The 57,671-nt window shown below is 70.6% G+C and carries 52 protein-coding genes (2 of these 52 only partly in view); 18 read left to right on the top strand and 34 right to left on the bottom strand.

What is annotated here, in order from left to right:
• The 6 genes from gyrB to dnaA form a co-directional block, all read right to left on the bottom strand.
• Nucleotides 1-937 carry the 5' portion of a DNA topoisomerase (ATP-hydrolyzing) subunit B gene (gyrB, locus tag ACIBVP_RS26040; protein ID WP_396108927.1) on the bottom strand. Its footprint begins 1,031 nt before the window's first position, so only the first 937 of its 1,968 coding nucleotides appear in the window; the start codon lies at nt 935-937; its stop codon lies beyond the left edge, outside the window.
• Between the two features lie 197 nt (nt 938-1,134).
• On the bottom strand, nt 1,135-1,776 hold the full coding sequence (locus tag ACIBVP_RS26035) for a DciA family protein (RefSeq protein WP_396108926.1): 642 nt from the start codon (nt 1,774-1,776) through the stop codon (nt 1,135-1,137).
• A gap of 55 nt (nt 1,777-1,831) precedes the next feature.
• Entirely contained in the window at nt 1,832-2,977 is a 1,146-nt protein-coding gene (gene recF, locus ACIBVP_RS26030; protein WP_396108925.1) for a DNA replication/repair protein RecF, read from the bottom strand.
• Nucleotides 2,978-2,981: 4 nt separating this feature from the next.
• Nucleotides 2,982-3,896, bottom strand: a complete 915-nt coding sequence (gene gnd, locus ACIBVP_RS26025) for a phosphogluconate dehydrogenase (NAD(+)-dependent, decarboxylating) (RefSeq protein ID WP_396108924.1) — start codon at nt 3,894-3,896, stop codon at nt 2,982-2,984.
• A 30-nt stretch (nt 3,897-3,926) separates the two neighbouring features.
• Nucleotides 3,927-5,060, bottom strand: coding sequence for a DNA polymerase III subunit beta (gene dnaN, locus ACIBVP_RS26020; RefSeq protein ID WP_396108923.1), 1,134 nt, complete (start codon nt 5,058-5,060; stop codon nt 3,927-3,929).
• 532 nt (nt 5,061-5,592) lie between these two features.
• On the bottom strand, nt 5,593-7,266 hold the full coding sequence (dnaA, locus tag ACIBVP_RS26015) for a chromosomal replication initiator protein DnaA (protein WP_396108922.1): 1,674 nt from the start codon (nt 7,264-7,266) through the stop codon (nt 5,593-5,595).
• Between the two features lie 432 nt (nt 7,267-7,698).
• On the opposite strand from dnaA, the gene rpmH reads away from it, so the two are divergent.
• The 8 genes from rpmH to ACIBVP_RS25975 all read left to right on the top strand — a co-directional run bounded on the left by rpmH (nt 7,699) and on the right by ACIBVP_RS25975 (nt 13,030).
• Nucleotides 7,699-7,836 carry a 50S ribosomal protein L34 gene (rpmH, locus tag ACIBVP_RS26010; protein WP_184810885.1) on the top strand — a complete coding sequence of 46 codons (138 nt, stop codon included), beginning with the start codon at nt 7,699-7,701 and terminating at the stop codon, nt 7,834-7,836.
• 2 nt (nt 7,837-7,838) lie between these two features.
• The gene (rnpA, locus tag ACIBVP_RS26005) at nt 7,839-8,255 is read left to right on the top strand and encodes a ribonuclease P protein component (protein ID WP_396108921.1); all 417 of its coding nucleotides are present in this window, start codon (nt 7,839-7,841) and stop codon (nt 8,253-8,255) included.
• Nucleotides 8,252-8,587, top strand: coding sequence for a membrane protein insertion efficiency factor YidD (gene yidD / locus ACIBVP_RS26000; protein ID WP_396108920.1), 336 nt, complete (start codon nt 8,252-8,254; stop codon nt 8,585-8,587). The genes rnpA and yidD overlap by 4 nt, the downstream gene beginning before the upstream one ends.
• 5 nt (nt 8,588-8,592) lie before the next feature.
• Nucleotides 8,593-9,678, top strand: a complete 1,086-nt coding sequence (yidC, locus tag ACIBVP_RS25995) for a membrane protein insertase YidC (protein WP_396108919.1) — start codon at nt 8,593-8,595, stop codon at nt 9,676-9,678.
• A gap of 35 nt (nt 9,679-9,713) precedes the next feature.
• Complete coding sequence (locus ACIBVP_RS25990; RefSeq protein ID WP_396108918.1) at nt 9,714-10,289, top strand: protein jag; 576 nt, start codon at nt 9,714-9,716, stop codon at nt 10,287-10,289.
• Between the two features lie 126 nt (nt 10,290-10,415).
• Nucleotides 10,416-11,033 carry a 16S rRNA (guanine(527)-N(7))-methyltransferase RsmG gene (rsmG, locus tag ACIBVP_RS25985; RefSeq protein ID WP_396108917.1) on the top strand — a complete coding sequence of 206 codons (618 nt, stop codon included), beginning with the start codon at nt 10,416-10,418 and terminating at the stop codon, nt 11,031-11,033.
• A gap of 97 nt (nt 11,034-11,130) precedes the next feature.
• The gene (locus ACIBVP_RS25980) at nt 11,131-12,030 is read left to right on the top strand and encodes a ParA family protein (RefSeq protein WP_396108977.1); all 900 of its coding nucleotides are present in this window, start codon (nt 11,131-11,133) and stop codon (nt 12,028-12,030) included.
• Between the two features lie 4 nt (nt 12,031-12,034).
• Complete coding sequence (locus ACIBVP_RS25975) at nt 12,035-13,030, top strand: ParB/RepB/Spo0J family partition protein (protein WP_396108916.1); 996 nt, start codon at nt 12,035-12,037, stop codon at nt 13,028-13,030.
• 54 nt (nt 13,031-13,084) lie between these two features.
• Here ACIBVP_RS25975 and ACIBVP_RS25970 read toward each other — a convergent pair whose 3' ends face one another.
• A complete protein-coding gene (locus tag ACIBVP_RS25970; protein ID WP_396108915.1) occupies nt 13,085-14,035 on the bottom strand; it encodes a D-alanine--D-alanine ligase in 951 nt (316 codons plus the stop codon).
• 72 nt (nt 14,036-14,107) lie between these two features.
• Nucleotides 14,108-15,412 carry a PLP-dependent aminotransferase family protein gene (locus ACIBVP_RS25965; RefSeq protein WP_396108914.1) on the bottom strand — a complete coding sequence of 435 codons (1,305 nt, stop codon included), beginning with the start codon at nt 15,410-15,412 and terminating at the stop codon, nt 14,108-14,110.
• A gap of 155 nt (nt 15,413-15,567) precedes the next feature.
• Here ACIBVP_RS25965 and ACIBVP_RS25960 point away from each other — a divergent pair, with 155 nt between their 5' ends.
• Nucleotides 15,568-16,194: a GNAT family N-acetyltransferase gene (locus ACIBVP_RS25960; RefSeq protein WP_396108913.1), complete on the top strand. Its 627-nt coding sequence runs from the start codon at nt 15,568-15,570 to the stop codon at nt 16,192-16,194.
• A 59-nt stretch (nt 16,195-16,253) separates the two neighbouring features.
• Here ACIBVP_RS25960 and ACIBVP_RS25955 read toward each other — a convergent pair whose 3' ends face one another.
• The 9 genes from ACIBVP_RS25955 to ACIBVP_RS25915 all read right to left on the bottom strand — a co-directional run bounded on the left by ACIBVP_RS25955 (nt 16,254) and on the right by ACIBVP_RS25915 (nt 26,655).
• On the bottom strand, nt 16,254-17,402 hold the full coding sequence (locus ACIBVP_RS25955; RefSeq protein WP_396108912.1) for an N-acetylmuramoyl-L-alanine amidase: 1,149 nt from the start codon (nt 17,400-17,402) through the stop codon (nt 16,254-16,256).
• A 213-nt stretch (nt 17,403-17,615) separates the two neighbouring features.
• A complete protein-coding gene (trxA, locus tag ACIBVP_RS25950) occupies nt 17,616-17,942 on the bottom strand; it encodes a thioredoxin (protein ID WP_396108911.1) in 327 nt (108 codons plus the stop codon).
• Nucleotides 17,943-17,954: 12 nt separating this feature from the next.
• The gene (trxB, locus tag ACIBVP_RS25945) at nt 17,955-18,944 is read right to left on the bottom strand and encodes a thioredoxin-disulfide reductase (protein WP_396108910.1); all 990 of its coding nucleotides are present in this window, start codon (nt 18,942-18,944) and stop codon (nt 17,955-17,957) included.
• Nucleotides 18,945-19,092: 148 nt separating this feature from the next.
• Entirely contained in the window at nt 19,093-19,863 is a 771-nt protein-coding gene (locus ACIBVP_RS25940) for an anti-sigma factor family protein (protein WP_396108909.1), read from the bottom strand.
• A complete protein-coding gene (gene sigM, locus ACIBVP_RS25935) occupies nt 19,860-20,486 on the bottom strand; it encodes an RNA polymerase sigma factor SigM (protein WP_396108908.1) in 627 nt (208 codons plus the stop codon). The genes ACIBVP_RS25940 and sigM overlap by 4 nt, the downstream gene beginning before the upstream one ends.
• 66 nt (nt 20,487-20,552) lie before the next feature.
• On the bottom strand, nt 20,553-22,112 hold the full coding sequence (locus tag ACIBVP_RS25930; protein WP_396108907.1) for a protein kinase family protein: 1,560 nt from the start codon (nt 22,110-22,112) through the stop codon (nt 20,553-20,555).
• Nucleotides 22,113-22,217: 105 nt separating this feature from the next.
• Nucleotides 22,218-23,873, bottom strand: coding sequence for a murein biosynthesis integral membrane protein MurJ (gene murJ, locus ACIBVP_RS25925; protein WP_396108906.1), 1,656 nt, complete (start codon nt 23,871-23,873; stop codon nt 22,218-22,220).
• A 37-nt stretch (nt 23,874-23,910) separates the two neighbouring features.
• Complete coding sequence (locus tag ACIBVP_RS25920) at nt 23,911-26,109, bottom strand: DUF6049 family protein (RefSeq protein WP_396108905.1); 2,199 nt, start codon at nt 26,107-26,109, stop codon at nt 23,911-23,913.
• A 6-nt stretch (nt 26,110-26,115) separates the two neighbouring features.
• Nucleotides 26,116-26,655 carry an NUDIX hydrolase gene (locus ACIBVP_RS25915; RefSeq protein ID WP_396108904.1) on the bottom strand — a complete coding sequence of 180 codons (540 nt, stop codon included), beginning with the start codon at nt 26,653-26,655 and terminating at the stop codon, nt 26,116-26,118.
• An 83-nt stretch (nt 26,656-26,738) separates the two neighbouring features.
• Between ACIBVP_RS25915 and ACIBVP_RS25910 the strand changes: the two genes are divergently transcribed.
• Complete coding sequence (locus tag ACIBVP_RS25910) at nt 26,739-28,181, top strand: CCA tRNA nucleotidyltransferase (protein WP_396108976.1); 1,443 nt, start codon at nt 26,739-26,741, stop codon at nt 28,179-28,181.
• A gap of 116 nt (nt 28,182-28,297) precedes the next feature.
• Entirely contained in the window at nt 28,298-29,140 is an 843-nt protein-coding gene (locus ACIBVP_RS25905) for an LLM class flavin-dependent oxidoreductase (protein WP_396108903.1), read from the top strand.
• Nucleotides 29,141-29,287: 147 nt separating this feature from the next.
• Here ACIBVP_RS25905 and ACIBVP_RS25900 read toward each other — a convergent pair whose 3' ends face one another.
• On the bottom strand, nt 29,288-30,589 hold the full coding sequence (locus ACIBVP_RS25900; RefSeq protein WP_396108902.1) for an MFS transporter: 1,302 nt from the start codon (nt 30,587-30,589) through the stop codon (nt 29,288-29,290).
• Nucleotides 30,590-30,872: 283 nt separating this feature from the next.
• Here ACIBVP_RS25900 and ACIBVP_RS25895 point away from each other — a divergent pair, with 283 nt between their 5' ends.
• Nucleotides 30,873-31,454 (top strand): YqgE/AlgH family protein, encoded by a 582-nt coding sequence (locus tag ACIBVP_RS25895; RefSeq protein ID WP_396108901.1) that lies wholly within the window; start codon nt 30,873-30,875, stop codon nt 31,452-31,454.
• Here ACIBVP_RS25895 and ACIBVP_RS25890 read toward each other — a convergent pair.
• The 3 genes from ACIBVP_RS25890 to ACIBVP_RS25880 are packed head-to-tail and all read right to left on the bottom strand — an operon-like array spanning nt 31,416 to nt 33,255.
• The gene (locus ACIBVP_RS25890) at nt 31,416-31,853 is read right to left on the bottom strand and encodes an SdpI family protein (RefSeq protein ID WP_396108900.1); all 438 of its coding nucleotides are present in this window, start codon (nt 31,851-31,853) and stop codon (nt 31,416-31,418) included. The two genes, ACIBVP_RS25895 and ACIBVP_RS25890, sit on opposite strands and share 39 nt — an antisense overlap.
• Complete coding sequence (locus ACIBVP_RS25885; protein WP_396108899.1) at nt 31,844-32,440, bottom strand: VC0807 family protein; 597 nt, start codon at nt 32,438-32,440, stop codon at nt 31,844-31,846. The genes ACIBVP_RS25890 and ACIBVP_RS25885 overlap by 10 nt, the downstream gene beginning before the upstream one ends.
• Nucleotides 32,437-33,255, bottom strand: a complete 819-nt coding sequence (locus tag ACIBVP_RS25880; RefSeq protein WP_396108898.1) for an alpha/beta fold hydrolase — start codon at nt 33,253-33,255, stop codon at nt 32,437-32,439. Before ACIBVP_RS25880 ends, ACIBVP_RS25885 begins: the two co-directional genes overlap by 4 nt.
• Nucleotides 33,256-33,269: 14 nt before the next feature.
• On the opposite strand from ACIBVP_RS25880, the gene ACIBVP_RS25875 reads away from it, so the two are divergent.
• From ACIBVP_RS25875 to leuS, 3 genes are all read left to right on the top strand, one after another.
• Complete coding sequence (locus ACIBVP_RS25875) at nt 33,270-33,827, top strand: TetR/AcrR family transcriptional regulator (RefSeq protein WP_396108897.1); 558 nt, start codon at nt 33,270-33,272, stop codon at nt 33,825-33,827.
• 50 nt (nt 33,828-33,877) lie between these two features.
• Nucleotides 33,878-35,008, top strand: a complete 1,131-nt coding sequence (locus tag ACIBVP_RS25870; RefSeq protein WP_396108895.1) for an esterase-like activity of phytase family protein — start codon at nt 33,878-33,880, stop codon at nt 35,006-35,008.
• Between the two features lie 169 nt (nt 35,009-35,177).
• Nucleotides 35,178-38,027: a leucine--tRNA ligase gene (leuS, locus tag ACIBVP_RS25865; protein WP_396108894.1), complete on the top strand. Its 2,850-nt coding sequence runs from the start codon at nt 35,178-35,180 to the stop codon at nt 38,025-38,027.
• Between the two features lie 259 nt (nt 38,028-38,286).
• Here the strand turns inward: leuS and ACIBVP_RS25860 are convergent, their stop codons facing one another.
• The 7 genes from ACIBVP_RS25860 to ACIBVP_RS25830 are packed head-to-tail and all read right to left on the bottom strand — an operon-like array spanning nt 38,287 to nt 45,429.
• A complete protein-coding gene (locus ACIBVP_RS25860) occupies nt 38,287-39,465 on the bottom strand; it encodes a glycine C-acetyltransferase (protein WP_396108893.1) in 1,179 nt (392 codons plus the stop codon).
• Nucleotides 39,465-40,496 carry an L-threonine 3-dehydrogenase gene (tdh, locus tag ACIBVP_RS25855; RefSeq protein ID WP_396108892.1) on the bottom strand — a complete coding sequence of 344 codons (1,032 nt, stop codon included), beginning with the start codon at nt 40,494-40,496 and terminating at the stop codon, nt 39,465-39,467. Before tdh ends, ACIBVP_RS25860 begins: the two co-directional genes overlap by 1 nt.
• Nucleotides 40,497-40,511: 15 nt before the next feature.
• Nucleotides 40,512-41,147 (bottom strand): DUF1707 domain-containing protein, encoded by a 636-nt coding sequence (locus ACIBVP_RS25850; RefSeq protein WP_396108891.1) that lies wholly within the window; start codon nt 41,145-41,147, stop codon nt 40,512-40,514.
• 5 nt (nt 41,148-41,152) lie between these two features.
• Nucleotides 41,153-42,457: a serine--tRNA ligase gene (gene serS / locus ACIBVP_RS25845; protein ID WP_396108890.1), complete on the bottom strand. Its 1,305-nt coding sequence runs from the start codon at nt 42,455-42,457 to the stop codon at nt 41,153-41,155.
• A gap of 40 nt (nt 42,458-42,497) precedes the next feature.
• Nucleotides 42,498-43,145: a response regulator gene (locus tag ACIBVP_RS25840; protein ID WP_396108975.1), complete on the bottom strand. Its 648-nt coding sequence runs from the start codon at nt 43,143-43,145 to the stop codon at nt 42,498-42,500.
• Complete coding sequence (gene macS, locus ACIBVP_RS25835) at nt 43,145-44,272, bottom strand: MacS family sensor histidine kinase (RefSeq protein ID WP_396108889.1); 1,128 nt, start codon at nt 44,270-44,272, stop codon at nt 43,145-43,147. The genes ACIBVP_RS25840 and macS overlap by 1 nt, the downstream gene beginning before the upstream one ends.
• The gene (locus tag ACIBVP_RS25830; RefSeq protein ID WP_396108974.1) at nt 44,269-45,429 is read right to left on the bottom strand and encodes an AI-2E family transporter; all 1,161 of its coding nucleotides are present in this window, start codon (nt 45,427-45,429) and stop codon (nt 44,269-44,271) included. Before ACIBVP_RS25830 ends, macS begins: the two co-directional genes overlap by 4 nt.
• Before the next feature lie 310 nt (nt 45,430-45,739).
• Between ACIBVP_RS25830 and ACIBVP_RS25825 the strand changes: the two genes are divergently transcribed.
• Nucleotides 45,740-46,549 (top strand): hypothetical protein, encoded by an 810-nt coding sequence (locus ACIBVP_RS25825; RefSeq protein WP_396108887.1) that lies wholly within the window; start codon nt 45,740-45,742, stop codon nt 46,547-46,549.
• A 194-nt stretch (nt 46,550-46,743) separates the two neighbouring features.
• Nucleotides 46,744-50,025 (top strand): beta strand repeat-containing protein, encoded by a 3,282-nt coding sequence (locus tag ACIBVP_RS25820; RefSeq protein ID WP_396108886.1) that lies wholly within the window; start codon nt 46,744-46,746, stop codon nt 50,023-50,025.
• 48 nt (nt 50,026-50,073) lie between these two features.
• Here the strand turns inward: ACIBVP_RS25820 and ACIBVP_RS25815 are convergent, their stop codons facing one another.
• Nucleotides 50,074-50,787 carry a GGDEF domain-containing protein gene (locus tag ACIBVP_RS25815; RefSeq protein ID WP_396108885.1) on the bottom strand — a complete coding sequence of 238 codons (714 nt, stop codon included), beginning with the start codon at nt 50,785-50,787 and terminating at the stop codon, nt 50,074-50,076.
• Nucleotides 50,788-50,867: 80 nt separating this feature from the next.
• Nucleotides 50,868-51,908: a hypothetical protein gene (locus ACIBVP_RS25810; RefSeq protein WP_396108884.1), complete on the bottom strand. Its 1,041-nt coding sequence runs from the start codon at nt 51,906-51,908 to the stop codon at nt 50,868-50,870.
• Between the two features lie 90 nt (nt 51,909-51,998).
• Here ACIBVP_RS25810 and ACIBVP_RS25805 point away from each other — a divergent pair, with 90 nt between their 5' ends.
• On the top strand, nt 51,999-52,679 hold the full coding sequence (locus ACIBVP_RS25805; RefSeq protein WP_396108883.1) for a hypothetical protein: 681 nt from the start codon (nt 51,999-52,001) through the stop codon (nt 52,677-52,679).
• A gap of 7 nt (nt 52,680-52,686) precedes the next feature.
• On the opposite strand, the gene ACIBVP_RS25800 is transcribed toward ACIBVP_RS25805, so the two are convergent.
• From ACIBVP_RS25800 to ACIBVP_RS25785, 4 genes are all read right to left on the bottom strand, one after another.
• Nucleotides 52,687-56,256, bottom strand: a complete 3,570-nt coding sequence (locus tag ACIBVP_RS25800) for a replicative DNA helicase (RefSeq protein ID WP_396108881.1) — start codon at nt 56,254-56,256, stop codon at nt 52,687-52,689.
• A 388-nt stretch (nt 56,257-56,644) separates the two neighbouring features.
• Nucleotides 56,645-57,097, bottom strand: coding sequence for a 50S ribosomal protein L9 (gene rplI / locus ACIBVP_RS25795; protein ID WP_396108880.1), 453 nt, complete (start codon nt 57,095-57,097; stop codon nt 56,645-56,647).
• Between the two features lie 15 nt (nt 57,098-57,112).
• Complete coding sequence (gene rpsR / locus ACIBVP_RS25790) at nt 57,113-57,367, bottom strand: 30S ribosomal protein S18 (RefSeq protein ID WP_396108879.1); 255 nt, start codon at nt 57,365-57,367, stop codon at nt 57,113-57,115.
• A gap of 41 nt (nt 57,368-57,408) precedes the next feature.
• Nucleotides 57,409-57,671, bottom strand: the 3' portion of a protein-coding gene (locus ACIBVP_RS25785; protein ID WP_396108878.1) for a single-stranded DNA-binding protein. Its footprint extends 232 nt past the window's final position; the window shows 263 of its 495 coding nt (coding positions 233-495); its start codon lies beyond the right edge, outside the window; the stop codon is at nt 57,409-57,411.

Genomic DNA, 57,671 nt, shown 5'->3' with positions numbered 1-57,671 from the left:
GCGCGTACACGTTGACCACGCGGGTCAGCGCGGCGCGGAAGCCCTCCTCGTGGGTGCCGCCCTCGGCCGTGTTGATCGTGTTGGCGAACGTGTACACCGACTCGCTGTAGCCGGTGTTCCACTGCATGGCGACCTCGACCTCGAGGCCCTCGCCCTTGGCCTCGAAGGAGATCACGCTGCCGTGGATCGCCTCGCGCGTGTGGTTGATGTGCTTGACGAAGTCCTCGAGCCCGCCCGGGTAGTGGTAGGTGCGCTCCTTGACCCGCGCGGCGTGGCCCTCGGCGTCCTCGGCGGTCTCCTCGTCGGCCACCCGCTCGTCGCGGAGGACGATCGTGAGGCCCTTGTTGAGGAAGGCCATCTCCTGGAGGCGGCGGGCGATCGTCTCCGCGTTGTACGTGGTGGTCTCGAAGATCTCCCCGTCGGCCCAGAAGCTGACCGACGTGCCGGTGCCGTCGGTGTCGCCGTGCTCGGTCAGCGGGCCCGGCTCGGAGCGCTCGTAGTGCTGCCGCCAGATCTTGCCGTCGCGGTGCACCTCGATGTCGAGCTTGGTGGACAGCGCGTTGACCACCGAGACGCCGACGCCGTGCAGACCGCCGGAGACCGCGTAGGTGTCGCTGTCGAACTTGCCGCCCGCGTGCAGCTCGGTCAGGACGACCTCGACCGTCGGCCGCTTGTACTCGGGGTGGTACTCGACCGGGATGCCGCGCCCGTCGTCGACGACCCGGACACCACCGTCTTCCAGCAGCGTGACCTCGACTCGTGTGGCGAACCCGGCCATCGCCTCGTCGACGGAGTTGTCCACGACCTCCTGGATCAGGTGGTGGAGACCGCGCTCGCCGGTCGACCCGATGTACATGCCGGGGCGCTTGCGAACCGCTTCGAGGCCTTCCAGCTTCTTGATGGAGGACGCGTTGTATTCATGGTTGTTAGTCGCCACGGGCGGGGTGTCTCCTGTCGGGAAAGGGCCAAGCCGATCGCCTGTATCAATCATACTGGTGCGGGCGCGCAGAATGGCGCGAACACACCCCTAGCTCCGTCACAGACGCCCGAAGGGGCTCTCGGCCGACCCCGTACGCCTGCGTGGGCCCTACTTCGCGGATTTCACACCTTCCGGCCCGATAGCGCCACCCGAGGTCACCCGTAGGTGTCCCGGGGGCCCCGGCCGCGCACGTGGCGTGTGCCGAACCGCCAGCTCGGGGCGGTCGGACCGAGGACTTTCAGCCGTTTGACCACGTCGTGGCCGACGCCCGCGCCGATCTTGGCCAGCAGCTGCTTCTGCAGCAGCCGCAGCTGGGTGGCCCATGCGGTCGAGTCGGCCTGCACGGTCAGCTCGGCGTCCTTGAGCTCGACCGGCTGCGCGTGCTCGGCGACGTCGGCGCCGACGATCTGCGCCCACCGGTCGAACAGCCTGCCAGTGGTGAGGCGGGGCGCCCACCCGCGCTCGAGCGCGATACGAGAGGCGATGCGACCGAGCGGTTGCGGGTCGCGTTCGTCGGCGCCGGGGCCGGACCACCGGCGGCGGCGGCGGTTGACCGCGCCCGCGCCGCGGGCGACGTACTTCTTTTTCTTGGCCTCCGGACCGCCGGACGCGGCCCGCGCGGCGGCCAGAGCGGCACGCGCGAGGTCCGAACCGCGGAGCTGTGGATAGTCACTCTCCGTGGCAGGTCGTGCGGCGCCGTCGGTGGCGACCTCGTTCGGGGAGGTCAGATCGCCGGATTTCCCCCGCTCGGGGGGCGCGGAAGGACGCCGAGTGACAGCGTTATCCACACTATCCACAGGTTTGTCCCCAGATGTGCGACGCGTCACACCACGCGCAGTCACGTTCCGGTGATCATTCACGGCGGACCTCCCCGTCGGAGACAAGGTAGCGGGCACCCGCGAGTTCTCCTGGGACGTCCTCCGGCACGGCGGCGGTCACGAGCACCTGTTCCGCGGCGACCGACACCTCGGCGAGGCGTTCCCGTCTTCGGCGGTCCAGCTCCGCGAACACGTCGTCGAGCACGAGGACCGGCTCGTTGCCGTCGGCACGCAGCAGCTCGTAGGACCCGAGCCGCAGCGCGAGCGCGAACGACCACGACTCGCCGTGCGACGCGTAGCCCTTCGCGGGGAACACGTCGATCGTCAGCTCCAGCTCGTCGCGGTGCGGGCCGACGAGGCTCACACCCCGCTCCAGCTCCTGGTCGCGGTTCGCGGCCATCGCCGCGAGCAGCGCGTCGGTCAGCACCTCGATGTCCGCGCGCCCGGTCGTCCCGTACTCCTCCGGGAAGGAGTCCGCGATCCCCGAGCGGTACCGGATGGTCGCGGGCCGCGACTCCGGCGCGACCCCCGCGTACGCCGCGGTGACGTGTGGCGCGAGGTCCGCGACCAGGTCCAGCCTGGCCGCGAGCAGCTCGGCGCCGTGCCGGGCGAGGTGCCCGTCCCAGACGTCCAGCGTTCCGATGTCCCCCTTCGAACCGGCGCGCCGGGCGTGGCCCGACGACTTCAGCAACGCGTTCCGCTGCCGCAGCACCCGGTCGTAGTCCGACCGGACCCCGGCGTACCTCGGTGCGCGCAGCACCAGCAGGTCGTCGAGGAACCGCCTGCGTTCGCCGGGGTCGCCCCGGACGAGCGCCAGGTCCTCCGGCGCGAACAGGACCGTCCGCAGAATCCCGAGCACGTCCCTGGTCCTGGGCACCGGCCCCCGGTTCACGCGCGCGCGGTTGGCCTTGCCCGCGGTGATCTCCAGCTCGATCGTCAGCTCGCGGCCCTCGTTGACCACGGCGGTCCGCACGATCGCGCGGGCGGCGCCGTGCCGGATCAGCGGCGCGTCGGTCGCGACGCGGTGCGAGCCGAGCGTCGCCGCGTAGCCGAGGGCCTCGACAAGGTTGGTCTTGCCCTGCCCGTTCTGCCCGACCAGCACGGCCGGTCCCGGTTCGAGTTCCAGGTCGGCGTGCTCCCAGGACCGGAAGTCCGTGACCTGTAAGTGCCGGACGTACACACTCTCAGCCTTGTGTGCTGCCCGAACCGGACGTCGGTCCCGCCGCCTGCACCGCGTGCCCGCCGAACTGGTTGCGCAGCGAGGCGACGGCACGCATCGCGGGCGAGTCCTCCTGCCGCGAGCGGAACCGGGCGAACAGCGCGGCGGAGATGACCGGCGCGGGGACGGCGAGGTTGATCGCCTCCTCGACGGTCCACCGGCCCTCGCCCGAGTCCTCGACGTAGCCACGCAGGTCGTCGAGCTCCGGGTCGGAGTCGAGCGCGCGCACGAGCAGGTCGAGCAGCCAGGACCGGACGACCGTGCCGCGCTGCCACGCCTTGATCGTCGCGGGCACGTCCTCGATCACCTCGGCGGCCTCGAGCAGTTCGAAGCCCTCGGCGTACGCCTGCATCAGGCCGTACTCGATGCCGTTGTGAATCATCTTCGCGTAATGGCCGGCCCCGACGGCGCCCGCGTGCGCGAAGCCCTCCTCGCGCGGCCCCTCCGGGCGCAGCGCGTCGAAGATCGGCATCACGCGCTCGACGTCGGCGGCGGCACCGCCGACCATCAGGCCGTAGCCGTTGTCCTTGCCCCACACGCCACCGGACACCCCGCAGTCGAGGTAGGCGATCCCCTTCTCCGCGAGCAGGCCTGAGTTCGCCTGGTCGTCGGAGAAGCGGGAGTTGCCGCCGTCGATCACGATGTCGCCGTCGGACAACAGCTCCGACAGCTCCGCGATCGTCTGCCGGGTCGGGTCACCCGCCGGGACCATCACCCACACCGCGCGCGGCGCGGACAGCTTCGACACCATGTCGGCCAGCGACTCGCTGTCGCTCACGTCCGGGTTGCGGTCGTACCCGACGACCTCGTGGCCCGCGGCGCGCAACCGCTCGCGCATGTTGAAGCCCATCCGGCCGAGACCGACGAGACCGAGCTGCATTGGCTTGTCCCTCCCTGGAATGGAAACCGGTCAGCCGGGCAGCCGCACCGGCATCAGCAGGTGCAGGTAACCCGGGACGACGTTTCCATCGTCCCCGACCGGCTTGATCAACGCCGGTCGGCTGGGTGTGGTGAAGGACAACTCCGCGCGGTCGGCGTGCAGCGCGCCGAGCCCCTCCTGGAGGAAGCCGGGGTTGAACGCGATCGTCACCGGCTCGCCGGAGTACTCGACCGACAGCTCCTCCTCCGCCGACCCCTCGTCGTCGCCGCCGGCGGACAGGCGCAGACCACCGTCACCGAACTCGAGCCGGACCTGGGTGCCGCGCTCGGCGACGAGCGACACGCGCTTGATCGCCTCGACGAGCGGAGCCACGTCGATGATCGCGGCCGCGGTCTGCTCGGACGGCAGCAGCTGGCGGTAGCGGGGGAACTCGGTGTCGAGGAGCCTGCTCGTGGTGCGGCGCCCCGCGCCGGACAGACCGATCAGCCCGTCGCTCGGGGACAGCGCGATCTCGACGGTGTTGCCCGCGGTGCCGAGCGACTTGGCCGCGTCGGCGAGGGTGCGTGCCGGGACGAGCACCGCGATCTCGCCCGCGGAAGCGAGGCTCTCGTCCGGCTGCCACGCGAACTCGCGCATCGCGAGCCGGAAGCGGTCGGTCGCGACGAGGGTCAGCTTGTCGCCCGCGATCTCCACGCGGACACCGGTCAGCATCGGGAGCGTGTCGTCCTTGCCCGCCGCGACGGCGACCTGGCTGACGGCGAGCCCGAACACCTCACCGGCGAGCTGCCCCGCGTGCGGCGGCATGGCCGGGAGCTGTGGGTAGTCCTCGACCGGCATGGTCGGCAGCGAGAACTTCGCGCTGCCGCACGTGATCGACACGCGGGCGCCGTCGACGAGGATCTCGACCGGTTGTGCGGGAAGGGACTTCGTGATGTCCGCGAGCAGCCGGCCGGACACGAGGGTGCGACCGCCGTCCGCGATCGTCGCCGCGACCCCCACCGTCGCCGAGACCTCGTAGTCGAAGCCGGAGATCGTCAGCCCGTCGGAGCCGCTGGCGTCCAGGAGGATCCCGCCGAGAACGGGAACCGGCGGCCGGGACGGCAGCGAGCGCGCGACCCAGGCGACGGCGTCGGCGAGACCGTCGCGCTCGACGCGGATCTTCATGAGAGTCCTTTCCAGACACGAGGGGCACACAAGACCGGGCCGCCTCGAGAAAGCACCAGACGTTGCTCGCAACCGTAGAGCGTGCGGATCCCCCGCTGCATCTCGGCCCTGCGGTCCCGGTGCCTCCGCGACGCGACGCGCGCTCGCGCACACACAGCCCCTGTTTTTCTTCTGTTGATACTTCTTAGAGAGAAATTCAGTCGTAGTAGTAAGCCCTGTGGATGGTGTGGATAACCCTCATACGCCCACGTCGCGACGTATCGACGGCTGTGGGCAGAGCCTGGGGTCAACTCGTGGACAACTCGGGGGCCACGTGGACAACTCGAACCTGTGCAAGGTTCTTCCACAGCTCCTCCACAGTTGTCCACAGGCTGCTCCCCAGCGGCGACCCGGTCTGCCCCCAGGCGATGCACAGGGTTGGGGATGGCCATGAATCCCCTTTCCGGGTGACGAGGGGCCGGGAGTGCGACGGAGACCACAACGGAGGACACGACAGGCATGGGTAGTCGTGCCCTCATAAGAAGGTTCGGTGTCAGCCGCGAGCGCGTTGCTTGATGCGGGAGGTCAGTTCCTGGACCTGGTCGTAGACACGACGCCGCTCCGCCATCTCCTTGCGGATCTTCTTCTCCGCGTGCATGACGGTGGTGTGGTCGCGGCCGCCGAAGGTCTGGCCGATCCTCGGCAGTGACATGTCGGTCAGCTCCCGGCACAGGTACATGGAGATCTGCCGGGCCTGCGCGAGCGCCTTCGTCTTGCCGGGGCCGCACAGGTCGTCGATCGAGACGCTGAAGTACTCGGCCGTCACGGCCATGATCGTCGAGACGCTGATCTCCGGCACCTGCGAGTCGGGGATCAGGTCGCGCAGCACGATCTCCGCGAGCCCGACGTCGACCGGCTGCTGGTTCAGCGACGCGAACGCGGTGACGCGGATGAGCGCGCCCTCCAGCTCACGGATGTTGTGCTCGATGCGTGCCGCGATGAACTCGAGCACCTCGGCGGGCGCGGGCAGCCGGTCCTGAGCCGCCTTCTTCCGGAGGATCGCGATGCGCGTCTCCAGTTCCGGCGGCTGGATGTCGGTGATCAGACCCCACTCGAACCGCGTGCGCAGCCGGTCCTCCAGGGTCTCCAGGCGCTTCGGCGGCCGGTCGGACGACACGACGATCTGCTTGTTCGCGTTGTGGAGCGTGTTGAAGGTGTGGAAGAACTCCTCCTGGGTGCCTTCCTTGCCCTCCAGGAACTGGATGTCGTCCACCAGCAGGATGTCGATGTCGCGGTAGCGGCGCTGGAACGCCACCTTGCGGTCGTCGCGCAGCGAGTTGATGAAGTCGTTCGTGAACTCCTCGGTCGACACGTACCGCACGCGCATGCCGGGGAACAGCCGTTGTGCGTAGTGGCCGACCGCGTGGAGCAGGTGCGTCTTGCCGAGACCGGACTCGCCCCAGATGAACAACGGGTTGTACGCCCGGGCCGGTGCCTCCGCGACGGCGACCGCGGCCGCGTGCGCGAACCGGTTCGACGCGCCGATGACGAACGTGTCGAACGTGTACTTCTCGTTCAACCGGGTCTTCGCGGTCTGCGGCTGGGCGGGCGCGGTGAACGGCTGCCCGCTCTGCGGCGGCTGCTGCCCGTTGAACGGCGGCCAGATCTCGTGGACCGTGGCGAGCGCGTCGCCGACCTCGTCCACCTCGTCGTTGTCCGAGTCGGTCCTGTCCGTGGTGTCGGTGCCGTTCGGCGGCTTGTCAGTATTACTAGGGTCCACTGCCTTGATGGGCGCCATCACGAGCGTCTGCTCGACGAGTGAGCCCACCCCCGGGCGCGGGGTGCCCGGCCGCGGCTGGGGCGGCATCGGCATGGGCGGCGGTGGCGCGGCGGGACGCGGCTGCTGCTGTGGCGGCTGGGGCACCGGCGGCACGACGACCGGAGGCGGCGGTGCGGACTGGGTGCCCATGGGGTCGACCTTCACGGCCAGTGAGACGACTCGGCCGAGCCTGCGTGACAGCGCATCGGTGATCGGGTCGCGCAGCGCCCGTTCGATCGCGTCCTTCGCGAAGTCGCTCGGTGCGGCGAGCAGCGCCGTGCCGTCCAGCAATCCGATGGGCCGGGTCACCCGCATCCACGCCCGCTGCTGCGGGGAGAGCGTGCCTGCGGACAACTCCCGCACGACCTGCTCCCACACCACACTCAGGTTCATCTGCTGCTCGGACACCTACGAGCTCCCCTCCCCTCGCCGGCCATGCACCATCACTGCGACCCCTCAGCCGTGGCGGACGCGGCCCGGCTACGAGCGGCATCCACAAGTTGTCCACAACTGTGCACGAAGGTACGGCGAACCGCAGCGGAACCCGCCGGAGGGCCTGCCGTAACTTCCGCGGCGCAGCGGGCTCCCACTCCCGACTGGCCAACCAAGAGCACGCACGCTAACAAGCGCCGGGCCATGCCACAAGGCATGTTCGGAAGCAAGCACTGAGTGTGCGCGGCGTGTCGTCGAGCGGTCCCAACGCACCCCCGGGTGCGTTGGCCCTGGCCGGGGTGCGTACGCTGTGAAGGTCTCCCGTCAGTTGTGGGTGAGTCCTGCGCGCCGTCAGGCCGCGACGGGGACAGCGTACTTTCGACGAGCCAGTATCCGGGAGATCCAGCCGTGAGCAAGCGTACTTTCCAGCCGAACAACCGCCGCCGGGCGCGCACCCACGGGTTCCGTCTGCGCATGCGCACCCGTGCCGGCCGGGCGATCCTCGCGGCTCGTCGTCGCAAGGGTCGCAAGAGCCTGTCTGCCTGAGTTTGCTCCCCGCGCCCAGTCGACTGACCGGTAGCGACAACTTTCGGCTCGTGACCAGGAAGGGGCGCCGCGCTGGGCGTCCCAGGCTCGTCGTGCATGCCATCACGGCCGAGGAGGTCGCGGGCTTCGGCGCGCGTGAAATCGATGCGGCACTGGCTGACGCCGGTGCGGCACCCAGGGTCGGCTTCGTGGTCAGCAAGGCGGTGGGCAACTCGGTGGTTCGCCACCGAGTCGTCCGCCGCCTTCGTCACGTCGTGCGTGAGCGGCTGGGAACCGTCCGTCCGGGTTGCACGTTGGTCGTGCGGGCGCTGCCGTCCGCTGCCACGGCGGCGAGCGCCGAACTCGGCGGCGACATCGACTCCGCCTTCCGGCGGCTGCGGCTCGGCCGCGAACACAGTGACTCCGGCGGTGCCCAGTGACCACCACGCACGACACCGAGGACCAGACGCCCGCGACATCGAGGCGGCCAGGTCCGGTGGCGCGGGTGCTCCTGGTGCCCGTCAACTTCTACCGGCGCTGGATCTCGCCGGTGCTTCCCCCCAGCTGCCGGTTCGAGCCGAGCTGTAGCGCGTACGCCGTCGAGGCGCTCACGACTCACGGTGCGCTGCGCGGCTCCTGGCTCGCCGTGCGCAGGCTGCTGCGCTGCGGTCCGTGGCACCCCGGTGGGTACGACCCGGTGCCACCCCGACACACCGACTCTGAAGAGCGGGCCGAGGCCGGCCCGGAAGACCACACTGCCGCCAAGGAGTAGCTCTCGTGCTCGACTTCATCTACTACCCCGTGTCGTTCATCCTCTGGTGCTGGCATTGGGTGTTCGGGCACGTCTTCGGTGAGTCCAGCGGTATCGCGTGGGCGCTCGGCATCGTGTTCCTGGTGTGGACGCTCCGCGCGATCATGTTCAAGCCGTTCGTGAAGCAGGTCCGCTCGATGCGGACCATGCAGGAGTTCGCGCCCGAGATCAAGAAGATCCAGAAGAAGTACGCGAACGACCGGCAGCGCCAGGCGCAGGAGATGCAGAAGCTCCAGCGCGAGCACGGGTTCAGCCCGCTGGGCGGCTGCCTGCCGATGCTGCTGCAGATCCCGGTGTTCATCGGTCTGTTCCACGTGCTTCGCTCGTTCCAGCCGGGCCACACCGAGAACTACTTCTTCGACGCGCAGGGCGTGGAGTCGTACGTCAACGCGAAGCTGTTCGGCGCAGGTCTGTCGAACTTCATCACCCAGCCCGCGGACGTGCTCGCGCGGTATGGGTCGGACCGCACCGCGGTCATCATCGTCTCCATCCCGCTCATGATCCTGGCGAGCGTGCTGACGCACCTGACCGCCCGCCACTCGGTCCAGCGCCAGAACCCCGAGGCGGCCACCGCGCAGACCGCGATCATGAACAAGCTGACGCTGTACATCTTCCCGCTGGGTGTGCTGATCTTCGGCTTCTTCTTCCCGATCGGTCTGCTGATCTACTGGCTGTCGAACAACACCTGGACGTTGATGCAGCAGCGCCTCGTCTACAAGCGCATCGACCGCGAGGAAGAGGCGAAGAAGTCGGCCGCGGTCGAGAAGCGGACCAGCCTCGCGCCGAAGCCGGGTGCCAAGCCGGACCAGACGAAGAAGCGTCCGGGCACCGCGCCCGCCCCCGGCGCCAAGCCGGCCCCGAACGCCAAGGCCGCCGGTGCCAAGCCCGCGCCGAACGCGAAGGCGGCGGGCACCGCACGTCCCAAGGACGACACCACCAAGTCGACCGGCTCCGCGAGCGCCAACGGCGCCACGGGCAAGGGCGGCTCCACGAATTCCGGTCTGAGCGCAGACCGTTCCCGTAATAAGAACACAGGCCGGAAGAAGCGCTGACACACGAGCTGATCCGGACCTGGAGAGGAGAAGTCGTGCCGGAGACGGTGCAGGAGTCGGACGCCGATCGCGATGCGGTGCCAACCGACGCCGATGAACAGACCGCCGAGGCGGTCGCCGACGAGAGTGACCGGGGGCCGTCGGGAGAGGACCTTCTCGTCCGCGAGGGCGACATCGCTGGGGACTACCTGGAGCGCCTGCTCGACCTGGTCGACTACGACGGGGACATCGACCTCGACGTGGAGGCCGGCCGGGCGGTCGTGAGCATCGACGGTGGCGAGGACCTGGACAAGCTGGTGGGGCCTCGGGGCAACGTGCTCGAGGCGCTGCAGGAGCTGACCCGGCTCGCCGTCCAGCAGGAGACCGGCACGCGTAGCCGGCTCATGCTGGACATCGCGGGCTGGCGGGCGGACCGTCGTCAGGAACTGAAGGACCTCGGCAAGGCGACCGCGGAGCGCGTGCTGGCGGACGGCGAGAAGGTCCGTCTCCAGCCGATGACGCCGTTCGAGCGGAAGGTCGTGCACGACGCGGTCGCCACGATCGACGGTGTCCACAGCGAGAGCGAGGGTGAGGACCCGCGGCGGCGCGTCGTGGTCTTCCCCAAGTCGTGACGGGCTGACGGTTTCACGTGAAACATCGATTCGAAGAAGGTGGCATCCGGGTTGGCTGAGACGCCCTCCGCGTCTCCGCCCCCGGAGACCGCTACAACAGTTTTCGGTGACGCTCTGACGGCGGCGGTGCAGTTCGCGGAACTGCTCGCCGCCGTCGGCGTTGAACGAGGTTTGATCGGGCCCCGTGAGGTTGAGCGCCTCTGGGACCGGCACCTCCTGAACTCCGCCGTGGTCGCCGAGGCGATCCCCCAAGGCGCCCGCGTGGTGGACCTCGGGTCGGGCGCTGGGCTGCCCGGCGTACCGCTCTGCATCGCCCGGCCGGATCTCGACCTCACTTTGTTGGAACCGATGGCTCGCCGGGTGGCGTGGTTGACCGAAGTCGTCGATACTCTTTCGCTGTCCGCAAGTGTGGTTCGGGGCCGCGCGGAAGAGCCGGCCATCAAGCATCAGCTCGCGGGTGCCGATGTTGTCATCGCGCGAGCGGTCGCGCCGCTTGCTCGCCTGTGGGGCTGGAGTGCTCCCTTGCTTCGGCGGGGCGGCCGGCTGGTCGCGCTCAAAGGGGAAAGTGCCGCGGAGGAAGTGGCACGCGATGGCGGCGCCGTGACCCGTGCGGGTGGTTCGCTTCCGGTGGTCGAACGGTGTGGCGCCGACGTCCTTGCGGTACCGACGACCATCATCGTGGTCACACGTTCCGACCCACCTCAGGGTGCACGTGGGCGTGGTCCGCGGCGGACCAAGAAGTGATGGAGCGAGGATTGTTTCACGTGAAACACGTGTCGAACGAGGCGAGGTGCAGCCATCGATGACCGGACGCCATGATGTCCAGGGCGCCAGCGGGACCATGCACGACAACGTCGAGGCCGCGACCGCGGTGTCCGGGTGGACGCCCATCGCCGAAGAGGCCGAGCGCGCGACCCGCATGCTGCACCCCAAGCGCGACCTGCCCAAGCCGCCGCACCGCCGCGTCATGACGGTCGCCAACCAGAAGGGTGGCGTCGGCAAGACGACCAGCGCGGTCAACCTCGCGGCAGCGCTCGCGATGCACGGGCTGAAAGTGCTCGTGATCGACCTCGACCCGCAGGGCAACGCCAGCACCGCGCTCGGCGTCGACCACCGCTCCGGCGTGCCGTCGATCTACGAGGTGCTGCTCGGCGAGTGTTCCCTCACTGACGCGGCGGCGGTCAGCGACCAGTCCCCCAACCTCTACTGCGTGCCTGCGACCATCGACCTCGCCGGCGCGGAGATCGAGCTGGTGGGCATGGAGGGTCGCGAGTCCCGGCTCAAGGCGGCGCTGCCGACCGGCGCGCTCGACGAGCTGAACCCGGACTACGTGTTCATCGACTGCCCGCCGTCGCTCGGCCTGCTGACGGTCAACGCGATGGTCGCCGCCGACGAGGTGCTGATCCCCATCCAGTGCGAGTACTACGCGCTGGAGGGTCTGTCGCAGCTACTCCGCAACATCGAGCTGGTGCAGAACCACCTCAACCCGAACCTGCACGTGTCGACCATCCTGCTCACCATGTACGACGGGCGTACGAAGCTCGCCGATCAGGTGACCGCGGAGGTCCGGAAGCACTTCGGCGCCACGGTCTTGCGTACTGTGATCCCCAGGAGTGTGAAGGTGTCCGAGGCCCCCGGCTTCGGACAGACGGTGCTCGCGTACGACCCCGGTTCGCGAGGTTCGATGAGCTACCTGGACGCGGCACGGGAGATGGCCGAACGCGCGTTCGGCGAGGAGTAGAAGCATGAGTGAGCGCAAGGGTGGTCTTGGCCGGGGTCTCGCGGCACTGATCCCACAGGGACCGGCGGACGGCGCGGGTGGCGGTGCGATGAAGCTGCCGACCGCACCGCGTCCGAAGCCGCCGGTCGCGGCCGCCGCGCCGGAGGTGCCCGCGGTGCCGAGCGGCACGGTCGCCGGTGCGGTGTACCGCGAGGTGCCGGTCGACGCGATCAAGGCCAACCCGAAACAGCCTCGTCAGGTCTTCGACGAGGACGCGCTCGCCGAGCTGGAACACTCCATCCGAGAGTTCGGGCTCATGCAGCCGATCGTGGTCCGCGAACTGGGCCCGGACTCGTACGAGCTGGTCATGGGCGAGCGGCGGCTGCGTGCCGCCCAGCGCGCGGAGCTCGGCAAGATCCCGGCGATCGTCCGGCAGACCGCCGACGAGGCGATGCTGCGGGACGCGCTGCTGGAGAACATCCACCGCGTGCAGCTGAACCCCCTCGAGGAGGCGGCGGCCTACCAGCAGCTGCTTGAGGAGTTCTCGGTGACGCACGACGAGCTGGCGTCCCGCATCGGACGCAGCCGTCCCGTCATCACGAACACGATCCGGTTGCTGAAGCTCCCCCTCGCGGTGCAGCGCCGGGTCGCGGCCGGGGTCCTCTCGTCCGGGCACGCCCGCGCGCTGCTCGGTCTCGAGGACGCCGGTCAGCAGGAGGAGCTGGCCGCCCGCATCGTCGCCGAGGGGCTGTCGGTGCGGGCCACCGAGGAAGCGGTCGTGTTGCTCAAGGGGCAGGCGCCCGCGAAGCAGAAGGCCGCCCCGCAGCGCAAGCCGATCCAGGCGCCGGGCCTCCAGGACGTGGCGGACCGGCTTTCCAACACGTTCGACACCCGCGTGAAGGTCGAACTCGGCAAGCGCAAGGGCAAAATCGTGGTCGAGTTCGGGTCCGTGGACGACCTCGAACGCATCGTCGAACTGATGTCGAAAAATGGGACAAATGGGATTCGTGACGAGGCTTAGGGATCACCCCAGGGCCTTACGTCACGGTGACGATTGCTCTCCGATGATCAACGATCACCGAGTGCGAGCGACCGCTCGTTCGATCAGCCCGGCGTAGATGTCGCCGAGCGAGTGGCCCGCGACCTCCGCCGCCATCGGCAGAAGCGAGGTTTCCGTCAGCCCCGGCGACGAGTTCACCTCGAGGAAGTGGACGGTCCCGTCCGGCGCGACGATCGCGTCGGTCCGGGACACGTCGCGCAGCCCGAGCAACCGGTGCGCGGCGACCGCCAGGTCCGCCACCGCCGCGGCCGCCCGCTCGTCGAGACGGGCCGGGCAGTGGAACGTGGTGAGCCCGGCGGTGTAGCGGGCGGTGTAGTCGTAGATCCCCGTCGCCGGCTCGATCTCCACCGCGGGCAGCGCCACGGGACCGTCGGCGCCCTCGACGACCGCGACCGCCACCTCGACGCCCTCGACGAACTGCTCCGCCAGCACGGTGTCCCCGTACGCGAGGCAGCCGACCATCGCGGCGGGCAACTCAGCCGCGTCCCGCACCACCTGAGCGCCCAGCGCCGACCCGCTCTGGTCCGGCTTGAGCATCATCGGCAGCCCGAGCCGGTCGACCATCGCGTTCAGCACCGGCTGCGCACCCAGCTCCCGGAACGTGCTGTGTGGCAGCACGACCCAGTCCGGCGTCGCGATGCCCGCGCGGGCCAGTTCCGTCTTGGCGGTGGGCTTGTCCCACGCGCGACGGCACGCGTGCGAGTCCGCGCCGACGTACGGCACGTCCAGCATCTCCAGCACGGTCTGCACGGAGCCGCCCTCGCCCTCGACCCCGTGCAGTGCCACGACCACCGCGTCCGGCCGGTGCTTCCGCAGCCGTTCCAGGAGCGCCGCGTCCGCGTCCCACTCGTCGACCGTCAGCCCGACCGACCGCAGCGCCGCCGACAGCCTTCTGCCCGACCGCAGCGACACCTCACGCTCGTGGGACAGACCTCCGGACAGCACCGCCACGGCGAGATCGGACACGGCTCGACTCCTCAACGGACCAGATCGTCCACTGTGGACAGTGGACGCGAAGTTGCTTGCGGGGGAAGGAGACTACGCGATGTCCGGACCGGGCACCTGCGGGCCGGACGCGCGCCGCCCGTTGATCGGTCCGAACGTGCGCGACAGCTCCAGCTCGGCGGCGAGCACGGCCGCGAGCCTGCGCACGCCCTCCTGGATCCGCTCCGGTGTCGGGTAGCAGAACGACAGGCGCATCTGCCTGCTGCCGAACCCGTCCGCGTAGAACCCGGTGCCGGACACGTACGCCACCCGCGCGGTGACCGCACGCGGCAGCATCGCCTTGGTGTCCACGCCCTCCGGCACGGTCATCCACACGAAGAACCCGCCCGCGGGCACGGTCCACGAGCAGCCGGGCGGCATGTGCTGCTCCAGCCCGGAGATCATCGCGTCCCGCCGCTCCCGGTACGCCGACTGGAAGGACTTGACCTGCCCCTTCCAGTCGTGCGTCGCGAGGTAGCGCGACACGATCATCTGGTTCAACGTGGGCGGGCACAGCGTGGCCGACTCGGCGGCCAGCATCAGCTTCTCGCGGACCGCGTGCGGTGCCAGCACCCAGCCGACCCGCAGCCCGGCCGCGAACGTCTTCGAGAACGACCCGAGGTACACCACGTTGTCCGGGTCCATGGACCGCAGCGCCGGGTACGTCTGACCGTCGAAGCCGAGCAGCCCGTACGGGTTGTCCTCCACCACCAGCACGTTGTGCCGCCTGCAGATCTCCAGGATCTCGGCCCGCCGGGGCACTGCGAGCGTCACACCGGCCGGGTTCTGGAAGTTCGGGATCGTGTAGAGGAACTTGACCCGCCGGCCCGCCGACTCGGCCGTCCGGAGCGCCTCGCGCAGCGCGTCGGGCATCAGGCCGTCCTCGTCCATGGCCACGTGGACCACGTCGGCCTGGTAGGCGGCGAACGTGCCGAGCGCGCCGACGTACGACGGACCCTCGGCGAGCACCACGTCACCGGGATCACAGAAGATCCTCGTCACCATGTCGAGCGCCATCTGCGAGCCGACCGTCACGACGATGTCGTCCGGGTGCCCGGTGACGCCCTCCAGGGCCATCACCTCGCCGATCTGGTCCCGCAGCTCAGGCAGCCCGTGGGCGGATCCGTACTGCAGTGCGACCAGACCGTCCTTGGCGATGATGTCCGCGACCTCGCCGGACAGCGAGTCCAGCGGCAACGCGGCCAGGTTCGGCATGCCGCCCGCCAGCGAGACCACCTCTGGCCTGCTGGCGACGGCGAAGAGAGCTCGTACCTCGGAGGCCGTCATTCCGGCAGCTCGCGCCGCGTAGCGGCCGAGGTGCGGGTCAAGGCTTCTGCTGCCTGTTGGCTCGAGGGACATGAGAAGGCTCTCTTCAGCCGGTGCGTACTCAGTCGTTCGAGTGTAACCGGGCCGATATTCACCCCTTGCCGGTTCCAGCGTCCCTTGAGGCAGGCTTATCCTGGCGTTGCACACGGTGGTCAGGGCCGGTTCAAGGGCCCAGGGTGGGAGGTCAGGTGTCGCGACGCGTTGTGGGCGTCACGCTGGACAACCTTGAGGATCTCCCCAAGCACAGCCGTTCGTGCGTGTACTGGGAGCTCGCCCCGCACCTCAAGGAGCAGGCGGAGGAGTTCGGCACTTCCGAGCTGGAGAAAGAGGCCTGGGTCTCCAGCGTGCTGCTCGAGTGGGGTTCCTGCGGGCGGATCGTCTACAGCGACAAGCTGCCGGTCGGCTTCGTGCTGTACGCCCCGCCGAACGCCGTGCCGCGTGCGTCGGCGTTCCCGACCTCTCCGCCCAGCCCGGACGCGGTTCTGCTGACCGGGTTCATGGTGCTGCCCGAGTTCCGCCGCGGCGGCCTCGGCCGGATGCTGGTCCAGGCGGTGGCCAAGGACCTGACCCGGCGCGGTGTGAAGGCCATCGAGTCGTTCGGCGACGCCAAGCCCGACGAGGAGGTCTCGTGCGTCGTCCCGTCGGACTTCCTCCTGAGCGTCGGTTTCAAGACGGTCAGACCGCACCCTCGTTGGCCCCGTCTGCGCCTGGAGCTGCGTTCGGCACTGGGGTGGAAGGAAGACGTCGAAGCGGCCCTGGAGAGGCTCCTGGGCACCGTTTCGGTGTCCACGGCGAGCCCCGCGCTACAGCAGTAGACGCGAAACAGCCCCGGAGTGGTCAGCTCCGGGGCTGTTTCATGTGAAACATTCGATTTCTACTCGGCCTTGGCCAGCTCGTGCCGGAGGACGTCCGCGAACGTGAACGTGCCGGTCGGCTGGTCGTTCTGGCCCAGCAGGTACAGGCGCTTGACCGCGACGAGGATGCCCTCGGCCACCACGTCCCGGAAGGACGGGTCGGTCAGGCGGCGTTGGTCGTCGGCGTTGGTCAGGTAGCCGATCTCCACGCGCACGGCCGGGCAGCGGGTCAGCCGCAGCGTGTCCCACGTCTTGCGGTGGGCACGGCAGTCCCGCAGGCCGGTCCGCACGACCAGCTCCCGCTGGATGAAGCCCGCGAGCGTCTCCCCGATGGTCGACGTGCTGCCGGTCGCCGTGCCGAAGTGGAAGCTCGCCACGCCCTGCGCCAGCGGGGAGCGGTTGGCGTCCGAGTGCAGCGACAGGAACAGGTCGCCGCCCACCTCGTTCGCGAAGTGCGCACGGTCGCCCTCGGTCGGGCACTGGTCGGGCCCGCGGGACAGCAGCGCCTGCATGCCGGTCGCGGCCATCTTGCCCTCGAGGCGCCGTGCCAGGTCCCACACGAGGTCGGCCTCGTTCACCCCGCCGACGGAGACACCCGTGTCGGAGCCCCCGTGACCCGGGTCGATGACGATGCGCTTGCCGCGCAGTCGCGGCCCGGCCTTGCGGACCCGCTCCTGCTCACGCAGCAGCACCGGCGACCCGCCACGGGCACGCGGCGACAGCTGGCGCAGCGCACGCACCGTCTCGGCACCACAGATGCCGTCGACGGTCAGCCCGTAGTCCCGCTGGAAGTTCCGCAGCGCGGCCTCGGTCTGTGCGCCGAACACGCCGTTGGCGCGGCCCGCGTCGTAGCCCAGCTCCAGCAGGCGCTCCTGCAGCGTCATGACGTCGTCACCGCTGACCGGCGACGACACGAGGTACGCGAGCGGTCGCGCCCCCAGTCGGTACGTGGCGTCCTTCAGTGCGCGGTAGGTGGCCGGGCCGACGAGGCCGTCGGCGATCAGGCCACGCTGCTGCTGGAACGTGCTCACCGCGTGCGCGACGGCCTCGTCGTAGACCGCAGCCTCCGGAGGGGCTGACGGATCCGCCGGCAGGAGGCCAAGCCCTGAGAGCGTCGCGCGAACCTCGGCGACCGCCGGTCCCGCGTCACCGCGGCGGAGTACCCGCATGCACCCCTCGCTCGGATCGGGCACCGACCCGAGTCGGCGCAGATTTTCCATTCCTGTCGCAGCACGTCTGCTGGTCCACTATTGTGCCCTGTCTCCAGAGCCGCGGCTTGCGGGGTCACGTGCCGCGTCCAACCGCTCACCCCATATGGCACAACGGCGCACACCTGAAGGACGGTGCGCGCCGTTGAACGGTTGTCACAGAGGACACACGGCTCAGATGAAGTCGGACAGATCGTTCAGGAGCGCGGCCTTCGGCTTGGCACCCACGATCTCCTTCACCTTCTCGCCGCCCTTGAAGACCATCAGGGTCGGGATGGAGAGGACCTGGTAGTCACGCGCGACGGTCGGGTTCGCGTCGACGTCCAGCTTCGCGACGGTGAGCTTGTCACCGTGCTCGGCGGCGATCTCCTCGAGCACCGGCGCGACCATCCGGCACGGCCCGCACCACGTAGCCCAGAAGTCGACCAGCACCGGCTTGTCGCTGTTCAGGACGTCGTCGGAGAAGGACGCGTCGGTGACGGTCACGGTGTTTCCGGCCATGTTCTCCCTCTTTCAGTTCTGAGTCGGGGCGTAGCCGCCGCCGACGAGTTCAGGTGCCGTCTCGGCCTTCGGCTCACCGTGCTCGGACAGCCAGCGCTCCGCGTCGATCGCGGCGGAGCAACCGGAGCCGGCGGCGGTGATCGCCTGCCGGTAGGTGCGGTCCACCAGGTCACCGGCGGCGAACACGCCGTCGACGTTGGTGTACGTGGTGTGCGGGCGAACCTGGACGTACCCGTCCGCGTCCAGGTCGACCTGGCCCTTGACCAGCGCGCTGCGCGGGTCGTGGCCGATGGCCATGAACAGGCCGGTGACGTCCAGCACCGACTCCTCGCCGGTGACCGTGTTCCGCAGCTTCACGCCGGCGACGTTGCCCTCGCCGAGCACCTCGAGCACCTCGGAGTCGAGCTGCCACCGGATCTTCTCGTTGGCCCGCGCGCGCTCCAGCATGATCTTCGACGCCCGGAACTCCTGGCGCCGGTGGATGATCGTGACCGACCGCGCGAACTTGGTCAGGAAGGTGGCCTCCTCCATCGCGGAGTCACCGCCGCCCACCACGGCGATGTCCTGGTCGCGGAAGAAGAAGCCGTCGCAGGTGGCGCACGCGGAGACGCCGTGCCCCAGCAGCTCCTGCTCACCCGGCACGTGCAGGTACCGCGCGGCGGCGCCCATCGCGAGGATGACCGCCTTCGCGGCGTACCGGACGCCGTTCGCGGTGACGTACTTCACCGGGCCGTCCAACTGGACCTCTTCGACGTCCTCGGCCCGCAGCTCCGCGCCGAAGCGCTCGGCCTGCGCCCGCATCTGCTCCATGAGGTCGGGCCCCATGATGCCGTCGCGGAAACCCGGGTAGTTCTCCACGTCGGTGGTGGTCATGAGGGCGCCACCGAACTGTGTGCCCTCGAAGACCAGGGGCTCCAGCTGGGCACGTGCGGTGTACACGGCCGCCGTGTAGCCGGCCGGGCCGGACCCGACGATGATCACGTCGCGGACGTTCTCGGACATCAGACCTCCGAAGCGGGGCGCTCGTTGCTGCGCACTCGTGTAACACGATCGTAGGTGTCGGTTGTTCCACGCGTACGTGGTGACCGTGCGCATAACGGAGCCGCGGGCGGAAACCAGGTTCCACCCGCGGCTCGCGAAGTGTTGTTGCTCAGCCGATCGACGTGTCGGTGATCAGGTCGCCGGAACAGTCGGGCGCCACGATGACCAGCCGGAACCGGTGACCGTCCTCGCCGCCTGCGAGCAGCGCGGCCACGCCCTCCGTGCCGTCGAGCGTCACCTCCCGCGCACCGATGACCGACGGGTCCGCGATCCCCTTCTCCGACAGGCAGTCCTTCAGGCCCTGCTCGTCGTCGAAGGGGCCGTAGTCCTTCTTGCCGGACAGGCCGTTGATGGCCGGGCCGAGGTCGTCGCCCTTCAGCGCGAGCGGCGGCTCCTGGCCGGGCGCCTCCTGCGAGCTGTTGCCCTTGTCCCCGGCCACCGGGTTGCCGCCCGTCTCCTGCCCGGGCAGCGCCACGAACGTGATCGCGGCGACGGCGGCCGCGGCGGTCACCAGCCCGCCGACCCACCCCATCCTGCGGTTGCGCTTGCGGCGTGCCTGCGCCATGTCGGAGACCGGGGCGACGCCCGGCTGCCGAGCGGCGGGCATGGTCCTGGCGGCCTCGGCGGCGATGGCGTTGTCGAGCTGGGCCGCGAAGTGCGCGGGCATCGGCTCGAACGGTCCGTCGTCGAGCCCGTCGAGGTCGTGCTTGACGCTGTCGAGCGCGGCGAGGATCGCCTGCGCCTCCGGGTCCCGGTTGACCTGCGCCCACAGTGCCGCGGACTGCCTCGGGTCCAGGGCGCCTGCGTGCAGGTCGGCGAGCACGTCGACAGACCACGGCGGCCCGTTAGGGACCCCCGTTCCCCTCGTGCTGTCCGTCATCGTCCCTCCCAGCGGCGCCGCACCGGCACGTCTCGCCCTTCAACTGCGCCATCTGGGACGTTCGCATCTGCATCGGGGTTCCGCAGATGCCCCAGAACTTTGGCCAGCTTGGCGCGACCCCGCGCACACCGGCTCTTCACGGTGCCCTCCGCGATGCCGAGCATCTTGGCGGTCTCCGCCACCGAGTAGCCCTCCACGTCGACGAGCACGATCGGGACCCGCTGGTCCTCGGACAGGCCGTTGAGAGCCTTCTGCACGACGAGCTTGGTCTCCCGCTCGGACATCGAGTCCCGCGGGGCGACTGGCTCGCCCGGTCCGGTCTCCGGCAGGGGCACGGTCGGCCTGGCCTGCCGGCGCCGCACCCGGTCCAGGCACGCGTTCACCACGATCCGGTGCAGCCAGGTGGTCACCTGCGATTCGGCCCGGAAGGAACCCGCGGCGCGGAAGGCGGAGATGAACGCCTCCTGCAACGCGTCGGATGCTTCCTCGGGGTCCCGGAGGGTGCGCAGGGCGACGGCCCACATGCGATCACGGTGCCGGCGGACCAGCTCGCCGAAGGCACGCGGATCCCCGGCGGCGTGTGCCGCGATGAGGTCGGCGTCCGAGCTGGCAGCGGTGGTCACGTGAGGAGGATATCGGTCGCGCGTTCACCCATTCGCGGTGTGGCCCTGCCCACGGTGGCGTAGGGGTCACCGCGCGCGGATGAACTGCACCTCGCCCAGCGCGGACCTGTTGCCGTCGCCGAGCTGGGTGATCCAGACCAGGACGTACTGGGTCGGTTCGGCGTTCGCGAGCTTGATCTCGGTCCTGCCGCCCTGCAGCGTGGCCTTGCCGATGACCTTGGTCTCGTCGAGCGACGGGGTGCCGGACGGCGACGTGCGGATCTCCACCACGGTGTTCGGGCTCGGCGACTCGATGATCACCGACGCGAACTTCACCGACTCCGCGAACGACGCCATCAGCCCGACCCCGGGCTTGAGCGCCGGGAACTGCTGCTTGTAGGTGTCGGTGCGCCACTCCGTGCCGGGGTCGCCGTCCGTGGCGAAACCGGCGCGGCGCGGGTTGTCCGGGGTGCCGCCGACGTTGAACACCTCGATCGAGGCGGGCTGCAGCGGTTTGGCCGGCTTCGGCGCGGGTGCCGGGCTGTTCCCGCTCGTCGGCGCGGGCTGCTCGACGACCACGGTGTCGCCGCCGCTGCCCGGGTCGTCGCCGAAGAAGTCGATGAGCAGCGTGCCCAGCCACGCGAGGATGGCGACGACCGCGATCGCGAGCGCGGTGACGCCGATGGCGAGCTTGCGTCTGCGGGAACGGTCGCGGATCGGCGGTCTGGTGGTCCAGACCGCGCCGCCCTCGCCCTCGTCGGCCGGGACGGCGACGGGCCCGAGGAACTCGGTGCGCTCCGCCGACCGCGCGGCCTCGTCGAGCACGGCGAGCAGCGTCGCGCTGGTGTGGATGCCGCCCATCTGCGTGTCCTCGAGGCTGCGGATCGCGAGCGCGGACAGGCCCGGCGGGATGAACGGAGCGAGGACGTGCGGCGGCACGATCAGGCCGTCCGGCGAGACGGGTGCGGTCGGGATGGCCTCGGGCCCGCCCGGCAGCGGCCAGCGGCCGGTGAGCAGCACGTACAGGACCGCGCCCAGGCCCTTGACGTCGTCGCGTGGCACGGCCTCGGGCAGCGGGCCGGGGAACGCCAGCCGCAGCATCCCGTCGGTGCCGACGCGGATGCGCTGCGGGTGGTCGACGCCGAGCACGAGACCGGCGTGGTGGGCGCGTTCGACGGCCGAGGCGAGCGGCTCCAGCAGCCGGGCCGCGTTGCCCGCGGGCAGCGGGTGCTCGGCGATGAGGTCGATCAGGTCGGTGCCGGAGGACCAGTCGGCGACGATGATGCCGAGCAGGCCCTCGCCCGGGGAGATGCCGTTGCCGAGGCTCAGCACGTCCAGCACGCGGGCGGTGGCCGGGTGGGTGAACGCGGCGGCGTGCGCGGCCCGCTCCAGCGTGCGGCGCGCGGCCTGGGCGCGTGGGCCGTCCTGAGCGTCGCCGACAAGCACCGTCAGCGCGACGTCACGGCGCAGCTGCCCGTCGCGGGCGCGCCACAGCTGTGCCTCGGCGCGCATGTCGTGGCCGAACTGGGCGAGCAGGCGGTAGCGGCCGTCCCCGATCACGGCTCCGGGCAGCAGGAAACCCTCCCCGCCTGGCTCTCCGCCGGGGGGCAACTCGCCGGTCAGGGACTCGGTTCGTCTCGTGGTCACTGCTCTCTCCCCGCCCAGCGCCCAGCGCGCGACGGACACCCTCCGCTGTTGTGAGTATCAGAACGAGGGTACGTGACGTGGGTTCGTTGTTCCTGTCGTTGACTACTAACCGCGACGCACCAGTCGGGTGATTCGTTGCGTGGCGGGCTGCAATTCGGGTACCCGGAACGCCGCGAGCAGGCCGAACGCGACCACCAGCGTCACGAGTCCCTGGATCACCAGGTGGACCCACGCGGTCAGCGTGGGGCCCGCGTCGCCGAGCACCAGGTCGGCCAGCAGCGTGGCGCCCCACGCGGCGAGCACCCCGGCGACCCCGGCGACGATCGTCTGCACGATCACCTTGACCACGCGCATACTCTGCAGCCGTCCGAGCCGCACCCACAGCCACATCTGGCCGAGCACCGCGCCGACCACGTAGGTGAGCGAGTTCACCAGCAGCACGCCGACGACCACGTCCTCCGGCCGGAGCCGGTCGGCGCAGAAGTACAGCAGCGGGATCTTCACGACCGTCATCACGATCATGATCAGCGTGGGTGTGCGGGAGTCCTTCATCGCGTAGAACACCCGCAGCTGCAGCATGACCAGCGCGTACGGCAGGATCCCGAACGCCGAGAACGCGAGTGCGTCGCCGAGCCGGGCGGCGTCGTCGAGGTCGGCCTCACCGACGGCGAACAACGCGACGCCGACCGCGGAGCCCGCGATCGTGAGCATGGCGCTGATCGGCACCAGCATCACCGTCGACATCCTGCTGCCCAGCGACAGGTCGCCGACCAGCTTCGCCGTGTCGCCGTCGGCGGCCGCGCGGGACATCCTCGGCATGATCGCGGTCAGCAGCGAGACGCCGATGACCCCGTACGGCAGCTGGAACAGCAGCCACGCGTTGGCGTAGATCGCGGCACCGCCCGACGCCGCCGACGTCAGCACGCGGGTGGTGATCACGACACCGATCTGGCTGATGGCGGCGTATCCGACGACCCACAGCGCGAGGCCGCCGAACTCCTTGAGCCGGGCGTCGAAGCCCCAGTTCCAGCGGAACCTGAAGCCGGTCCGCCGCAGGGCGGGCACCAGGACGAGCGCCTGCACGACGATGCCGAGCGTCACGCCGAGACCGAGGACCAGCAGCTTCACGTCGCCCATGCGCACCGGGTCGAGTGAGATCTCCCCCGGCACGAGCGCGTACGCGCCGATGGTCGCCATGATCACCAGGTTGTTGATCACGGGCGCCCACGCGGTCGGGCCGAACACGTGCTTGGCCTGCAGGATCGCGGACAGCAGCGCGAACAGGCCGTAGAAGACGATCTCCGGCAGCAGCAGGTAGGCGAACGCGGTGGTCAGCTCCGAGTTCGCCGACCCGCCCGAGTCGTCCATGTAGAGGTTCGTCAGCAGCGGCGCCAGCGCGACCGCGATGATCGTGCCGCCGAACAGCATGGTCATGCCGACGGTCAGCAGCCGGTTCGTGTAGCCCTGGCCGCCGTCCGGGTCGTCTTGCGAGCGGACCAGCAGCGGCACCACGACGCTCGCCAGCACACCGCCGAGCAGCAGCTCGTAGACGATGTTCGGCAGCGTGTTGGCCACGGTGAACGAGTCGTTGACCACGCCGAGGCCCGCGACCCAGGCGAGCTGGATCTTCCACACGAACCCGGTGATCCGGCTGACCAGGGTGGCGATCGCCATCGACCCGCTCGCCTTGGCGAGCGAGGGCGGTTTCTGCTGCGACCGGCCGTCCACGGTCTGTGATTGTGACCCGAGGCGCCGGGTCATATCGCCGCTACGCTGAGCGGGGCTTGCGGAGCGAACATCATCGCTGAACGATTTCCTCACTCGCCTCGGGTGCACCGGCGCGTGCCGCCTTCACCCGGCGGAAGATACGCACCCCGACGAGCAGCACGAGCACCGCACCCGCCGTGCCGGTCACGGCCACGCTGATGATGCCGTACGACGTCGAGTTCAGCTCCAGCCGCACCGGTTCGCCCAGCGTCGTGCCACCCGGGGTGGTCAGCCGCACGTCGACCGTGAACCGGCCCGATCTCGACACCTCGGCGGGGATGTAGCGGCCGACGGACGACAGCGGCGGGATCGGCACGTCCTGGATCGTCTCGGGCCGCAGCCCCGGCACGGGGCTGAGCGTGACCCGCACGACGATCGCGACGGGCAGGCCGTTGTAGATCGTGATCGGGATCGGGCTGTCTCCCGAGGCGAGCGAGTACGGGCGGCCGGGGTCGTTGATGACCACCAGGTCACGCAGCCCGTCGAGCCGCGCGTCCACGTAGGAGACCATGGCGGCGGCACCGTCGACGTGCCCGCGCCACGCTGTCGAGACACCGCGCAGGAGGCCGTACTCCAGCGGCGCGAGCAGCTGGTTCGGTTCGACCCGGGTCGTGTTGTCCGACGGCATCGCGTCGAGCAGGTCCCGCCGCGTCGCGTTGATCCGCATGACGTTCGCGGTGATCTGGGTCGGGATCTCCAGCCTGCTGTCCTGCGGGGAGTAGGTGACGCTCTCCGCGGTGCCGCCGTCCGGCGCCTGGACCGCCTGGTCCAGGGGCAGCGGGGTGGTGAACCCGCCTTCGAACAGCGCTCCGGCGAGCGACAGGAACTGCTCCAGCTCGGCGTTCGACGCGAGCCACCGCCGCGGCGGCGTGACCAGCACCTGACCGCCGACCCGCTGGTCGAACGCGGCGCGGTAGGTCAGGGCGGCGAGCCCGTTCTGCACGGAGACGCCCGCGTCGCGCGGGTTGTTCGCGAGCGCGTTCGACACCAGCGAGTCGACCGGCAGCGCCCGGACCGGGTTCGCGGTCTGCGGGGCGTTGAGCACGTACGGCGCGCGGCCCTCGACGTTCCGCAGGTGCGCCGGGTCGGCCAGGATCGTCGGCGAGCCGCCGGTCGACAGGCCGACCAGCGTGTTCTGGTCGAACGTGCCACTGGCCGGCCAGTACACGTTCGGGAGCGGCTCCACCGGCGACAGCAGCCTGCTGGTGATCGCGGCACCGTTGGGCACCGCCAGTTGGGCGAGGTCGGTGGACCCCGCGCGGGACAGCGCGGACAGGTCGGCGTCCGCGTACGGCAGCGACACCACGCAGTGCCCGCGCGTCAGGTCCTGCACGCGGGTGAGCCAGTCGGCGGCCGCCTGCGCGCCCCTGCCCTCGACGAGCTTGCCGCCCGAGGTCCGCACCCGGTAGCCCTCGGTCATCTTCGAGACGGTGTCGAGCAGGTCCGGGTCGACCACGAAGCAGATGGACCGCAGCAGGTCGGTGTTCGTCGTGGTCGCCGTGAGCACGGAGTTGACCAGGTTGAACAGGCGGCCGCCCGCCGCGAGCGAGTCGGCGAGCTCGTCGTCGGCGAGCAGGGTGCTGTTGTCGGCGGCGGGCAGCGACCTGGGCTGTTCGTCGAGCAGCGGCCACAGGATCGTCACGGCGGGCGGGGTCGCCTTCGGCTGGGCCGCCGGGCCGCCACCCGGGACGGACAGGACCGGCAGGGCGATCGACACGGCCGCGAGCCGGGCCTGTTCGCCGTAGTCCGGCCTGCCGTTGACGTTGACCAGCAGGGGGTAGACGCCCGGCCCGTCGATGCCCAGCGTCTTGCCGTCGCCGCGGACCGGGATGGTCACCGAGAGGTTCGCGCTGTCGCCCGGCTGGAGCGACCGGCTGACGTCGGCGAAGTCGCCGGTCGCCGTGTCGGTCGGCTGGTTGCGCACGTCGCGCATGGCGCGGTCGGACCCGATCGCCTCGCCGCGCTGCAGGCGGACGCTGATGTCCTCGATGCGCCGGTCACCGGTGTTGGTGACCCGGCCGCTGACCGTCAGCTGCTGGGTGGTGGCGGTGACCACCCGCGGTGACATCTTGTCGACCGTCAGCTGCAGGCGGGGCTGTTCGCCGCCGGCGGGCTGCACCGGCTGCCCGACCGGCTGGGCCCGGGCGGGTTCCGCCGCCGTGGCCGGTGCGGACAGTGCGAGCAGTGCGGACGCGAGCAGTGCCGCACCCGCCCGCCAGCCGCGCGTCATGGTTGGTCAGCCCCCATCAGCCTCGACCGGTACGTCCTGTGTGCTCTCGTCCGTGCGGATCGCGAGCAGTTCGAGCGCCTTGCGGACCAGGCGGCGCTCATCCGCGTACGCAAGCCTGTCCTCCAGCTCGTCCAGCGCGACCCAGTCCACCTCGGTCACCTCGACGTCCTCGTCGGACAGTTCGCCGCCGCGCTCCTCCATGAGGAAGTGGTGCACGGTCTTGTGGATCCTGCGGCGTTCCGCGACGAACCAGTAGTCGATGGTGCCGAGCGGTCGAATTATCTCGCCCTGGATGCCGGTCTCTTCCCCGACCTCCCGCACGGCGGTCTGCTCCGGGGTCTCACCCTCCTCGATGTGGCCTTTCGGCAGCGACCACAGCAGGCGACCGCGGCGGTCGAGCCTGCCGATGAGCACGATCTTGTCGCGGGCCACGTTGAAGACGACCCCGCCCGCCGAGGTCTCGTCGACCGCGGCCATGCGGCGCCCGCGTCGCCTGCCGCGGCGTCCCGACCGGGCGCCACGCGACCTGCCGGACGACGGGGGCATGTTCGCGATCGTAATGCCGGTGCAGCGTCCGGGTTGCCCGATCAGGACAGTTACGCTCGTTCCTCGTGTCATCGTCCACGTCGCTGTCCCACACCATCGACGCAAGTACTCGCGACCCGGAGGAACAGGTGCGCTTTCCCGTGGCCGACGAGCTGGCCGCCCGCTTCGCGGAAGCCGGGCACCAGCTGTACCTCGTCGGCGGCACCGTGCGCGACGCGATGATGGACCGCCTCGGCAACGACCTCGACTTCGCCACGGACGCGCGGCCCGAGCGGGTGCGTGAGCTGCTGGTTGGGTGGGCGGACGCGATCTGGGACACCGGCATCGCGTTCGGCACCATGGGCGCGGCCAAGCGCGGCGCCACCGTGGAGATCACGACGTTCCGGTCCGACTCGTACGACCGGATGAGCCGCAACCCCGAGGTGAGCTTCGGCGACTCGATCGAGGGTGACCTGCTCCGCCGTGACTTCACGGTCAACGCGATGGCCATCGACATGGTGACGAAGAAGTTCGTCGACCCGCACGACGGCCGGGGCGCGCTCAAGCGGCGCGTGCTCGACACGCCCGCCACCCCGCAGGAGTCGTTCGCCGACGACCCGCTGCGGATGATGCGTGCGGTCCGGTTCGTGAGCCAGCTCGGTTTCGACGTCGCGCCGCGCGTGCTGGCCGCGATCCGCGAGATGGCCGGTGAGCTGCGGCGGATCACCGCCGAGCGGATCCAGGTGGAGCTGGCGAAGCTGCTCACGGGCCGGTACCCGAGGCGCGGTGTCGAGCTGATGGTGGACACCGGGCTCGCCGAGTACGTGCTGCCCGAGGTGCCCGCCATGCGGCTGGAGATCGACGAGCACCACCAGCACAAGGACGTCTACCAGCACTCGCTCGTGGTGCTGGACCAGGCGATCGACCTGGAGGAGCCGGGCACGGAGCCGGACCTGGTGCTGCGGCTCGCGGCGCTGCTGCACGACATCGGCAAGCCGCCGACGCGGCGGTTCGTCGAGGGCGGCGGCGTGAGCTTCCACCACCACGAGGTCGTGGGCGCCAAGATGGTCCGCAAGCGTTTGCGCGCCCTGCGGTTCTCGAAGGAGATCACCGAGGACGTCGCCCAGCTCGTGTACCTCCACCTGCGGTTCCACGGCTACGGCCGGGGCGAGTGGACCGACTCGGCGGTGCGCAGGTACGTGACGGACGCCGGTCCCCTGCTGTCCCGGCTGCACAAGCTGGTCCGCGCGGACTGCACGACCCGCAACCGCCGCAAGGCGGCCGCGTTGCAGCGCACGTACGACGACCTCGAGGCACGGATCGCACGCATCGCCGCCGAGGAGGACTTGGCGAAGGTCCGCCCGGACCTGGACGGCAACGAGATCATGCGGCTCCTCGGCCTGCCGCCGGGCCCGCTGGTGGGCAAGGCGTGGCGCTACCTGAAGGAGCTGCGCCTCGACCGCGGCCCACTGGACCACGACGAGGCGATCGCGGAGCTGCGCAAGTGGGCGGCGGCGGAAAACATCACGCCCCCGGCCGAGAGCTGATCTAGAGTCGGGCTCACTCCGAACCGGGTTCTCCAGAAGTACGCCGCAGTGCGGGAGCCCACCACCAGGAGGGGCGGCACGTTCCTTTGCCGTCCCCTCATACAGGAGTTCTCCCGATGAACATCGGTCTTGGCCTGCCCGTCTCCGACCCGGTCGTGCTGCTCGACTGGGCCCGGCGAGCGGACGCGGGCCCGTTCAGCACGCTCGGCCTGCTCGACCGGCTCGTGTACGACAACCCGGAGCCACTCGTCGCGCTCGGCGTGCTCGCCGGAGCCACCGCACGCATCCGGCTCCAGACCGAGGTGCTGCTCGCCCCGCTGCGCGAACCCGCGCTGCTCGCGAAGCAGGCGGCCACGCTCGACCGGCTGTCCGGCGGCCGGTTCGTCCTCGGCCTCGGCGTGGGCGGCCGTGCTGACGACCACCTCGCCTCGGGTACCGACCTGCGCACCCGCGGCCGCCGTCTCGACGAGCAGATGGCGGTGCTGCGTCGCGTCTGGTCCGGTGAGCCGTACAGCGACGAGGTCGGCCCGATCGGCCCCGCGCCCACCCGGCCCGGCGGCCCGGAGGTCCTGTTCGGCGGGTTCCAGCCCGCCGCGCTGGCCCGCGTCGCCCGCTGGGGCGACGGGTTCCTCGCCGCCGCGCCGCCGTCCTGGCTGGGTGGTCTGCTCGACACGGTCCGCAAGTCGTGGGCGTCGCACGGCCGCGAAGGCGCACCCCGGATCGTCGCCCAGGCCAACGTCGCACTGGGCGCGGAGGTCGACGAGGCCCGCGCCGCGATCGCGAAGTACTACGCGTTCACCGACCGCGCCCAGTACATGGTCGACGGCCTGCTCACCACGCCACAGCAGATCCGCGCCGTCATTCGCCAGCTCGCGGACCTGGGCGCGGACGAGGTGGTGCTGTACTGCCACGGCCGGGACCCCGAGCAGGTCACGCTGCTCGCCGACCTCGTCGGCTGAATGTCCCATTCGCTCGGACTCGTGGCACAAAGTTATCCACAGCTACGGCTGACCTGCGGTTTTGTCGGCACCCGCCAGTAGAATGGGACCGGGGCCGGCCCCCGGGATCGGGTGGGGGCTGCTTACGCAACCACCTGGGGCCGCGGTTCAGCGATGTGCTCGTCGGCTGACCAGTTCGAAGCCCGTGATCCCGGCCAGGTACAGGACGGTGGCCGCCACGATGAGGGCCACCGACTCGCCGTTGGCCGGGATCACGGTGGCCGCGATGGCCACCGCAAGCGCTTGCGTGATGTTGAACAGCATGTCGTAGAGGGCGAACACCCGGCCGCGGGCCTCGTCGCCGATGTCGCGCTGGACGGCCGCGTCCACGCACAGCTTCACGACCTGTCCGGTGTAGGCGATCAGGAACGCGGCGGCCAGCGTGGTCGGCAGCAGCATCGGCAGGCCGAGCGCGAACTGGGAGACCGCCGCCACGCCGAGCGCGATGAACACCGTCCGCTTGCGCCCCAGCGCGGTGACCAGGCGCGCGGTGGTGAGGCCGGCGACGAAGATGCCGACACCGCCCGCGCCGAGCACCACGCCCAGCCCGGGCAGCCCGGCCTCGATGGGTCCCCAGTCCTCGAAGCTGTAGCGCATCAGGATGACGGTCAGCAGCAACGAGATGCCGAACGCGGCCCGGTGCGCGAGCAGCGCGCAGAACCCGGCGGCGACGGTCGGCGTGCGGGCCGCGACCCGGCCGCCGTCGAACAGTCCGTTGGCGACCGCCGCGAGCGCGGTCGCCGGTTCGACGACCTGGTCGGGGCCGAGCGCGCCGCGGGCGAACCGGGACGCGAGCCACGCCGCCAGCACCGAACCGACGACCGCGACGGCCGCGGTCAGGCCGGAGCCCACGTTGTCCTCTCCGAACACCACGCGCAGCCCGACCGCGCACCCGCCGCCGAGCACCGAGATCACCGCGCCGAGCGTGACCGCCAGCGCGTTGGCCTCGACGAGGTTGCGCACCGGCACCACGTGCGGCAGCGACGCGGACAGTCCCGCCCCGACGAACCGGCTGATGCCGATCACGATCAACGCGAGCAGGAGGATCGGGAAACCGGCCACCCCCGTGCCGACACAGACCGCGGACACGAGGATCAGCGCGCCGCGTGTCAGGTTCGCCACAACGAGGACGCGGCGGCGGTCCCACCGGTCGAGCAGCGCGCCGGCGAACGGCCCGATGACCGAGTACGGCAGCAGCAGCACGACGAACCCGGCCGCGATCTCCGCCGGGGACACCGCCCGCTCCGGGTTGAACACGACCGCGCCCGCGAGTCCCGTCTGGAACAGGCCGTCACCCCACTGCGACGAGAACCGGCTGAACAGCAGCCTGCGGAACCCGTCGATGGCGAGGAGCCGACGGGCACCGACCCGGATGTGATGCGGATCGGACACGTCAGCGGAGGTGGTCACGGTGGTTGAGCCTATGGGAGAGCCGGTCGCGGCGAGAAAACCGAACGGCGGGTGAGCCACTCGCGTGACACACCCGCCGTACGGGCGGCTGGGCACCCGGTCGCCTCTCGGCGGTTGGCGCGACGTGGCTCCTGCCGAACGGTATTCCACGAAGGCGATTCTGGTTGAGCCCGGGGGACACAATGATGTCCAGCCACCTCCTTCAACGAGGAGGCCCCTCCCATTGTTCCCCGGGTACCGTAGGCATGCTGGATTCCCGCTGAATGAATGGGATCATGTCCTGGTGCGATCCGACGCTCCCGACGCGGCCGTTGAGCCGGGCACGCTGCTCGTCGCGGCACCCAGTCTGACCGACTCGAACTTCCGCCGGACCGTCGTGTTCGTCATAGACCACCGGGGCGAAGGCACCCTCGGCGTCGTGCTGAACCGGCCGAGCGAGGTCCCGGTCGACGACGTCCTGCCCAACTGGGGCCCGCACGTGACGAACCCGGGCTCGGTGTTCGTCGGCGGCCCGGTCGAACAGAAGACCGCGCTCTGCCTGGCCTCCCTGCGCACCGGCGAGGAGGCGAACGGGGTGAAGGGCCTGATCGGCGTGCGTGGCCCGGTCGCGCTCGTGGACCTCGACGCCGACCCCGAACAGCTGGTGCCGAAGTTCAAGGGCCTGCGGGTGTTCGCGGGCTACGCGGGCTGGGACGTCGGCCAGGTCGCGGGCGAGATCGAGCGCGGCGACTGGATCGTGGTCCCGGCGCTGCCGAGCGACGTGCTGGCGCCGACCGACCAGGACCTGTGGGGCCGGGTGCTGCGGCGGCAGGGGATGCCGCTGGCGTTACTCGCCACCCACCCCGGCGACGTTCGCACCAACTGACTTGGTGATCGCGCAGCCACCGCACTGACAACCCTTGCAGCCGGCGGGCAGCTCCGGCTCCGGCTCGGGCACGGCCTCCGCGGCCCGGTGCCCGAGCACGCCACCCGCTCCGGTGATGACGACCATCCCGACCAGTGCGAGCACGGCGGTCACGAGCGTCGCGGCGGTCCCGGTGATGGCGAGCGCGAGCCCGCCGCCGAGGATCCCGACCGCGCCGGCGACGGCGATGGGCAGCCCGGCGACCTTGTTGCCGACCCGGAAGGTCTCGTCGTCGCGCAGGGTCGCGGGGGTGCGCACCCCGCCGAACCGGTTGCGCGGCAACCGCTCGAGGAACCCGAGCACACCGACGGACCCGACGACCAACCCGACGACCAGCGGAACCAGCGCGACTACGAACACGAGTCGATGGTAGGTCGGGACGGGTGACGGGACTGCACCCGGCCCGCGTACCTGGCCGTCCACAGCGACAGCAGACCGATCACGACGAGCAGCAGAACCACGCTCAACCCGGCCATGACGTCCGGGGACAGCAGGTAGACGAGCGGCACCCGGGCAGTGGCCTCCAGCAGCAGTGCGATTCCCCACACCACGGACATCAGCACGAACGCGCGCCGGAACGTGGGCACGTCCGCGCACAGCCGGTCGATCTCGGCCCGCTTCCCCGGCTTCGCCCCGGCACGCACGGCCACCAGGATCAACGGGTCGCGGCGCGCGGTCGCGGCGGCCGCGGTGCCGAAGGACTCCTTGACCAGGATGAACCGGGCGTCGCCGGACACGAGGGACAGCGCGAGCCCGACCGCGAGCACGGCCGTCAGCAGTGCCGCGACCGCGTCGAGCTTTCGGTGCCGCACGGCGACCCACCCGATCCGCGGTGCGGCGAGCAGCGCTCCGCCCAGCAGCGCGAGCTGGTCGCTCTGCCCGGCGAGCCGCAGCCCGTAGTAGGCGGCGAGCGGCAGCCCGGCGTCCCACAGCAGGAGCGCGATCACCGGACGAACTCCAGGATCCGGGCGTTGACCGCGTCCGGTGCCTCGCCCGCGATGGCGTGGGTCGCGTCCGGCCACAGCTCCGCCCGGACGTCCGGCAGCAGTGCCCGCGCGCGGGCGACGGCCCGGCGCGCGTCGTGCATGACGCTGCGTCCCGCGATCAGCGCGAGCACCGGGACCCGCACCGACCGGAGTTGCTCGTCGGTGAACAGCGTCGGGACGGGCAGCGTGATCGTGAAGGTCCGCATGCCCTCGTCGATGATCGCCGACACCGGGTCGTCGGCGGGTGCGTCCGCGCCGCCCGCGGTCCACCGCAGGAACGACGGGCGGGCCCAGCGGCGGATGCCGGGGACGAGCGTGAGCGTCGTGCGCACCAGCAACGGGACCGGGAACCCGGCGAAGGTCCGCACCGGGTCGATCAACGTCACGGACGCGAGCCGGTCCGGCGCCCGCACGGCCAGGTTCGCGGCGAGCCACCCGCCGAACGAGTAGCCGACGAGGTGGACCCCACGCAGGTCGCGTGACCCGAGAACGGCGTCGAGCCACGCGGCCTGGTCGGCACCGTCGCGGATCGGCGCGGTCTGCTCGCTGCGGCCCGGCTCGCCGATCAGGTCGACGGTCCACACCGGGCGTTCGGCGGCGAGCCCGGCGAGGTTGGGCGCCCACATGATCGACGTCCCCGCCCGGCCGGGGAGCAGCACGAGCGGCGCGGGCCCGGTCTTCCCGAAGCGGTAGACCCGCGCGGTGCCGAAGTCCGTGGTCACGTCGTGTTGCTCGGCGGGCGCGGGCAGGGTGGCGAACGCCCGGTCGTAGGCCACGTCGTACTCGTGCGATGCCCAAGCGGGTCGATCACGAGGAACGCAGACGGCTGATCGCGGCGGCCGTCCGGCGCATCGCCGCCGACCGCGGTCTGGAGGCGGTGAGCCTCGGCGAGGTCGCGACCGCCGCGGGCATCTCGAAAGGTCTGGTACAGCACTACTTCCCGACCAAGGACGCGATGCTGCGGTACGCCACCGGCACGCTCCGGGCCCACGTCGAGCAGCGGGTGACGGGCGGGCTGCGGGACACGCTCGTCGCGCTGCTCCCACTGGACGAGGAGAGCCGGGACCAGGCACTGGTGGCGAACGCGTTCCTGGTCCGCGCGCTCAAGGACGAGGAGATCGCCGACCGAATCCGCGCCGGGCACACCCAGCTGAGCCAGGCGCTGGCCGCCATGGTCGCGGCCGCCCAGGAAGCGGGTGAGCTGGCGGCCGGTCTCGACCCGGTCCGGGAGGCCGACCTGCTGCTGGCCGTGGTCGCGGGTCTCGGCGACGCGGTGCTGCTCGGCCACCGCGGCCCGGACGACGCCATCGCGCTCGTCGACCACCACCTGTCCCGGCTCACGGCCTGACAAGCGGGGTTGGCCTGGTCGTCACGCACTGGCCACCCTGGTGCGGTGCGATGCACGCCATGCAGATCCGCCGTGTCCTCGCCGCCTCGATCGCCGTCTCCGCGCTCGCCGCCTGCCTCACCACCGCACCCGCCGCCGCCGAACCCGGAGCCCGGCTGCTGGGCGAGCGGATCGTCCCCAAGGGCACGTTCGAGGGCACCACGGTCGGCGGCCTGTCCGGCATCGACCGCGACCCGCGCACCGGCGGCTACGTGCTGATCAGCGACGACCGGTCGGACCAGCAGCCCGCGCGCTTCTACACGGCGACGATCGACGTGAACGCACGCGGCCTCGGCGAGGTCCGGCTCACCGGCACGCACCCGTTCCTGCGGCCGGACGGCACCACCTACCCGCCGCTCGCCACCACCGACGGCACCACCGTCGACCCGGAGGACATCCGCGTCGACCCGTGGACGGGCGACTACGTGTGGAGCCAGGAGGGTGAGCGCATCGTCGAGCCGGCCCGGCAGGTGCTGATCGACCCGTCGGTCCAGGTCGCCGAGCGCGACGGCGCGTTCCGCCGGGTGCTGCCGCTGCCCGAGGTGGAGCGGATGAGCGCGGACGACCAGGGGCCGCGGCGCAACCAGGCACTCGAGGCGCTCACGTTCGCGGGCGGCGGCACCCTCGTGGTGAGTGCCCTGGAGGGTGCGTTGCTGCAGGACGGTCCGGAGGCCACCCCCGCGGGCGGCACCCTGTCCCGCATCTCCGTGCAGACCAGGTCCGGCCGCCTGGTCGCGCAGTACGCGTACCCGCAGGAGCCCGTGTTCGCCCAGCCGAACCCGCCGGGCGCGTTCTCGAACAACGGCGTCACGGCGATCCTGGAGTCCGGCCCCGGCCGGTACCTCGTCGTGGAGCGGTCGTTCGTCACCGGCGTCGGCAACAAGGTGCGGATCCACGAGATCGGCACGCGTGGCGCCACGAACGTCGCCGACCTCGACTCGCTCGCCGGGGAGAAGGTGCGGCCGGTGCGCAAGAAGCTGGTCGCCGACCTTTCGGACTTCGGCCTGTCGACGGTCGACAACATCGAGGGCATGACGTGGGGACCTCGGCTGCGGTCCGGCGAGCGCACCCTGCTGCTGGTCAGCGACGACAACTTCTCGTCGAGCCAGGTGTCCCAGGTGGTCGCGCTCGCGATCCGGTAGTGCGGCGAAACGGGGTTGGCGTCCGCGATAGACTGATGGTATGAGCGCCGGACGCCTGCTCCTTAGCCGGCCGCGCTGACCTCGCCCGGTCAGTGCGGCTAACCCCTCGTGCCCTGCGGCAGAGGGGTTTTTTGTGTTCCGGAGCAGAGCAACCAGGGAAGGACCCACGATGAGTGACGCCGCCGCAGTAGTTGGCTCGGAGGCACCCGAACACCGCTACACGGCCGCGCTGGCCAACTCCATCGAGCGGCGGTGGCAGGACCACTGGGCCGAGCACGGGACGTTCGAGGCGCCGAACCCGGTCGGCCCGCTGAAGGGCGACGCGCCGGAGGACAAGCTGTTCGTGCAGGACATGTTCCCGTACCCGTCGGGCGCGGGCCTGCACGTCGGGCACCCGCTGGGCTTCATCGGCACGGACGTGTTCGCGCGCTACCACCGCATGACCGGCCGCAACGTCCTGCACACCATGGGCTTCGACGCGTTCGGGCTGCCCGCCGAGCAGTACGCGGTGCAGACCGGCCAGCACCCGCGCAAGACGACCGAGGAGAACATCAACCGGTACCTGCGGCAGATCCGCAGGCTGGGCCTGGGCCACGACGAGCGCCGCCGCATCGCCACCACAGACCTGACGTACTACCGCTGGACGCAGTGGATCTTCCTGCAGATCTTCAACTCCTGGTACGACGAGGACCAGCGGAAGGCCCGCCCGATCAGCGAGCTGGAGGCCGAGTACGCCGCGGGCACCCGCACCGCCGCGGACGGTCGTCCGTGGGCCGAGCTGTCCCGCGTGGAGCAGCGCAAGGTCATCGACGCACACCGGCTGGTGTACCTGTCGGACGCGCCGGTCAACTGGTGCCCCGGGCTGGGCACGGTGGTGGCGAACGAGGAGGTCACCGCTGACGGCCGCAGCGAGCGCGGGAACTTCCCCGTGTTCCGTAAGAACCTGCGCCAGTGGATGATGCGGATCACCGCGTACGCCGACCGGCTGGTCGACGACCTGGACCTGCTGGACTGGTCCGACCAGGTCAAGTCCATGCAGCGCAACTGGATCGGCCGCTCGAAGGGCGCGCACATCCGGTTCCCGGTCGGCGTTGGCACCGCCGGCGACGAGATCGAGGTCTTCACCACCCGTCCCGACACCGTGTTCGGCGCGACGTACATGGTGCTGGCGCCCGAGCACCACCTGGTGGACCGGATGGTGCCGGACGCGTGGCCCGACGGCACCGACGAGCGGTGGACCGGCGGGCACGCGACGCCGAAGGAGGCCGTGGCCGCGTACCGGCGTGCCGCGTCGCAGAAGTCCGAGCTGGACCGCCAGGAGAACAAGGAGAAGACCGGTGTGTTCGTCGGCGTCCACGCCACGAACCCGGCCAACGGCGTCAAGATCCCGGTGTTCATCGCCGACTACGTGCTGATGGGCTACGGCACCGGCGCGATCATGGCGGTGCCCGGCCAGGACCAGCGCGACTGGGACTTCGCGACGGTGTTCGGCCTGGACATCGTCCGCACGGTCCAGCCGTCGGAGGGCTTCGAGGGCGAGGCCTACACCGGCGAGGGCCCCGCGATCAACTCGGGCTTCCTGGACGGCATGGACGTCGACGAGGCCAAGAAGACGATCATCAACTGGCTGGAGCAGAACAGCCACGGCGAAGGCCGTCTGCAGTACAAGCTGCGGGACTGGCTGTTCGCGCGCCAGCGCTACTGGGGCGAGCCGTTCCCGATCGTGTACGACGAGGACGGGCTGCCGCGTGCGCTGCCGGAGGACATGCTGCCGGTCGAGCTGCCCGAGGTGGACGACTACTCGCCGAGGACGTTCGACCCGGAGGACGCCGACTCCGAGCCGTCCCCGCCGCTGTCGCGCGCGACGGAGTGGATCGAGGTCGAGCTGGACCTGGGCGAGGGCAGGAAGAAGTACCGCCGCGACGCGAACGTCATGCCGCAGTGGGCGGGTTCGTGCTGGTACCAGCTGCGCTACGTCGACCCGACCGACACCGAACGGTTCTGCGAGCCGGAGAACGAGCGCTACTGGCTGGGCCCGCAGCCGCAGGTGCACGGCCCGAACGACCCCGGCGGCGTCGACCTGTACATCGGCGGCATCGAGCACGCCGTGCTGCACCTGCTGTACTCCCGGTTCTGGCAGAAGGTGCTGTTCGACCTGGGCCACGTGTCGGCGAAGGAGCCGTACCGGCGCCTGTTCAACCAGGGCTACATCCAGGCCTACGCCTACACCGACGCGCGGGGCGTCTACGTCCCCGCGGAAGAGGTGGTCGAGCGCGACGGCAAGTACTTCTGGAACGACCAGGAGGTCAGGCAGGAGTACGGGAAGATGGGCAAGAGCCTGAAGAACGTCGTCACTCCGGACGAGATGTGCGAACGGTACGGCGCCGACACGTTCCGGTTCTACGAGATGGCCATGGGCCCCATGGACGTGTCGAGGCCGTGGGCCACCAAGGACGTCGTGGGCGCGCAGCGGTTCCTGCAGCGCATGTGGCGCAACGTGGTCGACGAGAGCACCGGTCAGGTCCACGTCAGCGACGAGGCACCGGACGAGGCGACGCTGCGGGCACTGCACAAGGCCGTCGACGGCGTCCACGCCGACTACGCGAACATGCGCTTCAACACCGCGGGCGCGAAGCTGATCGAGCTGAACAACCACGTGACCAAGACGTACGGCAACAACCCGGCGCCGCGGTCGGTGGTGGAGCCGATGGTGCTGATGCTGGCCCCGCTGTGCCCGCACATCGCGGAGGAGATGTGGGCGGCACTGGGCCACGACGGCTCGCTGGCGCACGGCCCGTTCCCGGCCGCGGACGAGAAGTACCTGGTCGAGGACACGGTCGAGTACCCGATCCAGGTCAACGGCAAGGTCCGCGCCCGCGTCACGGTGCCGGCCTCGGCCACGCAGGACGAGGTGAAGGCAGCGGCACTGGCGGATGAGAAGGTGGCCGCGCTGACCGGCGGCAACGAACCCCGCAAGGTGATCGTGGTCCCGAACCGCCTGGTCAACGTGGTGGTCTAGCGCCACTGCCCGGAAAGTCGCTTCGGTCGCGGTGTGGACCGCGCCACTGGCATCGATCGCTCGGGGGGCTACGCGACCGATGCCAGCGGCGCGAAGCCCGGCCGGAGCCGGGCCCCGACGCTCGGCTCCGCCGGCGTTGGGGCTCTGAATGTCTCAGAGACGGGGAACATTGTGGCACCCCGTTGGCCTGGCGCTAACTAATCGTTAGCAGTTGCGCACGAAACACCGAATGGCGTACTCGCGTGGTTGCGAAGAGTGTTCACATCGCGGACCGGGCGTCGACGAACGCGGCCACCGCGCGCTCCACGTCCTCGGTCGAGTGCGCCGCGGACATCTGGGTGCGGATGCGGGCCTTGTCGTGCGGCACCACCGGGTACGAGAAGCCGATGACATAGACACCGCGCGCCAGTAGGAGGTCCGCCATCCGCCCGGCGAGAGCCGCGTCGCCGATCATCACCGGGATGATCGGGTGCTCGCCTGGCAGCAGGTCGAAGCCCGCGTCCGTCATCCTGGCGCGGAACAGTTCCGTGTTGGCACGCAGGCGGGACAGCAGCTCGCCGGACGACTCCAGCAGGTTCAGCGCCGCCAGCGCCGTGGCCGTGATCGACGGGGCCAGCGAGTTCGAGAACAGGTAGGGGCGCGACCGCTGCCGCAGCATCTCGACGATCTCCGCGCGACCGGACGTGTAGCCGCCGCTCGCGCCGCCGAGTGCCTTGCCCAGGGTGCCGGTCACGACGTCGACCCGGTCCTGCACGCCGAACAGCTCGGGCGTGCCGCGGCCGGTGGGGCCCGTGAAGCCGACCGCGTGCGAGTCGTCCACCATGACCAGCGCGTCGTACCGGTCGGCCAGGGCGCAGATCTCGTCGAGGGGCGCCAGGTAGCCGTCCATGGAGAAGACGCCGTCGGTGGCGATCAGGCGGTACCGCGCACCGGCCGCCTCCTTGAGCTGGCGTTCCAGGTCGGCCATGTCGCGGTTCCTGTACCGCAGCCGCTGCGCCTTGCACAGGCGGATGCCGTCGATCACCGACGCGTGGTTCAGCTCGTCGGAGATCACCGCGTCGTCCTTGCCGAGGATGGTCTCGAACAGGCCGGCGTTCGCGTCGAAGCAGGAGCTGTAGAGGATCGTGTCCTCCGTGCTCAGGAACTCGGACAGCTTCGCCTCGAGTTCCTTGTGCGGCTCCTGCGTGCCGCAGATGAACCGCACAGACGCCATGCCGAAGCCCCACCGGTCGAGCGCGTCCTTCGCGGCGGCCACCAGTGCCGGGTGGTCGGCGAGACCCAGGTAGTTGTTGGCGCAGAAGTTCAGCACCTCGGCGTCCGAACCGACCTTGACCGCCGCGTTCTGCGGGGTCGAGAGCACGCGTTCGGCCTTGTAGAGGCCCGCCGCGCGGATCTCGTCCAGCTCCGACCGCAGGTTCTCGCGCATGGCACCGAACATCAGGACTCCGTCCAATCCAGGATGACCTTGCCGCACCGGCCGTCGCGCGCGGTGGCGAACGCGGCCTCGTGCTCTGTGTAGGGGAACCGGTGGGTGATCACCGGGGAGATGTCGAGCCCCGCCTGTAGCAGGACCGACATCGAGTACCAGGTCTCGAACATCTCGCGGCCGTAGATGCCCTTGATCGTCAGCATCTTCAGCACCACGTGCGACCAGTCGATGGGGATCTCGTTCGCGGGCAGGCCGAGCATCGCGATCCGGCCGCCGTGCGTCATGTTCGCGATCATCTCGCGCAGCGCGGACGGCTGGCCGGACATCTCCATGCCGACGTCGAAGCCCTCGCTCATCCGCAGCTGGCCGTAGACGTCGGAGATCTTCGTGGTGGCCACGTTCAGCGCCAGGTCCGCGCCGATCTTGCTGGCCAGGTCCAGGCGGGGCTCCGACACGTCCGTGATCACCACGTGCCGTGCCCCCGCGTGCTTCGCGACGGCCGCCGCCATCAGGCCGATCGGGCCCGCGCCGGTGATCAGCACGTCCTCGTTCAGCACCGGGAACGACATCGCGGTGTGCACGGCGTTGCCGAACGGGTCGAAGATCGCGGCCACGTCCAGGTCGACCTGGTGGGTGTGCACCCACGCGTTCTGCTCGGGCAGCACGGCGTACTCCGCGAACGCGCCCGCCGTGTGCACGCCGAGCCCGATCGTGTTGGCACAGAGGTGCCGTCGACCGGCCTTGCAGTTGCGGCAGGTGCCGCAGATCAGGTGCCCCTCGCCGGAGACGAGGTCACCCACCTTGACCTTCGTGACGGCGGCGCCGACCTCGACGACCTCGCCGACGAACTCGTGCCCGAGCACCAGCGGCGGCTTGATGGTGTTCGCCGCCCACTCGTCCCACGACTGGATGTGCAGGTCCGTGCCGCAGATGCCGGTGCGCAGCACACGGATCAGCACGTCACCCGGTCCCGTCTCGGGCTCGGGCACCTCCGTCAGCTCCAGCCCGGGTCCCTGGGCCACTTTGACCAGAGCCTTCACGCGTCTCGTCCTTCCTCAGTCCGCCGCGCGGGTGATCCGCAACGACGAGTGGATCAGCAGGTTGCCGATGCGCACGTAGCTGGGTCTGCGGATCACCAGCGAACCCGCGGTGACCGACCCGGACAGCACGAACCGGGGTCTTCCCGTCCCGCCGCCGACCTTGTCCTTGATGCTGCCCGCCGTCATGCGGACCTCGTCGTGCACCACCGACGCGCCGTCCGGCAGCACGAGCCGGACCGACCCGCCGCCGCAGTTCAGCTCGATCCGCACCTCGCTGTGGGGGATGCGGGCCTCGGAGAAGTCCAGGTCGGTGGAGCCGAGCCGGTTGTAGATCACCAGCTCGCGCGGCACCGCCCAGTTCCCGGTGCGCTTGAGCGTGGCGAAGCTGGCGCGCAGCTCCACCGGCTTCTCCCGCACGGGCGCCCGCGTGTCCGTGTGCGTGACGCCCGGCAGGTCGACGAGCACCGCGTTCAGCTCGCCGCGGGTCTTGGCGGCGAGGGCCTTGTCGGTGCGCTCGGTGAACTCGTCGAGCGACAGCATCCCGTGGCCGATGGCCTTCTGCAGCACGTTCACCACGTGCGTGCGCTCGGCGTCGGACACCCGCAGCTCACGCGGGTCGACGGGGCCGACCGGCCCGGGTTGCTCGCTCACGTTGATCACTCCCCCACGGTGCCGTCCGCGGTTCCGTCGGCACTGATCCGTTCGAAGCGGGTGTACGGGACCAGCGCGGGCGGGATCACGACCGAACCGTCCGCCTGCTGGTTCTGTTCCAGGATCGCCACCAGTGTGCGCCCGATCGGCAGCCCGGAACCGTTCAGGGTGTTGGCGAACCCGCGCGTGCCGTCCTTGGCCTTAGTCCGGATGCCCGCCCGGCGCGCCTGGAACGTGCCGAAGTCCGACACGCTGGAGATCTCCCGGTACCGCTGCTGGCCGGGCAGCCACACCTCGATGTCGTAGGTCCGCTCCGCCGAGAACCCGATGTCCCCGGCCGCGAGCTTCACCACGCGGTACGCCAGGCCCAGCTCCCGCAGGCCTGCCTCCGCGTGCGACAGCAGCACGTCGAACTCCTTGTCCGCCTGTTCCGGCGTGCAGAACCGGACCAGCTCCACCTTCTGGAACTGGTGCAGGCGGATCAGGCCGCGGGTGTCCTTGCCGTACGAGCCCGCCTCCGACCGGAAGCACGGCGTGTTCGCGGTGTAGGCGAACGGCAGCTCCTCGGCGGCGAGCGTCTCACCGGCGTGCAGGTTGGTCAGCGGCACCTCGGCCGTCGGGATCAGGAACAGCTCGCGGTCGGCCACGTTCGTGCGGAACAGGTCCTGCTCGAACTTCGGCAGCTGCCCGGTGCCGGTCATGGTCGGCCGGTTCACGATCACCGGCACGCCGAACTCGGTGTAGCCGTGCCGTTCGGTGTGCAGTTCGAGCAGGAACGTGGCGATCGCCCGCTCCAGCCGCGCGCCGACCCCGCGGGTCACGCTGAACCGCGGCCCGGCCAGCTTGGTGGCACGCGCGAAGTCGAAGATCCCGAGCGTCTCGCCGATCTCGACGTGGTCGCGCGGCGTGAAGTCGAGCGACGCCGGCTCACCCCAGGTGCTGACCTGCTCGGCGTCGGCGTCCGTGGTGCCGTCGGGCAGGTCGTCGTTGGGCAGGTTCGGGATGCCCAGCATCACCTCGTCCAGCTCGGCGGCCAGCTGCCGCTGCTGCTCCTCGAGCTCCTGCACGCGTGCCTTCAGCGCGCGGGCCTTCTCCTTGAGGTCGGTCACGTCCTCGCCGCGCTTGGCGGCGGCGCCGACCTCCTTGGCGACCCGGTTGGCCTCCGCGCGGGACTCGTCCGTCTGCCCGATCACCGCCGTGCGCTGGGAGAACAGCTTCTCCAGCGCGGGCAGGTCGAGGGCGAAGCCGCGGCGCGCGAGCTTGCGCACGGCGTCCGTGGCCGGGTCGAGCAGAAGGCGCGGGTCATGCATGCGGCCCAGCCTACTGAGGGAGCTTGCGGAGCGGTCGTCGCTATTGCCGGGTGCCGTCCGGTTCTTCGTCGAGCCCGTGCTCGATGGCGTACCGGGCGAGTTCGACCCGGTTGTGCAGCTGCAGCTTGCGCAGGGTCGACTGCACGTGGTTCTCCACGGTCCGGTGCGACAGCACCAGCCTGGTCGCGATCTGCCGCGCGGTCAGCCCCTTCGCGACCAGCCGCAGCACGTCGGTCTCCCGGTCGGTCAGCCTCGGCTGGTCCTTCGGTCCCGGGTCGGCGGCCATGCGCCGGTACTCACCCAGCACCAGCCCCGCGAGGCCCGGCGTGAACACGGCGTCCCCCGCCGCCGTGCGCCGGACCGCGTCGACCAGGTCCTCGACCGACGCGGACTTCAGCAGGTAGCCCGACGCACCCGCCTTCACCGCCTCCAGGACGTCCGCGTGCTCACCGGACGCGGACAGCACCAGCACGCGCGTGTCGTTCAGCTCACCGGTGATCTGCCCGGTCGCGGTCACCCCGGAGCTGTTGCCGAGGTTCAGGTCCATCAGCACCACGTCCGGCCGCACGGTCCGCGCGATCCGCACCGCCGCGGGGGCGTCCCCGGCGGTCGCGCGCACCTCGAAGCCGCGTTCGCTGAGGTCGCGCGCCACCCCGTCCCGCCACATGGGATGGTCGTCGACCACCATCACCGAGATCTCGGAACCCGGAGTTCCCACTCGACCCCCTCTCCTGGCGTGGTCTCGAGCGTCACGCTGCCGCCCAGCTCGGCGACCCGGCCACGGAGCGAACGCGCGATGCCCATGCGCCCCTCCCGTTCCGCCTCGGCCACCCGGCCGGGTGCGATGCCGACCCCGTCGTCCCGGACGCTGACCACGATGTCCGACCCGAGGTCCTCGAGCAACACCCACGCCTTGGCGCTCGCACCGGCGTGCTTGTCCACGTTGGTGAGCGCCTCCCGCACGGCCGACGTCAGCTCGTTCGCGGTCGCGGCGGGCAGCGGCACCGGCGTCGCGGGCACCGAGACCGACACCCGCCCCGTCTCCAGGATCTTCAGCCGCGCACCGAGGTCCGCGGCGCCGCTCTCCGTCGACGCGGGTGCGCTCGACACCAGCGCCCGCAGCGCGACCTCCTGCTCGCCCGCCAGCTTCGCGAGCTCGGCCGCATCACCGCCGAGTTCCCCACCGCGCCTGCGCACGTGCGCGAGGACCTGCAGCACGCTGTCGTGGATCGACCTCGCGAGCCGCTCCCGCTCCGCGGTCGCCGCCTCGGTGCGCAACGCGGTCGCCAGCCGCGCCGCCGACCGCCGCGACGACGACGCCGCGAGCCCCAGCACGAAACCCACGCCGACCAGCAGCATCAGGTCGCGGGTCAGGTCGGTGTCGACGTAGCCGCGCACCCCGAAGTTGAACGCCGCCACCACACCGCCGAACACCCCGCCCGCGACCGGACCGGCGGCCACCGCACCGGCGGCGACGACACCGGTCACCCAGACCGTCGTGATCAGCGGCACCGGCTCGCCGTGCAGCTGCGGTGGCGTGAGGATCAGCCGCGAGCTGGTCATGACCGCGCAGCACACGGCGAGGTCGACCACCGTGAACGCGAGCAGCTTCTCCGCCGGCCGCAGGTACCGGACCGAGACGACGACCGTCCACACGGTCATCACGCCACCCATGACCAGCGCGAGCCATGGCCGCCGGTACTCGTCGAGGTGGTAGACGATCACGCCCAGCGCGAACAACAGGGTCAGGACCCGCAACAACACCGCCGCACGCCACAGCGGAAGCGTCGGGTCGCGGCCGACGTGAACTGTCATGGTTTCCAGGTCGCCTTGGTGTCCTTCTTCTCCTCGCCGCTCTCGCCACCCTCGCCGTCCTCACCCGGCGGCGCCTGCTCGTCCTGGCGCAGGACGTCGATCTCCTCCGGCGCGGTCTCGTTGTCGTGCACCAGCGACTTGATGCCCGCGTTCAGCACCGCCAGCAGCGGAACGGAGAGCAGTGCGCCCGCGATCCCCGCCGCGAGCAGGCCCGCGGTGATCGCCAGTACGACCGCGAGCGGGTGCAACCGCACCGCGCGGCCGAGCAGCCACGGCTGCAGCACGTGGCTCTCCAGCTGCATCACGCCGATCACGATCGCGAGCACCACGAGCGCCGAGATGAACCCGTTGGCGACCAACGCGATCAACACCGCGACCGTGCCCGCCACGACCGCACCGATGATCGGCACGAACGCGGACAGGAACACCAGCGCGGACAGCGGGATCACCAGCGGCACCTGCACGATCGCGAGGCCGATGCCGATGCCGACCGCGTCGACCAGCGCCACCGCGGCGGTCGCCCGCACGTAGCTGACGAGCGCGCCGAAACCGCGCCGCCCGGCGACGTCCACGCGGTCCCGCACCCGGGCCGGCACGCCACGGATCAGGAACCGCCAGATGCCGGGGCCGTCGTAGAGGAAGAAGATCAGCACGAACACGGTCAGCAGGAAGCCGGTCAGGATCTCGCCGATGGTGGTCGCCGTGGTGAGCGCGCCCTCGGTGATCGCGGCCTGGTTCTCCTGGATCGTGTCGATCGTGTCGTTGATGAAGTCGGTGATCTGCGCTTCCTGCAGGTGCAGCGGCCCCTCGATCAGCCAGGTCCTGATCTGGTCGAGGCTGTCCGACACCTGTGACTGCAGCTGTGGCAGGCCGTTGGTGAACGTGATGATCACGAACGTCAGCAGGCCACCGAGCACGGCGATGCCCGCGATCATCACGATCGCCGCGGCCGCGCCACGCGGCACCCGCCACCGCACGAGCCGTTCCACCCCGGGCGCCATCAGCGCGGCCAGCAGCAGGGCGATCGCGACCGGCACCACGAGGTGCGAGAAGTAGCCGAACAACCAGATGATCACGTACAGCGCGGCGATGACCATGAGGAAGCGCCACGCGAGCGCGGCACTCACGCGCAGGCCGGTCGGCACGAGGCCGGTCACGTCGGCAGGCGGGGTCCTGCGTCGTTTCTTCGGCGGTGGCGAGGACTTCTCTTCGGGAGACGAGGTCACCTACGCAAGGTATCGAGCAACTCGGACATTTGGCAGCCGATCCGCGCGACCACGGATGACTACGTTCTGTCAGGCTCGGTTGCACCTTGTGTTTATCACACGATCGGGGGGACTGTCCCGTTCGGACGTGCGAGCGCGGGGTGATGAATGAAAGTGTCTCGCTGCACGGCTGCGGAACCCAGCGTGAGCGACCGAACGCTCAGCGTGTGATCACCCGCTCCGTCCTACTCAGTGAGGTTCAGTGGATCAGGCGAAGAACAACGTCCTGCAGACCGCCGCGTTCGCGCGGCGTGTGGTCTGCCGGACGCTGACGGTCATCGGCGGCGTCGCCGCCGGGACCGCGCTTGCCTGGTGCCTGTCCACGGCCTCCGCGTCGGCCGAGCCGCGGCAGCCGCTGCAGCCGGTCGAGCAGCAGGTGCGGACCGTCGTGACGGACGTGCGCGACCTCGCCGAGCCCGTCACCGGGCCGGTCGAGACCGCCGTCGGCACCGCCACGCGGCACCTGCGGGACACCGTGCCGCAGAACCCGCTGACGATGCTCGGCGACAAGGTGAAGGACGCCGCCGAGAAGTTCCGTTCCGACACGAAGGACGGCCTGGGACGGCTGCCCGGCTGTGCCAACTGCGTCGACGACGGCGCGCGGGGCGACTACCGGTCCGACGGCTACGGCCGCTCGGACGTCCCGGCACAGGCACCGGCCTCGTCCACCGCGGTCTCCCACGTGCCCGGCGCCGAACCCGACGCCACCGCGCACCGCACCGCGACGGACCGCGCCCTCGCCGACGGCATGAGCAGGCGGGGCTCCCCCGAGCCCGTCCTGCCGCACCTCCCGGACCGCCCGGACGTTCCCGGCCCGATCCCGTTCACGCCGACCGGCGTGCCGACCTCGGGCGGCCACGGCTCCGCGAGCAACTCGGTCGACTCGCACCTGCTCGCCACGCTTCCGTTGCAGGACAGCACGTTCGGCCTCACGCGCGGCGGAATCGCCGCCGCTTCCGACGCGGCCACCCACGGCCGTCCGGGCACGCAGCCCGGTGTCGCACCCGACTGATCACCGCGTGGCGCGCCATCAGCGTTGACCGCTGAGCCGCACCGTGCCGCGGTGCCGCGCGCCTTTCCCCCGCGCGCTTCGTTCCCGCGCCCACCCCCAGACCCGGGTGGCCGAATGCCCCGACGCGCATGCCCCCTGCGCGTCCGCGGCCACCCGCCAAAACCCCCAAGGGAAAACGAAAGGAGCATCCGACGATGCAAACCTGGGCGAAGCGAGGTCTCCAGACCGCGCTAGTCACCGGTGGTTTGCTGATGCTGGGTACCGGCATCGCTTCTGCCGACGAGGACGTGAACCCGGACAAGCCGGCGTCGCCGCTTGACGGGTCGGTCACCGTCCCCGTCCACATGGACAACAACGTGCTCGGCACGCCGTTCGGTCAGAAGGCCGTGCCCGCGGTCCACCGGGACATCACGTTCCGCGGTTCCGACATCACCGACGCCATCCCTGCCGACCGGGTCGCGTCCGGTACGGACCCGATCGTCGCCAAGGCGGCCGAGACCGCCGCGCCTGTTGTCAACAAGGCCCAGGACGCCGTTGCCCCGCTGCCGCGCGACGGCCGTGACTTCGCCGCCCCGGTCGTGGAGAAGGCAAAGCCGGTCACCGGCAAGCTGGAGTCGCTGCCCGTCGTGGGCGACAAGCTGCCCCCCGTCTCGTCGCTGGACAAGGTCAGCGTCCCCGACGTCGACAGGATGGGCGGGACCCCGGCCCAGGGCAACCAGGCGAACCTCGACATGGTCGTGCCGGTCGACGTCTCCGGCAACGCGGTCGCGGTGCTCGGCAGGGCCGAGACGACCAACGAATCGCACCACGGCTACGGCTGGAACCACGACGTCGAGGCCAACGGGTCCGGACGCTTCGTCGGTGGCAACGTGGTCGACCTGGACTGGGCGCTGCCCGTGCAGGTCACCAACAACGCGGTCGCGGCGGTCGGCAGGTCGTCCGCCGAGGGCACCACCACGCAGGAAGCCTGGGCCACGGGCGACATCGACGCCGACGGGTCGCACAGCTTCCTCGGCGGCAACGTGATCGCGCCGCAGTTCGCGACACCGGTCCAGGTCGACGGCAACGCGGTCGCGGGCGGCGGCTGGGCCGACGCCGGCTCGGAGGCCTCGACCTCCGCCGACGCGGGCGGGTCCATCCGCACCACCGGCGCGGACAGCATCGGCGGCGGCAACGCAGTGCCGGTCCCGGTGGCCGTGCCCGCGCGGGTCAACGGCAACGCGATCATGGGTCTCGGCGACGCCGACGCGTGGGCCCACTCGACCGCCGACGCCTCCGCGGGCGCCACCCGCACCGGCATGTACGGCGTCCCGACGTACGTCCAGACGAACGGTGACCCGGCCCTGGCGGCCGGCAACATCGTGCAGCCGGCGGCGTCCGGCCCGGCCATGCTGTGCGGCAACGCGGGCGGGGCCGGCGGCGAGGCCACCGCGGCCTGTCAAACCGCCACCACCACCGAGGCGGGCGGCACCAGCCGCACCACCGGTCATGGCGCCGTCGCCTCCGGCGCCATCGCGGCCCTCCCGGTCGCGCTGCCCGTCCAGGGCTTCGGCAACGCGGCCGCCGGTGTCGGCGACACGGAGGCGGTCGCCGCCAACACCGTCGACTCGACCGCGGGCGGCGACTCCTACACCCGCGGCCACGACAGCGTCGTGTCCGGCAGCACCGCCAACGCGCCGGTGGCCGGCACGGTCGACGTGTTCGCGAACTCGGTGGCCGCCGCGGGCGCCGCCGAGTCGGCCGTCACGAACGACGCGGCCGCGGAGGCCGGTGGCCACACCGGCACCACCGGCGACGACTCCCTGGTCGGCGGCAACATGGTCACCTCCCCGGTGAGCTCGCCCACCGAGCTGTACGGCAACAGCGCGGCGGGCCTCGGTGCCGCCGAAGCGGTGGGCGCGGAGACCAAGACCGTGTCCTCCGGAGGCGGCAACAACACCGACGACGACTACGGCGTCGTCGCCTCCAACCTGGTGCACACCCCGGTCGCGACGGCCGCGCAGGCCTTCGGCAACAGCGCGGGCGCGGTGGCGTTCACCGACGCCGCGGCGACCGCCGACAACGAGGTGACCGCCGGTGGCGACAGCAACGCGACCGGCACCGCCGGTCTCGGGTCCGGCAACATCGGGCAGGTCCCGGTTTCCGTGCCGTTCCAGGTGTTCGGGACCGGCGCCAGCGGGCTCGCCAAGGGCACGCAGGCCGCGCTCAACGAAACCGACATGCGGGCCGGCGGCGACGCGACGAGCGACGGCACCCACGGTGCCGGCGCAGGCAACGTCGTGACCGCGCCGGTCGCGGGTGCGGTCCAGGCCTTCGGCGAGTCCGCCGCCGTGCTGGGTCTCAACCACTCGCTCGCCGCGTCGGAGACGGAGACCAAGGCCGGTGGCGACACCGAGACCAGCGGTCACAGCGGCCTGCTCTCGGGCAACGTGGCGTCGCCGCAGGCTCTGCCGATCGCGCAGAGCTTCGCCGCCGTCGCGTCGGCGGCCGGCGGGATCAACTCCTCGTCGGCGACGAACGCGACCGAGGCCGAGTCCGGCGGCGACATCGACACCACCGGAGACAGGGGCTACCTGTCGGGTAACCTGCTCGACGTGCCCACGGCCGCGGCCGTGCAGCCGTTCGGCGACGCGTTGGCCGTGTTGTCGGGCAGGTCCTACGCCCAGGGGCTGTCCGCGACGCAGGGCCTGGCCGGTGGCACGTCCACCACGAGCGGGAGGCTCGGCTCGCTGTCCGGCATCGACGGCACGCTGCCCATCGGCGTCAACGCACCCGTGTACGACGTTCCGGTCGAGGTGCTCGCCCAGGCGATGACCGAGGCCGTGAACAACAGCGACCTGCAGGTCGGCGACGCTGAGCCGCAGCTGCACCTGCCGGTCAGCGGTGGCATGTCGCCGACCGAGCTGCCGACGTTCGCGCCGCAGCGGTCCGCGCCCGAGGACGACTTCCGCGGCGTGTTCACCGGCGTGCTGGGCAGGTTCGCGCACGGCATGACCTGGCTGCTCGGCCAGGACCACGTCACCGACGTGGCGAACCTGGTGGCGCCCGCCCCGCAGATCCTGCCCGCGCGCGGCGACGTCCCCGTGACGCTGCCCGCACCCGACGTCATGCCGCAGACCCCGGCGCTGCCGGTGTCCGGTGACGTCTACGAGCCGCTGCCCACGGTCACCCTGGACACCTTCGACCGTTCCCGCGGTGCCCGTTCCGACGTGCCCTCGGACCTGACGGACGTCACGACGCTCATCCCCGCGATCCCCGCGACGGACGAGCTGACCGACATCACCACGGTCATGCCGGTCATCCCGGCCCCGGGCCTGGAGGACATCTCCTCCGCGCCGGTCGTTCAGGCGCCGTCGGTCGGCCACCTGCCGGTCCCGGCCGTGTCCGACGTCCAGACGCCGGAGCTGGGCGGGTCGTCGCTCGACTCGACCCGCGCCGCGCTGGCGAACCTCTTCACCACCCACCCGATCGCCTGATCGGGTAGCCGAGAAGGGCCCGGGAGCCGGCGCTCCCGGGCCCTTCTCCTATGCCAGGACCGCGGCTTCCGCCCTGCTCACCACGTCGTGCACGGAGTGCGTGCCGTCGCTTGTCGCCCAGCCGACCCGCACCGGCCGGGTCACCAGCCCGGCGACCCGCCGCGCGATGTCGACGTCCCCGTCGGCCACCACCGCGACCGTGCCGACGCCGTAGCGGGCCACGGTGTGGTCGGCGTCCAGACCGGTCACCAGCAGCGCGCCGGTCTCGTGCAGCCGTCGTTCGTCGGGCAGCGCCACCAGCACCAACGTGACCGTCGTGCCGCGCACCCGCGCCCGCCGCAACGCCTGGTCGAGCCGGTCGAACAGCAGCACCCGGTTCGGCAGCCCGGTCACCGGGTCGAACAAACCCTTGTCCCGCAACACGTCGTTGTGCACCGGCCGGAGAACGGCGAGCGCGACGGTCGCCACGGGGTACACCTCAAGCCACAACCGCCGCCGCCCGGCCACGACCGGCAGCGTCGCCGCGGTCCCAGCGCGCAACACCTGCGCCGCGATGACCGGCAGGTCTGGCAGCGGCACTCCGAGGTCGTCGGCGAGCCCCCACCCGGACGGCCGCGAGACCTCGTCGTCGGTGAGCCCGAGCAGCCGCGCGGCACACCCGGTGACGGCACGCACCCGACCGCGCCCGTCACACAACAGCATCCCGACAGCCAGCTCGTCCCACACCTCGCCGGCCGGCGACGCCAGGTGAGCCATGCTCATGGCGCGCACTCTTCCCCGTCCAGGGTGGACAGTGCAAGGACCACGACACCACCCGTACCGGTGATCTCGTTCCCAGATGGCTAGTCCCAGCCACCGAGCCACTTCGGCACGGTCACCCCGACGGTCTCGGCGAGGTCCTGGGCGTCCTGCCGCAACCGGGCAAGCTCCTCACGGGGATCCGGCGCGGCCCCCACTCCCCGCACGACGGCCGCGAGCGCGTGCAGGTCGTGCTCCCGGGCGGCGTTCCGCACCCCGGCGGGCACGGAGCTGTCGAACGCGACGTCGAACCGCTGCAACCCGGACCCGGCGCGGGCACAGGCGGCACACGCGCAGTGCGTGACCTCGGTGCCCTTGAGATCGACTCCGCGCTGCCAGTGCAGAAGCCGGGGCACGAACACCTGAGGACTCCGCTTGGGCCGCGTCCCGTCCGCCCGCCGGGCCACCGGCCCACCGAGGTGCCGGGTCGACGAGGAAAGCCCGATGGCGGCGACCTTCGCCCCGGCGGCGACCGCCGGAATCCCGATCGGCCCGGTGCGCAGCAGCTCGAGCCGCCGCCCGGTCCGGTTGCTCCACCGCAACAGCCGCCGCAGCCCCTGCACCTTGTACGAGGAGTCGACGGGGTCGAACGGTGCCCCCAGCACGAGCGAAACGTCCCGGTCCGCGGCACGCAGCTGCTCGGCGAGCACCCCGCTGTGCCGGGACCCGAGCCAACCGCCGTCGAGCACGAGCGTCACGGACACGGGGACGGGGTAGTCGCGGTCCAGCTCCGCCTTGAGCGCGTCCACCTGCCCGACCCGCAACCGCGGCCCGGCCGTACGGATGACCGGCAACCCCAGCTCGGCCTGCACCTCGATCCAGTCGAACACGGGAAGGTCGAGATCGAACCCCAGCTGCCCCCGCACCACCGGCGTGGCGGGCTTCCCCCGCGCGAGATACGCCGCCGGGTCGAGGTCGACCCCCGTCAACTCCCCGGCCCGGTCCAGCACCCGCGCGATCTTGAGCCCGTGCACCCCCTGCAGGGTCACACCCCCGAACGCGTCCCGATTGGCCAACGCCTCCGCGGCACTGCACCGCCCGAGGTACGCCTGCACCCGCCCGAGCGAGGCACGCCGATCAGCCATGCCTCACACGGTATGTCGGCCTGACGCCCTACTCCAAGCCGGTCCTGAGCCGAAGCCCAGCGGTGACGTCGCACTGACATGCTCAATCGAATGGGCAAACAGATGGCCGTACTGGGCGGCCTTGTCGCCGTTCTCGTCGTCGCCCTGGTCGTGCTCCTCACCCTCGCCGACCCCTCGGCGGACCTGGCTCTGGAGGGCGCCAAGACGGCGATGAACCTGATCGTCGCCGTGCTCATCACCGGAGTGCTGTCGGCCGTGCTGGCACAGCGGGCCACGAACCGGGCGGCTGCCGAGGATCGAAAGGTCGTTCTGACCGGAGCGCTGCGAAACCTGAAGGCCGGTTACGAACAGGCACAACAGGCGAGGTTCTTCCTCGCCGCGAGCACTACGGCCGCGACCTTCATCGAGCAGATCCCGCGACTCGCCGAGGCACGCTCGGCGCTGCACCTGGTTCAGCGCGAGCGCTACCTCGTCGGCACCGAGATCGACGGCCGTGTGCAGGCAATGCTGGACTACATGAGCGACCTGACGGACGAGTACCGGGAGAACTACCCGGTCCTCGCCGAGGCCGCTCTGCGGGAGGAACGCGCACGCAGGCGGTTCGTCGAGGGAGCGGTGGACGTCCTACCCGAGCCACCGGCGCTGAGCGCCACCCTGTTCCCCAAGGTGACCGAGTTCGCCCGGTCGCCGGAGCACTGGCGGCAGAGCACCTTCCACCAGAGCTATCGGATGGCCAAGAGACAGCTGCAGGACTCGCTGACCAGGCCGTGATCGGTGCTCACGACTGGGCCAGGTCGGCGAAGCGGCTGTAGTGCAGCTGGTGGGCCACGGTGATCGTCGCGGTCGGGCCTGCTCGGTGCTTGGCCAGGATGAGGTCCGCCTCGCCGGCACGGGGGTCGTCGCGTTCGAAGGCGTCCGGGCGGTTGATCAGGATGACCATGTCCGCGTCCTGCTCGAGCGAGTTGTGGACGTGGACGCCGTTCGCGACGAAGTTGTGTGTGCCCGGCACCGTGGCGTCGTACACGGGTTGGTCGCCGAGGGAGGTGATCTCCGCGATCTCGTCCCAGAACACGTCGTTCGTGGCGAGCATCTCGAGTTCGGCGTCCTCGAGTATCGCGGCGACCCGCGCCACCCGTGAACGGCTCGGCGAGTGCTTCCACATCGTCGAGCCACAGAACCGGGAGCCCATGGCGGCCGCGAAGTCACGATGCGTGATGTGCTTCGTGGCGAGTGTCGAGCGCACCCGCGTCCACACCTCGCCCGGGATCGTGTCGACGTTCGTGTTCCCGAGCACGTCGTGCAGCTGTTCAGTGACGGCACGCGCGGCGACACCTCGTGCGCCGTGCACGCCGACGTCCTTCAGGAACCGCGACTGGTTCTCCGCGCCGTAGATGTGGAGATGCCAGCTGTCGCGGTAGCCGGGCTTCCGGACCCGCTTGATCCGGCTCAGCACGCCCACCCTGAGCAACAGTTGCGCGAGCCCGTCCACCAGCGGCCTGCTCGTCGACGCGTAGTAGATCCGTGCCTGCCGCGCCTTCTCGTCCCACCGGACCGAGCCGTCCGTCGCCCAGAGGTGCCGGACGAACAGGGAGACCTGCTCGGTGGGGGCACCGAACACGCGTTCCGGGATGAACTTCTCGTGGCTGCGCAGGCCGAACAGACCGTGCTCGTCCAGCCAGGCGGCGATGGGGTTCCGCCTGCCGTGGGTGAGCCGGTACGGGGCGGGCAGTCGCAACGAGGTGCACCTGGCCTGCGGATGATCGTCACGCACGGCCGTGATGCCGAAGTGTTCCGCGGCCTCGGTCACCGCGCGGAGGTTCTCCTCGTCGGTGCTGGCGTACCGGATCGGCTGCCTCCTGACGAACGAGCCATCACCGATCAGATGTGCCAGGAGCACCAGTTCGGCGTCCGGCATCGACTTCGCGTCGACCGGCTGCGGAACCTGGCGTGGCGAGGCCAACCGGTCGCCGACCACCAGATCGCCGAGCGGCACCCATCCGTCGATGGTGAGGAAGGGATGGTTGGCGGTGGCTTCCACCTCGCGGCCGGACGTCATACGCAGGCGGAAGACTTCCTTAACGCCGCTCGGGAACACCTTCGTCATCGGCCGGGCGACCATCCTGAGCCGCTCGTCCAGTGACCACACGACGGGAAGTTCGCCGGACTCGAGCAGTTCGCCGAACGTGACCTCGGTGCCGCTGTCGGCTCGAAGCACTCGCGTGCGACTGGTCAGGCAACCCGATTCGCGCAGATCGGACAGCATCGGTCGCTTGTCGGTGCGTTGTTCCGGACCGCGGTTCAGCTGGCTGATCGCGACCACCGGCACCTCGAGCTCCTTCGCCAGCAGCTTGAGCTGACGGGAGAACTCCGAGACCTCCTGCTGCCGGGACTCGACGCGCTTGCCGGACGTCATCAGCTGCATGTAGTCCACGACCACCAGCTTGAGGTCGTGCCGCTGCTTGAGCCGCCGCGCCTTCGCCCGGATCTCCATCATCGTCATGTTCGGCGAGTCGTCGATGAACAGCGGCGCCTCGCTGATCTCGCTCATCCGCCGCGCGAGCCGCGTCCAGTCGTCGTCGGTCATGCGGCCACCGCGCATGTCCTGCAGCCGGATCTTCGCCTCGGCCGACAACATGCGCATGACGATCTCGGTACGGCTCATCTCCAGCGAGAAGATGACGCTGGTCATGCCGTGGGTCACCGAGCACGACCTGGCGAAGTCGAGTCCCAGGGTCGAGTTGTGCGTCGGCACCATCGCCCTGCCCGCCAGGTAGAGGTGGTCGTCGTTGTCGACTTCGACGCACCGCACGGGCGTGCTCGGCACCGGACGCACGTCGACGATGTACCGGAAGCCGGTACGTGCCGGGTTCCCGCCGCGGTTCCGCTCCTTGTGCAGGAGCCGCTTCCGCTCCAGCCGGAACACCTCGTCGTCGGTGCCGAACGTGATCAGGTGCGGCCCGGGCCCGGTGGTCGCGCACTCGTAGCCGAGGCTGACGACCAGCTCGCGGATGTCTTCCGCCAGGCGCTCGTCGGTGACCGACAACTGGACGGCACCCGTCGTGTCGACCGTGCCGTCGGTGTCGAGCATCCCGGCGAGCAGCGCCCGCCGCTGCGTCTCGCCCGCCCGGAGGTAGCAGGCGGGGATCCGTCGGTGGTCGAGCGCACCGATGTCGCCGACGGCCTGCCCTTCGTCCTCGACGTGCCAGGTGATCTCCGGATCGGTGACGGTGAGCCGGGCACCGGCCGCGTGACCGCTGCCGAGCCACACGCCCGTGGTGTACGGCGGCAGAGGTAGTTCGCGCTCCGCCAGGTCCAGCGGCTGGGCGTTGGCGACGGTGTGGGGCAGGCCGCGATCAGCGGCGATCTCCTCGGTGGTCCGCACGCCTCGTGACGCGGGAGTCTCGGTCAGCCACTGGTGCTGGGCGTCGGCGACGATGACCGTGCCGTCCGAGAACTCGACCTCGTAGCAAGGACGGCCCACCATCACCTCGGTGGCGGCGACGACCCTGGTCGGGCGGCCGTCCGCCCCCATCAGGTGGTCACCGACCTTGACGGCGCCCATGGTCGTCCAGCCGCTGGGCGTCGCCAGCGGTGTGTCCAGGGCCAGCGCCTTGCCGATACCGGGTCGCGCCGCGACGATGATCATCTGGCCGGGGTGCAGGCCGTTGGTGACGGCCTCCAGGTCGGCGAAGCCGGTCGGGACGCCCAGCGAGGTGCCGCCGCGGGAGGCGATCGCGTCGATCTCGTCCATGGTCGGCTGGAGGAGCTCCTCCAGCGCCACGTAGTCCTCGGTGGTGCGGCGCTCGGTGACCTCGTAGATCGACGCCTGCGCACGGTCCACGATCTCGTTGAGGTCCGCGCCCTCGGCGCCCGCGTAGCCGAGCTGCACGATCCGGGTGCCCGCCTCGACGAGCCTGCGCAGCGTCGCCTTCTCAGCGACGATCTCCGCGTAGAAGCTGGCGTTCGCGGCCGTCGGTACGGTCGCGATCAGCGTGTGCAGGTACGGGGCGCCGCCGACGCGCCTGATCTCGCCGCGGCGCTCCAGTTCGGCGGCCACGGTCACGGCGTCGGCGGGCTCGCCGCGGCTGTACAGGTCGAGGACGCAGTCGTACACGAGCTGGTGCGCGGGCCGGTAGAAGTCGCCGGGGCGCAGCACCTCGACGACGTCGGCGATGGCGTCCTTGGACAGCATCATGCCGCCGAGCACGCTCTGTTCCGCCGTGAGGTCCTGTGGCGGCTGCCGATCGAACCCGTTGCCGCCCTCCGCCCCCGATGCGGCCGCGCGGTCATCGGTCAGAGCCACCGAGACACCCCCTCGACCGTCGAACACCTGTTCGACATCCCACATTAGCATTCAGCGGCTGGGCGCACACGGAGCGAGCGGCCAAGAGGACCGTAGGCGTCCCCGTCCGGACCTGGCAAAACAACCTTGTGGACAGTGTGTGGATGCCTCGCGGCAACCAGTCACAGGTGGTCCCCCGAGCCTGGGGATAACCTGGGGACAGCTCGCGCGGTCGCCAAAGAAACCCCAGCTCAGGGGCTGTGTACAGGCTGTGGAAAAACTCGCCCGGCGCCGACCGGCGTGTCGCCGCGTGCCGCGCCTTCGGCGTGTCGTCCTCCGACGGGTCCACGACACCCGTCAGCCCCGGCCGAGTTCGGGGAACCCGACACGGGGCTGACGCGATGGCGATTACTCTCCGTCGTGCTTCTCGAAGGGGCCCGACAGCGATGTTCGCTCAGGAGGCCGTGACCTCGAGCTTGAGCGCGACGTTGACCTCGGGGTGCAGGCGCACGTTGACCGAGTGCTTGCCGACGGTCTTGATGTGACCGGGCAGCTCGACCGAACGCTTGTCGAGCACCGGGCCACCGGCGGCCTTGATCGCCGAGACGACGTCGGCCGTGGTGACCGAACCGAACAGCTTGCCGGAACCGGCGGCCGCCTTGGCCTTCAGCTGCACCGGCGCGACCTTCTCGATCGCGGCCTTGACCTCCTGCGCGTGGTCGAGGCCGCGGATGGCCCTGGCCTGCTGCGCACGGCGGATGGTCTGCACCTGCTTCTCGGCGCCCTTGGAGGCGACGATCGCGAGCGAACGCGGCAGCAGGTAGTTGCGGCCGTAACCGTCCTTGACCTCGACGATGTCGCCGGGGCCACCGAGGCCGGCCACGTCAGCGGTGAGGATGAGCTTCATCGTGACTCCCCCGGATCAGCGCGCGGTCGAGGTGTAGGGCAGCAGTGCCATCTCCCGCGCGTTCTTCACCGCGATGGCGACGTCGCGCTGGTGCTGGCTGCAGTTGCCGGTCACCCGGCGGGCACGGATCTTGCCGCGGTCGGAGATGTACTTCCGCAGCAGCGTGGTGTCCTTGTAGTCGATCTGGTCCAAGTTGGCCTTGGCCTTCTTGTCCGCCTTGCAGAACACGCAAACCTTCTTCTTCGGCTTGCGGATGGGTGGCTTGGCCACGGTGTTACTCCTGAGTCTGGTCTATCGAAAGAAGCTGAGGGTCAGAACGGCGGCTCGTCGGAGAACCCGCCACCGGAACCGGCGGGCGGGGCCGAACCCCACGGGTCGTCGGCCGGGGCGCCACCGCCGTAGCCGCCGCCACCGCCCGCGCCACCACCGCCGCCGCCACCACGGGCGACCTTGTTGACCTTCGCGGTGGCGTACCGCAGCGACGGACCGATCTCGTCGACCTCGAGTTCGACGACGGTGCGCTTCTCGCCCTCACGGGTCTCGAAGGACCGCTGCTTGAGCCGGCCGCTGACGA

Source organism: Actinophytocola sp. NPDC049390 (assembly GCF_044466355.1).
In the GTDB taxonomy this organism is placed as follows: domain Bacteria; phylum Actinomycetota; class Actinomycetes; order Mycobacteriales; family Pseudonocardiaceae; genus Actinophytocola.
Note: the sequence above shows the minus strand (reverse complement) of the source record. Positions and strands in the feature narration are given on the sequence as shown.

Excerpts from the sequence above, each read along its gene's own strand:
- serS (WP_396108890.1), bottom strand. The coding sequence starts at position 42,457 with ATGCATGACCCGCGCCTTCTGCTCGACCCGGCCACGGACGCCGTGCGC.
- ACIBVP_RS25840 (WP_396108975.1), bottom strand. The coding sequence starts at position 43,145 with ATGGTGGTCGACGACCATCCCATGTGGCGGGACGGGGTGGCGCGCGAC.
- ACIBVP_RS25965 (WP_396108914.1), bottom strand. The coding sequence starts at position 15,412 with ATGTCCCTCGAGCCAACAGGCAGCAGAAGCCTTGACCCGCACCTCGGC.
- ACIBVP_RS25915 (WP_396108904.1), bottom strand. The coding sequence starts at position 26,655 with ATGCCCCCGTCGTCCGGCAGGTCGCGTGGCGCCCGGTCGGGACGCCGC.
- trxB (WP_396108910.1), bottom strand. The coding sequence starts at position 18,944 with ATGTCCGAGAACGTCCGCGACGTGATCATCGTCGGGTCCGGCCCGGCC.
- ACIBVP_RS25875 (WP_396108897.1), top strand. The coding sequence starts at position 33,270 with ATGCCCAAGCGGGTCGATCACGAGGAACGCAGACGGCTGATCGCGGCG.
- rplI (WP_396108880.1), bottom strand. The coding sequence starts at position 57,097 with ATGAAGCTCATCCTCACCGCTGACGTGGCCGGCCTCGGTGGCCCCGGC.
- ACIBVP_RS25870 (WP_396108895.1), top strand. The coding sequence starts at position 33,878 with ATGCACGCCATGCAGATCCGCCGTGTCCTCGCCGCCTCGATCGCCGTC.
- leuS (WP_396108894.1), top strand. The coding sequence starts at position 35,178 with ATGAGTGACGCCGCCGCAGTAGTTGGCTCGGAGGCACCCGAACACCGC.
- trxA (WP_396108911.1), bottom strand. The coding sequence starts at position 17,942 with ATGGCCGGAAACACCGTGACCGTCACCGACGCGTCCTTCTCCGACGAC.
- ACIBVP_RS25905 (WP_396108903.1), top strand. The coding sequence starts at position 28,298 with ATGAACATCGGTCTTGGCCTGCCCGTCTCCGACCCGGTCGTGCTGCTC.
- ACIBVP_RS25860 (WP_396108893.1), bottom strand. The coding sequence starts at position 39,465 with ATGTTCGGTGCCATGCGCGAGAACCTGCGGTCGGAGCTGGACGAGATC.
- ACIBVP_RS25815 (WP_396108885.1), bottom strand. The coding sequence starts at position 50,787 with ATGAGCATGGCTCACCTGGCGTCGCCGGCCGGCGAGGTGTGGGACGAG.
- ACIBVP_RS25955 (WP_396108912.1), bottom strand. The coding sequence starts at position 17,402 with ATGCGGGTACTCCGCCGCGGTGACGCGGGACCGGCGGTCGCCGAGGTT.
- dnaN (WP_396108923.1), bottom strand. The coding sequence starts at position 5,060 with ATGAAGATCCGCGTCGAGCGCGACGGTCTCGCCGACGCCGTCGCCTGG.
- ACIBVP_RS25980 (WP_396108977.1), top strand. The coding sequence starts at position 11,131 with ATGCACGACAACGTCGAGGCCGCGACCGCGGTGTCCGGGTGGACGCCC.
- gnd (WP_396108924.1), bottom strand. The coding sequence starts at position 3,896 with ATGCAGCTCGGTCTCGTCGGTCTCGGCCGGATGGGCTTCAACATGCGC.
- ACIBVP_RS25810 (WP_396108884.1), bottom strand. The coding sequence starts at position 51,908 with ATGGCTGATCGGCGTGCCTCGCTCGGGCGGGTGCAGGCGTACCTCGGG.
- ACIBVP_RS25820 (WP_396108886.1), top strand. The coding sequence starts at position 46,744 with ATGCAAACCTGGGCGAAGCGAGGTCTCCAGACCGCGCTAGTCACCGGT.
- ACIBVP_RS25805 (WP_396108883.1), top strand. The coding sequence starts at position 51,999 with ATGGGCAAACAGATGGCCGTACTGGGCGGCCTTGTCGCCGTTCTCGTC.
- macS (WP_396108889.1), bottom strand. The coding sequence starts at position 44,272 with ATGACAGTTCACGTCGGCCGCGACCCGACGCTTCCGCTGTGGCGTGCG.
- ACIBVP_RS25800 (WP_396108881.1), bottom strand. The coding sequence starts at position 56,256 with ATGTGGGATGTCGAACAGGTGTTCGACGGTCGAGGGGGTGTCTCGGTG.
- ACIBVP_RS25920 (WP_396108905.1), bottom strand. The coding sequence starts at position 26,109 with ATGACGCGCGGCTGGCGGGCGGGTGCGGCACTGCTCGCGTCCGCACTG.
- ACIBVP_RS25940 (WP_396108909.1), bottom strand. The coding sequence starts at position 19,863 with ATGACGGACAGCACGAGGGGAACGGGGGTCCCTAACGGGCCGCCGTGG.
- murJ (WP_396108906.1), bottom strand. The coding sequence starts at position 23,873 with ATGACCCGGCGCCTCGGGTCACAATCACAGACCGTGGACGGCCGGTCG.
- ACIBVP_RS25975 (WP_396108916.1), top strand. The coding sequence starts at position 12,035 with ATGAGTGAGCGCAAGGGTGGTCTTGGCCGGGGTCTCGCGGCACTGATC.